The organism is Citromicrobium bathyomarinum (assembly GCF_038594485.1).
Lineage (GTDB): Bacteria > Pseudomonadota > Alphaproteobacteria > Sphingomonadales > Sphingomonadaceae > Alteriqipengyuania > Alteriqipengyuania bathyomarina_A.
In genome coordinates this window covers 953,600-1,009,001 of record NZ_JBCFZG010000001.1, presented here as the reverse complement: position 1 = coordinate 1,009,001, position 55,402 = coordinate 953,600, and the positions used below count along the sequence as shown (strand labels likewise).

Here is a 55,402-nt window from a genome sequence, read left to right as displayed (position 1 = left end):
CCTTAGGCAGCACCCAGGTTGCGCCGCCATCGGGGACCAGCCCGATATTGACGAAGGCCTGCAGGAAGTAGGCGGATTTGCCTGCCACGATCAGATCGCCGGACAGCGCCAGCGTGCAGCCGATCCCCGCCGCCGCACCGTTGACGGCGGTGACCACCGGAATGTCGAGCCCGGCCAGCGCCAGCATCAGCGGGTTGAAAGAGGTTTGCAGGCTGCGGCGCGAGGCGTCGCCCGGCTTGCCGCCGTCGAACTGGCGCGCGCTCAGGTCCGCGCCCGAGCTGAACCCGCGCCCTTCGCCCGTGATGAGGAGGGCGCGTGCGCCCATGCCGGGCAGCGCATCGAACGCCTTGAGCATCTCGCCCACCATCTCTGGCCCCATCGCGTTCATCTTGTCGGGCTTGTTCAGCGTCAGCGTCACGACGCTGCCGGTCTGGTCGACGCGGATGGTGTTGTAATCGGCCATGGCGTGCGGTTCCTCTTTCCCAGTTCGTTCGGCGCTTGGTTCGGGCATGGAGCGGATTTTGGCAAGGGTTGCGCTTTGCAATCGACCTTTCGCGGTTGCGCCGGGGCGGGGCGGCTGCCACCTGCACAGGCATGAGCGATACCGGCCCCACTTTCCTCGCCACCGAAGGCATCCACAATTTCCGCGATTACGGCGGTTATCCCACGCAAGGGGGAGGGCGCGTGCGCAGCGGATTGCTGTTCCGCTCGGGCCAGCATGTCGAGGCGAGCGAGGCGGATCTGAAGACGTTTGCCGACCTGGGCATCCGTACCGTGATCGACCTGCGCGGCAATGGGGAGCGTGAACGCCATCCCTGCCGCCGCCCGGACCTGTGGGATGGCGAGGTCGTGTTCTACGATGGCGAAACCAGCTCCAGCCCGCCGCATGTGCCGCAGGAGAAGCGCGAGCTGACGCCGGAGACCGCGCAGGAGCGGATGCTGAATCTCTACACCCGCATGCCCGAGAACCCGGCGATGCAGGTGATTTTCGGGCAGTATCTGCGCGCGCTGGCAGATCGCGACGGGGCCAGCCTGGTGCATTGTTTCGCGGGCAAGGACCGCACGGGAATGGCGGCTGCGCTGCTGCACCATATCCTTGGCGTGTCGCGTGCGGACATGGTCACCGAATTCCTGCGCACCAATGATGCGCCGACCTACGACATTCTCGAAAGGCAGTCGCTCCCGGGGATCGAAGCACGGCTCGGCCCGCTCGACCGGCCGACGATCGACGCGCTGATGCAGGTGCGCGAGGGTTACTTCGATCGCTTCGTCGGCACGGTGGATGAACGCTGGGGTTCGCTCGACGCGTTTCTGGAACAGGCGATTGGTGTGGATGATCCGCTGCGCGAGCGTCTGAACGACCGCTTCGGGGCGTGACTCCGGTCGCCATAATCCCCATATTCGACCCAAGACTTTAGACGGACAGGAGACGCGCGCAGATGGCGACGCACCGCACCAAGATGCTCATCATCGGTTCCGGCCCGGCGGGCTACAGCGCCGCCATCTATGGCGCGCGCGCGATGCTGGAGCCGGTCATGGTCCAGGGCCTGCAGCCCGGCGGCCAGCTGACGATCACCACCGATGTGGAGAACTACCCCGGCTTTGCCGACGTGATCCAGGGCCCGTGGCTGATGGAACAGATGCGCGCGCAGGCGGAGCATGTCGGCACGCGGATGATGTGGGACACGATCGTCGAGATCGACCTCACGTCTGGCTCGCCGTTCCGCGCGGTGGGCGACAGCGGCGACGAGTATATCGGCGACACCGTGGTGATCGCGACCGGTGCCTCGGCCAAGTGGCTCGGCGTGCCGGGCGAGCAGGAGCTGGGCGGCAAGGGCGTGTCGGCCTGCGCGACCTGCGACGGGTTCTTCTTCCGCGGCAAGAAGGTGGCGGTGATCGGCGGCGGTAATACTGCGGTCGAGGAAGCGCTGTACCTCACCAACCATTCGGACGACGTGACGCTGATTCACCGCCGCGACGAGTTGCGCAGCGAGAAGATCCTCCAGGAGCGACTGTTCAAGTCCGACAAGATCACGCCGCTGTGGAACAAGGCGGTCGAGCGGTTCGTGGCGGGCGAAAATGGCGCGCTGCATCACCTCGTGCTGAAGGACACGCAGACCGGCGAGGAGAGCACGCTGGAGGTCGACGGCGCCTTCGTCGCCATCGGCCATGCGCCTGCGACCGAGCTGTTCACGGGCCAGCTGCCGACCGACGATGGCGGCTATCTGGTCGTCGAGCCGGGCACTCCGCGGACCGAAATCCCCGGCGTGTTCGCGTGCGGCGACGTGATGGACCACACCTATCGCCAGGCGGTGACGGCGGCGGGCACGGGCTGCATGGCCGCGCTTGATGCAGAGCGGTTCCTGTCGGGGCTCGAGATCGAGCTGGACGGCCACGTCGAGGAAGTAGAAGCGGCGGAGTGACGAGGTTGGTTTAAACCTCAATTCCCGCTCGTCCTGAGCTTGTCGAAGGACTGCCCTTACTTCTGACCAATGACTGAGAGAAGTACGACCCTTCGACAGGCTCAGGGTGAGCGGTTTTCTTCGTGGTTCAGACCGAACCGAGCAGGTTCTCGCTGCCTCCTGCATCGAACCCGAACACTCGAGCCGCAGCGATCCCGATGAGACCCATCAGAACGACACTGGAAATCGCAAACAGCACGAAGCGCACCATTACGCGGTTTGCGGTGACCTGCACGATCGTGTGAATGATCCGCAGGCCGGTGTAGATCCACGCCAGCAGCGCCGGAATACCGTCGCCCGCACCCACGATCGCGAGCACGATGCCGACTGCGTAGAACACCGTCGGCTGTTCGTGCAGGTGGTTGTAGTTGTGCGCCTTCCACTGCACCCGTGCGGGTAGCAGCGTGTCCAGGTCCTTGCCCGTGCCGCCGACCAGCTTGGCCGTGTCGATATCCTTGTGCGCCTGCATCGCAGGAATTCGGGTGGCGTACATCCATACCCAGACGATCATCGTCCAGATCATCAGTACGACGACGGGTTGCAGGATATCCATTCCGATCATGCGGGGCCTCCCAGAGTTGCGATAAGCGCCATGACCGCAAGGGCGGTCAGCGCGAAGCTGTAGGCAGCGAACAGCAGAAAGCGGACCGCCACGATATTGACCGTCGCCTGCCAGACCGAATGGACGATCCGCAAGCCCACATAGACCCACGCGAGCAGCACCGCGAGCGGGCTGGGCGCGAGGATCGCGAGAATTACGACGGTGGCGTAGAACAGCGTGGGCTGTTCCATCAGGTGCGCGTAGTTATGCGCCTTCCAGTTGATCTTGTCGGGCAGGACGCCTTCGAGGTTCTGTCCGCGGCCGCCGCGTGGCGCATTCTTCAACCCGCCGCCGACTTTCGCCATGGCGGGCAGGCGGGTCAGTGCCATCCAGACCAGCATGATCAGTGACCATGCGACGAGCACCGCCGCCGGTGCGAGCATTTGGGCCTGCATTTTCCCCTCCCCCTAATCAGTTTTCTATCAAAACCTACATTCGCAGGCCTGGCGCGTCAATCTGCGGCGCTTTCATCGCGATAGAGCCTCTCCAGCCGGTAGTAGCCGCCCATCCCGTCGCGCCCCTCGCGCCGCCAGCCGGGCTGTGCAGCCACTTCGGCAGCGACTTCGGGCAGGTTGAGCCGCGGCGCTACATGGAACTGCTTCAGCCACCATTTCAGAATTCGCGCGCCCAGCGTGTCGCGCGCGCTGTAGCTGCCGAAATCGACCACGTGCAGCGATCCGCCCGGCGCCACCAGCGTTGCCGCGTGGCGCATCGCGCGTTCCCAGTCGGGGATCATCGAGATCGAATAGGACAGGATCACCCGCTCGAACGTCGGGCGGCCGAGCATGGCGCGCGCATCGAACTGGCGCGCGTCGGCCGACGCGAGGATCGCCTTGGTGCCGAGCTTGCCCTGTGCGCTCTTGAGCATTTCCGCCGAGATATCGATCCCGAACAGCTTCGTGCCGGGGTAAGCCTGCTGCACCTTGGCAAGATTACGCCCCGTGCCGCAGGCGATTTCCAGCACGCCGTCGCCCGGCTGGCAGTCGAGCCCCCGGATCAGGTCGTCGCGCCCGAACAGGTAGTACTTGCGCGTGATATCGTAGATGTACTTCTGGCCCCGATAGATCGAATCCATCAGCGCCGCGTGATCGTGCTTCTCCCCCGCCGGTGCCATCAGGCCAGCTCGTAGAGGTGAACGCCGCCGTAGATCGAGCTGCGATCGCGCTGGGTCAGGTCCTTCGACAGTTCCTCGTGATAGGTCCACTGGTCGAGGATCTCGTTCGGCACACGCCCCGGCAGCAGGCTCGGCTCGGCAGCGGTGCGGAACAGCACGCGCGCGCCCTTGCGCGCGGTCCGGGTCACTTCACGCCACAGGTCGGTCAGCTGGTTGTCGTCCATCCAGTCCTGCGCATCGAGGAAGACGTATCGGTCGAGGCTCATCGCGGGTTGCGAGGAGAGGAATTCGGAAAGGTTGGCGCGCTGCACGCTCAGCTTGGCGACCCGTTCGCGCAGGTCGGCGTAATTCTCGCGCTGAAGGTACGGCGGCAGCGGCGCGTCCTCGTCCTTCGAGTAGCCGCGATTGAACGCCTGCCACGCGAAGTAGTTGTCCTTCACATCGAAATCGCAGGCCAGCTTTTCGAGCCGCTTGCGCAGCACCTCGGCCATCTTCTCGTCACCCGCCAGCGCGTCGTACTGCGCGGGCGGGATGCCGAGACCGAACAGCGAGGCGGGCTGGTTGGTCACCCAGCGGACGAACTTCTTGTCGAACACCGGCGCCAGCTCGCTCTCGAACACCTCGCGCTGTTCTTCCACCGTCGGCGCTTCGAGAACCTTGCGCAGATCGACGCCGTACAATTTGGCGAAGAGGTGGGCCATGCCGATGAAGTTGCCGAGCAGGCCCTGCTTGTAGATCCCGCGCTGGAACTGCGTGATGCGGCGGCGTCCGCGAATGTCGCGGCCTTCCCAGTACTTGCGGCTTTCCGCGTCGAGCAGCGGGGCGATCCGGTCTTCGTAGATCGCCACGTTTTCCTTGTAATCGGAATGCGCGAAGAAGCGGCGGAACAGGTCGTAATTGGGCAGGGCGTTGATCGCTGCGATCTTCAGGCGACCGAGCGCGATATGCGCGCGGTTGAGATCGACCGCGGTGATCGCCGCCGGGTTGGCGGTGAGGTAGCTCAGCGCATTGCAGCTGCCGCTGGCGATGCACAGCACGCGGCTGTCCTCGTTGATCTGGAGGCCTTCCATATCGACCACCGGATCTTCCCATATCTGCGCGTAGACCAGTCCGCGGAATGCGGTGGCAAAGGCCTTGTCGAGCAGGGTGTCCTTGAGGCCCGAACTCTTGCGGACCACCGAACGGTCGATGATGTGGGCTTCGGCTTGCGCCATGGGGGGGTGTCTCCGGTTGCGGTGTTCAGGCTGCGTCGGGCGCGATGGTCGCGGCGTAAGCCGTGGGGTCGACGTTGCGTCCGGTCAGCATGATGACGGTATCGTCTTTCAGCGCTAGCTTACCCGCAAGGGCTGCCGCAAGGGCCGCCGCGCCACCGGGCTCCACGACGAGGCCCAGTTTGGCAAAGGCAAATCGCTGGGCATTGCGCACGTCTTCGTCGGTCACAGTGACGCCGGGCTCGGCGCGACCGCGCAGCACATCGAGGTTGAGCTGCTGGGTCGCAGGCGGCTGGAGCGCGTCGCAGATGGTTGTCGGCGCATCGGGTGCGGCCTGCACGATCTCGCCTGCCGCCAGTGCCTGTCCAACCATGTCCCATCCGAAAGGCTCGACCGGCACGACTTTGCTGTCGGGGCAGGCGAGAGCGAGCCCTGCCGTCAGCCCGCCGCCACCGCAGCACGCGAGGATCAACGGCGGCTGCTTGCCCAGCTGCTCGGTAAACTCGATTCCGGCGCTACCCTGGCCTTCGATCACCCATGGATCCGCAAAGGCGTGGACCAGCACCGCGCCGCGCTTTGCGATCTCGCGCGCGGCAACCTCGTCACGGTCTTCGCCGGGGCGGTCGTAAAGGATGATCTCCGCGCCGAGCGCGGCGGTCGCCTCCAGCTTCACCTTGGGCGCATTGCGCGGCATCACGATGGCGGCTGCAATGCCCAGCTTTCTGGCTGCCCAAGCGACGCCCTGAGCGTGATTGCCGGAAGAGACCGCGACGACGCCGCGCGCGCGCTCTTCCTCGCTGAGGCAGGAAAGCCGCCACCAGCCGCCCCTGATCTTGAATGCGCCGATGGGTTGCAGGCTCTCCGCCTTGATCCAGCATCGCACGCCGCCGATCTCGACCGGCAGCAGCGGCGTCGGCGGCAGGATCTGCGCGATGCTGCGCGCAGCGGCGATCACGCCATCGCGACTCGGGGTGCGCATGTCGGCCATCAGCTCGTCGCTCGAAGGGGGCGGCTGACACACCTGACACAGTGTCCTGAGGCGAAAAATCCGGCTGGCCGACACAGGCGCGATTCAAGCAGTCCGGCGAGGGGGTTTGGCGGGGTCATCCGCCCCCGTTAGAACCCCGAGCGGGGATAGGAAAGCACGCTTTGCCGCAATGCGCGCCGGATCATTTGGACCGGCGCGTCCGTTTGGGTAAGGGCGCGCACGAGGATTCGAATACGGAGAACACACATGGCGAAGGTACTGGTGATCGGGGCAGGGGGCGTGAGCTCGGTCTGCGTCCACAAGATGGCGATGAACGCAGGGATTTTCAGCGACATCCACCTCGCCAGCCGCACGAAGTCGAAGTGCGATGCGATCGCCGCTTCGGTGCAGGAGCGCACGGGTGTGGAGATTTCGACCTACGAGATCGACGCTGAGGAAGTCCCCGCGATGGTCAACCTGATCCGCAAGATCGGGCCCAAGCTGGTGGTCAATCTTGCGCTTCCCTATCAGGATTTGCCGATCATGGATGCCTGCCTCGAAGCGGGCGTGGATTACCTCGACACCGCGAATTACGAGCCCAAGGACGAGGCAAAGTTCGAATACCACTGGCAGTGGGCCTATCAGGACCGCTTCAAGGACGCTGGCCTCACCGCGCTGCTCGGCTCGGGCTTCGATCCGGGCGTGACGAGCGTGTTCACGATGTGGCTCAAGAAACACAAATTGAAGACCATCCGCCAGCTCGACATTCTCGACTGCAACGGCGGCGACCACGGGCAGGCCTTCGCGACCAATTTCAACCCGGAAATCAACATCCGCGAAGTGACCGCGCCCGCGCGCCACTGGGAAGGTGGCGAGTTCGTCGAGACCCCGGCGATGGGCAAGAAGGTGGAATTCGACTTCGAGGAAGTCGGGCCCAAGAACATGTACATGATGTACCACGAGGAGCTGGAAAGCCTCGCCAAGTTCGTCCCCGAGCTGGAGCGTGCACGCTTCTGGATGACCTTCGGCGATGAATACATCAAGCACCTGACCGTGCTGCAGAACGTCGGCATGACCAGCATCGAGCCGGTCAAGTATCAGGGCCGCGAGATCATCCCGCTGCAGTTCCTCGCCGCCGTGCTGCCCAAGCCCGAGACGCTGGGCGAGACCACCAAGGGCAAGACCAATATCGGCGTCATCGCGACCGGCGAAGCGCTGGATGGCAGCGGCGAGAAGACGTTCTACATCAACAATATCTGCAGCCACGAAGCCGCCTACGAGGAAACCGGCAACCAGGCGGTCAGCTACACCACCGGCGTACCCGCGATGATCGGCAGCGCGATGATGGTGCAGGGCATCTGGGACGGCGACGGCGTGTTCAACATGGAACAGTTCGATCCCGATCCCTTCATGGAGATGCTGAACCAGCACGGCCTGCCGTGGAACGTGAAGGAGCTGGACGGCCCGGTGGGTTTCTGAGCTTTTGCAGGCAGGAACTACCACGATCGAAGCCGTGCAGGGCAATATCGTGACGATGGAGTTCGACGCGATCGTGAATGCGGCGAATTCCTCCCTGCTTGGCGGTGGCGGCGTCGATGGGGCAATCCATCGTGCGGCGGGGCCGGATCTTGTGCATGAATGCCGCCTGCTGGGCGGATGCAAGACGGGGCAGGCGAAGGTCACCAAGGGTTATCGCCTGCCCGCCGACCACATCATCCACACCGTTGGTCCGGTCTGGCGCGGCGGCGATAATGGCGAGCCTGAGCAGCTAGCGAGTTGCTATCGTGAATCGCTCACCCGCGCGGTAGAGAAGGGCGCGCGCTCCGTCGGCATTCATCCGCTGGACCGTGCGGCGCAGGTCGCGGTCGAGACGGTGACGGCTGTGGTGGCGGAGAAACCCGACGCTTTCGACCGCATTGCGCTGGTGTGCTTCGACGAGACCGCGCTGAACGCATTTCAGACAGCGCTGGACAGCCGCTGAGCAAATCCCTCAGGCGCTGGCTCGCCCAGCACCATACGCCAAGGCCAGCCGCACCACGGCCCACAGCAATCCCAGCACAGCCGTCGCCTTCAGCAGCAGCGCCATGTCCGGCTGGAACAGGCCGAGCGTCGAAATCGGCACGCCGAACATCTGCGGGATCAGAACCACACAAACCCATGCCACTGCCGCCATCGCGAACAGCGGGAACAACAGGCTGAACAGGCCAAACGCGGTGGATCGCTTGGCGCTCAACGCCTCGCGCCGGATCCAAGCCCAGATCATTGCCAGCACTAGCACGACCGGCGCGGCTGCCAGCGCGAGGAAATTGACCTTGCGCAGCGTGCTGCCTGTGTCCGCCCCTTTCGGCAGGTCGAGCGCGCGTGCGACCAGTCCGAGGCGCAGATCGGTGGTTTCGGCAAAGCCCATCCCGCTGGTCCCGTTGGTCAGCGCCACGACGCCGCGCCGTTTGCCCGGTAGCATCGCCGCGATGGTTTCGAACCCTGGGCTCATCCCAGTGTGGTAGGCGCTGCCTTCGTCTGCATCGAGCATCCAGCCAAAGCCGTAGCCGGGCGAGACCTCGCTCGCCGGTTCGAGCATCCGAGCCTTGCCTGCTGCGCTGAGGATATCGTCCCCCCCGTTCATCATCATCTGCAGGTAGCGCGCGAGATCGCTTGCGGTGGAGACGATTCCGCCCTGCGGTGCCGAGCCTAGTCCGGCCCACTGCGCTCCGGTGGGTTGGAAAGAGCCGAACCAAGGGGTGTAGCCCTGCGCCAGCCCGGTGTGCTCCCCGTCGCCGGAGACGTAGCTGGCGTCCATTCCCAGCGGCTGGAAAATGTTCGCTGCGATATAGGCGGGGTAGGGCATCCCGCTCACGGCCTCGATCACGCGGCCGAGGATCAGGTAGTTCGCGTTGGAATATTCCCACCGGGTGCCCGGAGCATATGCCGGCTCCTGCTGTGCATACCATGCCGCGCGGCGGGAAATCGCATCGGAGAGCGCCTCCGTCTCCGGCGGGGCGCTGTTGCCCTGCAAGGTCGACAGCCCGCTGGTGTGGCTGAGCAATTGCCGCAGCGTAATGGGGCCCGCCGGTTTACCCGCGAAATCGCCCAGATAGTGCGCAACCGACTGGTCCAGGTCGAGCTTGCCCGCTTCGGCCAGCTGCATGATTGCCAGCGCGGTAAAGCTCTTCGAAATCGACCCGAGCAGGAAGGGCGTATCGGGCGTCACATCGCGTTCGCCATCGGCAGTTCCGTCCGCGCCGGTGGTCACGGCGTCTCCATCGACCACCGCCCATGCCACCCCAGGCAGGGAAGAGCTTTCCATCTGCGCCGCCACGAAATCGTCGAGTTCGCCCGCGGATGCTGGCGCGATAATGGCAGCCAGCAGCAGGATTAGTGCCGATATGCGGAGCATTCTCCGTCCCCCCTCGGTTGTGTGCGACCCCATGGCTACCTAGCAGCATTCGCCGCGCAGGTCACAAATCCTCGACCGACGCATGACATGGCCCGATAGCTTGCCTATCTGGCGACCCATGGAAACAAAAGCCGGCGACCCGGGCGCCTTCGCCCATTTCGATCTCTCTCGCGTAGACACGCCCGCCTTCGTGGTGGACGCGGCGAAACTGCGCGCCAATTGCCAGATCCTTGCGGAAATCCGCGACGAGGCGGACATCAAGATGCTGTCTGCGCTCAAGGCGTTCAGCATGTGGAGCACCGCGCCGATCATCGGCGAATATCTCGACGGGGTGTGCACGTCGGGCCTGTGGGAAGCGCGCCTTGCCTCCGAGTTCTACGATGGCGAGATCAGCACCTATTGCGTGGCCTACAAGCCCGAAGAGCTGGAAGAGGTCGCGCGCCTTTCCGACCACGTGATCTTCAACTCGCCCGGCCAGATGCGGCGCGCCGCGCTGATCCTGGAGCAGGCGAGGGCGAGTGGCGGCGGGTTCGACGTCGGCCTCAGGATCAATCCGCAGGTGCCGACCGGCGAGGTGCCCCGCTACGATCCGTCGAGCCCCGGCAGCCGCCTCGGCTTCCCGCTCAGCCAGCTGACCGAGGAGCACATGGAGGGAGTGGAGGGTATCCACTTCCACAATCTGTGCGAACAGGGGTTCGAGCCGCTCCACCGCACGTGGGACCGCGTGTTCGACGCGATCGAGCCGTATTTCGACCAGCTCAAGTGGATCAACATGGGCGGCGGGCACCACATCACCCGATCCGACTACGAACGCGAGGAGCTGATCGAGTTCCTGCGCGATGCGAAGGACGATACCGGCGCGGAAATCTATCTCGAACCGGGGGAGGCGGTTGCGCTGGATGCGGGCATCCTGGTGGGCACGATCCTCGATACGGGAGAGAACGACGGCCCCTTCGCCATCACCGATATCTCCGCCACATGCCACATGCCCGACGTCATCGAAGCGCCGTATCGCCCCGCGATGCTGCACGAGAAGGCTGGCGATCCTCCGGTTCGACTCGGCGGTCCCTCGTGCCTTGCAGGCGACGTGATCGGCGAATATTCGCTGCCCGTTCCCAACGAGGCGGGCCAGCGGATCGCCTTCCTCGACCAGGCGCATTATTCGATGGTCAAGACCAACACTTTCAACGGCGTTCCGCTGCCCTCGATCTGGTTGTGGGATAGCGAAAGCGACGCGCTCGATTGCGTCAAACGCTTTGGGTACGAGGAATTTCGCAACCGGCTGAGCTAATCGAGGTTCTGGTCAAATCGCCAAATTTGTGGAAGCGTCCGACCCGCTTTTAGGGGAGGGACGCAAGTGATTCGCAAGCTCGGTTTCGCATTTTCCATCGGTTTCGCTCTGCTGGCAGGGTCCGCGTCGGCGCAGGATTACGCACCGGAGCGAGTCGTCGCCTCCGTCGATACCGACGACCTGAAGGCGATCGTCGGCTCGCTCGACCACACGTTGCTCAACGAGGGGCAATTCGGCGACGTCAGCGTTGGTGCGGAAAGCGACGACGGCACGAAATACGTGCTGATCGGGACGGCATGCGACGTGGGTAATGTGCCGGGCTGCCAGGGTGTGATGATGCAGGTCCGCTTCGATCCCGTTTCGACGATCACCGATACGGATCTGGCCCGCGCCAACCTCAACGAGGCAGCCGTCCTGACGTGGCGCGATACTTCGGACGGAACGATCGGCGTGACCCGTTATGTCGTTCTCGACTACGGGGTGACGATGAAAAATCTGCGCGAAAACGTAAACGTCCTGCTGGGGATTACTCCGCTGGTGGTCGAGGCGCTCGTCGGCGAGTAGGCACACCGTTTCGTCGCGCTCCGGCGCCATCTCGGAACCCACCGCCGTCCCAGCGTTGAATCATCGAACGCTGCGCAACGATTTCTCTTGCATCGGCACGCGGATGGCTTATTTGCCCGCCTCCGCTGCCCCAAGGGGACTCTTAAACCGCAAGGCAGCCCCGGCATCGTCCGGTTCTGAAACCTAACCGTTTTGGGGGTCCCTTGAATTGGCCACACATCCTGACGCTCGATCCGTAGTCGAAGCCCTCGCGCCCGACGAACCGATTATCCTCAACCGCCCCCACGCGGCTGCGCGCGCGGCGCGTTTCTTCGTCGATGGTTTTCGCGGGCGTTCGCTGTATGCTGTGAAGGCCAACCCTTCGCCCGATCTCATCCGCATCCTGTGGGATAACGGCGTGACGCATTACGATGTCGCCTCGATCGTCGAGGTGCGACTGGTGCGTTCGATCCTGCCGAAGGCCGAACTGTGCTTCATGCACCCGGTGAAGCCCAAAAGTTCGATTGCCGAAGCCTACCATCAGCATGGGTGCCGCACCTTCAGCCTCGATAGCGAAGAAGAGCTGGCGAAGATCGTCGAGGCGTGCCGCGCGCCCGATGGCAGCCCGGCAAAGGACCTGAAGCTGCTCGTACGGCTGCGCGTCTCCAGCGAATTCTCCGAGCTTTCGCTCGCCAGCAAGTTCGGTGCCGATCAGATCGATGCGCCGGTGTTGTTGCAAAAGACCCGCCAGCATTGCGACTGGCTGGGCGTGTGTTTCCACGTCGGCAGCCAGGCGATGACGCCGTTTGCCTACGTTCAGGCGATCGAGCGCGCGCGCGCCGCGATCGTCTCGTCGAGCGTGGTGATCGACATCATCGACGTGGGTGGAGGCTTCCCGAGCATCTATCCCGGCATGGAGCCGCCGCCGCTCGAAGACTATTTCGAAGTGATTTTCCGCGCGTCCGAAACGCTGCCGATTTCCTATTCGTCGGAGCTGTGGTGCGAGCCGGGCCGTGCGCTGTGCGCGGAGTACTCCTCGCTCCTCATTCGGGTAGAGAAGCGTCGCGGGACCGAACTGTTCATCAACGATGGGGCCTATGGCGCGCTGTACGACGCGGCGCATCTGGGCTGGAAATTCCCGGTTCGCGCGCTCGGCCATGAAGAGCATGCCGCGACCGAGGATTTCTCGCTCTACGGGCCGACCTGCGACGATGCCGATTACATGGAAGGGCCCTTCGCGCTTCCGGCGGACATCAAGGCGGGCGATTACATCGAAGTCGGAATGCTGGGTGCCTATGGCGCGGCGATGAAGACCGATTTCAACGGCTTCGGCGCGAACCGGTCCGTTATCGTCGACGACGATCCGATGATGAGCCTTTACGATGGCCGCCGGGTGCGCCCGGAGACCGACAACGTGGTTAATCTGCGCTAGTTCTTTATTTGGGGCGGCGTGAGGCCTGACAGGCCTGCCGCTCCGCCGCTTTCTGCGCCTCCCATTCCGCCATCCGCATCGCCTGGTATCGGCGTAGCAGCTCCACGCGGCGGGGGCGGAAGCTGGTCGAGCCTGTCTCCAGCCGCTCTATCCGGGCAACCTCGAAGGTGCGGTAGTCCTCGCGCAGCAGGCACCAGCCGACCAGCATCAGCGTGGTCGGGCTGTAGGACAGGCCAAGCGGCAGGATCTCGCGCTCGCTGTGGCGGTCCTGCTTGTCGCGGTAGGTGATGATGACGCTCGTTTCGTCCCAGCAGGCCTGCCGCAGCATATCGACATCCACCGCGATCGCCGGGCGATCTTCCGGCATGCGCCAAGAGCGCATGATGGCGTGCATGGACTGGCGCGCCTGCCGATCGGGCAGGGTGGCGATGATCCGCGCCATCGCGTCGCGCCCGGCCTTGGCAAGCTGTTCGTCGCCCAGATGGTCCAGACTGCCCACCGCGAGCATCAGCGCTTCGGTTTCGAGGCGGGAGAAGCTTTGCGGCGGCAGCGCCGGGTCTTCGGTGAGGGTGTAGCCATAGCCCGCTGCGCCATCGATCAGCACACCGCCCGCGCGCAAAGTGGCGATGTCGCGGTAGAGCTGGCGCCGGGAAATCTCGGTTTCCGCTGCCAGCCGCTCGGCGGTGACGGGCGAGGGCAGGCGTCTGAGCGCGGCCAGCAGTCGCATCAATCTGTCCTGCCGCGCCATCGCTACTGCCTCTTTCTGTCAGGAAGGTTTGCCTATCTCTGCGCCACCACAAACAGAAAGGAAAAACCTCATGGCTACGCTCTATCACTCGCCCCAGTCGCGCTCCGACACGGTGGTCGATCTGGTTCGCATGCTCGGGGCCGACGTCGAGATCCGCGAAGTCACGATCCGTCGGCAGGACGGCTCGGGCGAGCAGGACGCCAACAATCCGCATCCGGAAAAGAAGGTGCCGTACCTCGTCGATGGTGACGAACATGTGCGCGAGCGTGGGGCGATCATCCTCTACCTCACCGACGGACATCCGCAGGCCAAGCTGGGCCCCTTGCCGGGTGAGAAGGGGCGCGGGGCCTATCTCTCGTGGCTGTTGTACTACCAGGGCGTGATGGAGCCAGTGCTGATCCTCAAATGGGCAGGGGTAACGCACTCCGTGGTCACGGACGGGCTGGGTGACGAAGAGCGGATGCTGGAGCAGCTTACCGCCGCCCTGCGCAAGGGCCCCTGGTTGCTCGGCGACCAGTTCAGCGCGGCGGACATGCTGTGCAGCTCGCCCTTCCAGTGGTTCGGCGATTCGCTGCCCGCCGGCCCGGAAATCCGCGACTGGGTGGATCGCTGCGCGGCCAGGGTTGCCGAGGCGACCGCTTGAGGTCGAAATCGGGGAGGGTGGCCCGCACCGCTCTCCCCACCAGGCGCGGCGGTGCCGCTAGACCCCCGCTTCCACGGCCAGCCTGATAAGGTCCGCCGCGGTGCGCAGTTCAAGCTTTTCCATCACCAGTTTGCGGTGCATCTTCACGGTCTTTTCCGACAGGCCCAGCTCGCCCGCGATCTGTTTGTTCAACAACCCGCTGGCGACCATCTTCGTCACCTCGAACTGGCGGGGGGAGAGCGTCTGCAACATGGCGGAGGCACGTTCGCGGCGGCCTGCGGCAAGCTGCGGATCGGGCCCGTCGACCTCTACCTGGCTGCCGAGGAAATATTCCAGCTCGTCATCGTCGCCGAAGATCGGCGCGACCAGCACGGCGTTACGAAACGGCTCGCCACTTTTCTTGTAATTGAGGATTTCGACCAGCACGGGCTTTCGCTCGCGCACGCCTTCGCGGATCGTCTCGGTCAGCCACGGTTCTGTGCCATCGCCTGCCAGGAAGCGGCAATTGCGCCCAAGGATTTCCTCCGGCCCGTAACCGGTCAGATCGATGAAGGGCCGGTTGACCGCGACCAGCGGATTGTCGGGCAGCCGCGGGTTTGAAACGACCGAGGCGATGGGGCTGTGCTCGATCAGATGGCGGACATGGTCTGCGGGTCTGGGATCGCAAATGCTGAAGGCCTGTTCGCCATCCGCTTGGTACGCCGGTGCGTTGGTCAGGTCAGCCATGTCCGTTCTATCGCGAGCCGCGCTCGAAAAAGCAAATGGCGAGCAATTCCAGCTGCCTGCGCATCTCGTTACCCTTCGAAACCTACGAAGCGTACAGTCTCGCTCAGAGGCTTTCGTTCCGAGACCACCGCATTGGCGGGAAAGTCCGGGTCGGGCCAGCCCATCGCAACGCAGATCATGATCACCTGATCCTCTGGAATATCGGCATGTTCGCGTACCACAGGGCTCTGCATGATACCCTGCGAGTTGATCACGCAGCCGAGCCCGCGCGACCATGCTGCGTTGACCAGCGCATTGGTAATCGCGCCGCAATCGAACGGAGCGATGTCGCTGCCATGGATCGCGCGATCATAGGTAACGACGATCGAGACGGGCGCGTCGAACTGGCGGAAACCGCGCAGCGTCCAATCCTGCCGGCGCTCCTTGTCCTCCCGCTCGATCCCCATCGCCCCGAACAGCTGCTTGGCGACGTCGATCTGGCGGCGACGGTGATGCTCGGGCGGGTCGCCCTCGGGTCGGCGAAATTCGCGCGTGTCGGGATTGCCCGCGAGGATGCCCTCGGTATTGCCTCGCCGGATCGCGTCGAGCGGATCTCCGGTGACGACGGTGAAGTTCCAGCACTGGTTGTTGTAACTCGACGGCGCGCGGGTTGCGAGCTCGACGATCTCTTCGATCAGCTCGCGCGGCACCGGCTTGTCGAGGAAGCCGCGAATGCTGCGGCGGCCGGTGACGACCTCGTCGTAAGTCTGTTCGCGATTGCCGCCCAACGTACCGTCTCCCATCGTGTTTTGCGATGCGATTAGCCCGCGTGGCGGCACGCGGCAAATCCGCTACGGCATCGGTGGTGCGGCCTCAGCTGCGCGCGTTGGGGAGGCAGGAACCGACCGAGGGGGAAGGGAAGGTGCGGCAATCGAAATAGATCGCCTCGCCATTGCCAGAACGCGCGGGCAGAAAGCTGAATTGCAACGTCCGGCGCGCTTCGGAAGAGAGCGGGAGCTGCGCAGGAATCGCGTTCGCATCGGTCCAGCCATAGACCTGGCAGTATCCATCGCCCGGGCACAGGGCGCGAGCACGGGCGACCAGTGCGGCGGGGTCTTCCCCACGGGCGACGAGGACCAGATGCACGCGCGGATCGGACGATACCGGAGCCTTCGTTCCCGCCGCCTTGTCGGCAGATGCGGCGGGGGCGGTGCCCCCTTCGATCACGCGCGGTGCGCCTTCGCTGCCGGCGGTGATGGTCCGCTGGGCGGCGCCATCCTCTGCAAAGGTCTTCAGGACAGTGGCTGGCCGTTCGACCTCCAGCGCCATCTGCCGCAGCCCCATCGGATCGGGCTCTCCACCGCGATAGCTTGCGTTCATCGCTTGCCTGGTGCCCCAGAAACCGCGCCAGCGGTAGAACATGTGCGGGCCCACGACCGCGATCTTGTCGAGCTGAGGGCTCCACCAGGGGAACACGTAATTGGCGTGGTAGTGGGTGGCGAGGCCGACGGTTGAATCTACCCGGCCGCCAAGCGCCTCCTCTGCGCGTTGCCTTGCCGCCTTCCACTGGCTTTCGGGGTAACGCCGCGCCAGCGAGCCGTCGCAGGTGAAGGTGAACTGGCACCCGGTCTTGCGGTTCGATCCCTGGTAGACGACGCCGCACACGGTATTCGCAAATCCCGGATGGCGCGTGCGGTTGAGGATGACCTGCATCACCGCGCGCTGGTCCGCATCGCCGTAGCCCGCCTCCGCCATCGCGGCGAGCGCGAGGCAGTCGCGCGCCCGTGCCCGGTCGGCACTATTGCCCGTGAAGACGAAGGAGGGGGCGGTGCCCGGCCCGCCCTCGACGATCTCGACCGCTGCGTTGCGCGCCACCGCGTCTTGTGGCGCGAGCTGCGATTCGAGCGGTTTATCTTCTTCACCGGTTGCGCGAAGCGCCTCGATCGATGGAGCAGCGGCGGCTTGCGACCGATCCGCGACCTGCATAGTCTGGTCCGCACGCGCCGGGCCCACGATCGCGAGCGCGGCAAAGGCCACGATCAGGATCGCGCACACGCCGAACATCGGCGAGTTTTCACGGAAATGGTGCGAACGCAGGTATTCCATCGCGCTCTATTTAGAGCGCCGATGCAGCAATTCCATCGATCCTTGACCGGGGCGCGTCTGCATCCGACGAACGGGCGCGCCCGATGGCTCCCGATCTATTGCGGACGCAGGATCAGCAAGGCGCCCAGCACCAGATCGCTGTCGTCCGCGCGGCGGGTCTGCAAACCGACCGAAACCGCCGCCGTCTTCCCCTGCGGGCCGAAGAAACCGCCACCGAACGTGCCGGCCACCGTGTTCTGCGAGTCGATGACGATGTCGTTGTAACCCGGATCGCTGCCGTCGAAAGTGGTGGTACCGGTGAATGAGCCGAGATCGGTAATCGTGGTCGAGGCGGTACCCTGCGTGACGAGCTGGCCCTTGAGGGCCAGCGTGAAGTCGATTTGACCGTTCGCCGGGTTGGCCCGGAGCGTGGTGGTCGAGTTGGTGATCCGGTAATTCGAGATCGGTCCCGCTCCGGCGTTCTCGACGACATAGGCATTTCCGAACACCGCAATGCCGCCGTAGGTGACGCTCGCTGCGGGCACGTCGGTCACGATGGTGGGGACGCCAAGCGCGCATATCTGGCTGGTATATCCCTGGAAATTCTCGGCGATCACCTGGGCGATGCGCAGATGCTCCAACTCGGCGCCATTCTGGGTGACGGGGAAGATCGCGAACCGCTCAGTAAAGCCGCTGGGCGCAACCTTCTTGTATGCCTCGGCGGTCACGCTGGTGTCGCGGTCTGCCTGGCTGAAGGAGGTTGCGAACGTGCCGAACAGGCCGGTCCCGTCGGTAGTGATGTCGTAACTCGGCTGGCTGCGGTCCGAAACGATCGTGATGCCCGATCCGAACGCGAGGCCGCCGGTCTGCATCGGCGGGCGGCCCCCTTCGAAGTAGAATCCGCCGCAAGTCGTCCTGAACGTCTGGGTGCCAGTCAATTGCGCGAAGGTCTGGTAAGTCGGCGCAGGCGTGCCGGAGCCGCCCCCGTTACCGCCGCCGCCGCCGCCTCCACCGCCGGATGAAGAACCGGAGCCGCTATCGCCCCCGCAGGAGGCGAGCATGGCGCAGCCGATCACGAACGACAAAGAACGCGAACGAAGCATATTCGTTTTTCCCGGAATACAGGCCGGTCCCCCTGACCGGCCTGTAAACAATTACCTGATCTGGATTTTGCGGGAAGAAAATTCGGCAAATGGTCTAATGCTTTAGGCGAATACTTGCGCGCCCAAAGTCTAGTGACGGATTTCCGGGTTTTTGCCCTTGCAGTCAGACGACGCGAGCAAATTCACGCCCGGTTCGTCGATTCTGTCAAGTGGATTTGAAAGGCGCGCCTGTGGCGAAAACGGCACATTGGGCCATGCGTCTGCCTGTAGTTTCAGGTGTGCGCGGGGCGGTCTCGGTGCTTGTTGAGGATACCCGCGACCCGGCCCAGTGCCGCGCCGACTTTTTCGGGGAATTCGCCTGCGGCAAACGTCATCGTGGTGTTGTGCGCGGTCGCGATGCGGCGGGCGTCGGCCCAGTCCTGCGCCATGCCGATCGCCCATTCGCGGAAGGCGTCGGCGGCGTAGGGATTGGGTTCCAGCGCCTTGGCCAGCGTCGGGTGGAAGGCCAGCTTGCCGGTAATCGGCAGCAGCGAGAGCGGGAAGGGCGCCTTGATGCACGAGAGCGTGTCGTCGACGAAGATCATCTCGCTGGGGCGGTGATAGGCGAGCACCGACGAGAAATGCACGTTTTCGTCCTCGCACACCATGTGCACGCCCTGGGGCACGGAGAATTGCAGCGCGTCGCCGAACTGCCCGTCGAGCACGCCTGCCTCGCACGTGTCGCTTTCCCATTCCAGGTCCGGAAACTTCTCGTGATGGCGCTTCGTGCCGTAGAGCTTCGCGTGGGGATAAGCCTGCGCCATCCACTCGCAATGCAGCGTATGGAAGGGGTGAAGATTGACGATAGCGGCGACCTTGCGCCCATTATCGGTCAGCGCGTCGACCCTGGCTTTGAGGTCATCGTCGAGCGTGTAGCTGTCGAGGAAGACGAACCGCCCGTCAGGCAGTTCGACCAGCGCGCAATGCGTGCCGAGGTCGAGAATGCCGCCAAGCTTGAACGATCCGCGGATGTGGTAAAACCCGTTGCCGAAATCGGTGAGCGTGCCGGGCTTCACTTTTGTTATCTCTGCCATGGTGGGCAAGCGATCAAGCCGCCGCTCGGTTCCTTAAACGGCGAAACCGCCTCAGACGTCGAGGAACTTGCGCGCGGCTTCGCTGCGGTGCGGGCAGCCGGGCCAGCAGCACGGGCGCTTCTTGCCTGCGAGCACCTCTTCGTGAAGGCGGATGCGGCGCTTCTCTCGCGTCGCCTCCTGCTTGGCCGAGATGGTCCAGCAGATCCATTCGTTGCGGCCAAGGTTGGTCAGCGCGTCCCACTTGTCGCGGAGCGCTTCGTCTGCATCGAGCAACGCCTGCAATTCGGGTGGGACATCGTGCCGAAAATCGGGATCGGCTCTCGCCATCACGCTCGATCCGCCCCGAGCACTCAATCGCGCTCGCAAAGCTTGCCGGTTTGCGAGCAGAAATCCTTTTTCACACCGCCGCCGTAATCCACATCGCCAAGAGAGGTGACCACGGACATCATGATCTGGGGCATCGCCGCGCGCCGGTGTGCCGCAGCTTCGCTCCGTTCGAATACCGCAAGCGCGCGCAGATCGGAAAGGGAAAGCGCGTCGGCATAGGCCCTTGCGTCGAGCTCGATCAGCTTTGCGCGCAGCTGTTCGGCGTGCTGAGCGCCGATTGCGCGCAACGTTTCGATCTCGCTGGGCGTGAGATTCGGGTTGTCTTTGATCATCCCCTCGATCTCGCTCGCCGTCTGGAGCGGGACGAGCGACGGGAGGAAGCCGTTTGCCGCGATTTCGCGAGCGAGGAGAAGCGCCTCTTCCCGATCGGCCAGCTGGACTGTCGAATCAACCTCAGGGACGCCGCCGGTCTGCAATGCGAGCAGAAGAAGGGCGGCGAACTGGATCACGCCGCTTGCCGCAGCTCCAGCCGGTCCCAGATCTCGGCCAGCGCCTCGACCAGTTCGCGCATCATTTCTTCGGTGTGCGCGGGGCCGGGGGTGAAGCGCAGGCGTTCGGTGCCGCGCGGCACGGTCGGGAAATTGATCGGCTGCACGTACACGCCGTATTCGGCGAGCAGGATGTCGCTGATCCGCTTCGCCTTGACCGGATCGCCGACCATCAGCGGCACGATATGCGTGGTGGAATCCATCACCGGCAGCCCGGCATCGCGCATCATCTGCTTGAGCATGGCGGCGGCCGCCTGCTGCGCGTCGCGTTCCTCGCTGCTGTTCTTGAGGTGCTTGACCGAGGCGAGCACGCCCGCGACCAGCACCGGCGACAGCGAAGTAGTGAAGATGAAGCCCGGCGCGTAGCTGCGGATGCAGTCGACGATCCGCTTGTCCGCGGCGATGTAGCCACCCATCACGCCGAACGCCTTGCCCAGCGTGCCTTCGAGAATGTCGATCCGGTGCGCGGCATCGTCGCGTTCGGAAATGCCGCCGCCGCGTGCGCCGTACATGCCGACCGCGTGGACTTCGTCGCAATAGGTCAGCGCATTGTACTTCTCGGCCAGGTCGCAGATCGCGTGGAGCGGGGCGACGTCGCCATCCATCGAATAGACGCTTTCGAAGGCGATCACCTTGGGTGTGTCGGGATCTTCCGCCGCCAGCAGTTCTTCGAGATGCTCAAGGTCGTTGTGCCGAAACACGCGCTTGGCGCAGCCCGAATTGCGGATGCCCGCGATCATGCTCGCGTGGTTGAGCGCGTCGGAGAAGATCACGCAGCCCGGAAGCAGTTTTGCCAGCGTGGAGAGCGTCGCGTCGTTCGAGACGTAGCCGCTGGTGAAGATCAGCGCCGCTTCCTTGCCGTGCAGGTCGGCAAGTTCGGCCTCCAGCTCGATATGGTAGTGCGTGTTGCCCCCGATATTGCGCGTGCCGCCCGATCCTGCGCCGACATCGTGCAGCGCCTCTTCCATCGCCGCGGTAACCTTGGGGTGCTGACCCATCGCGAGATAATCGTTGGAGCACCACACGGTGATCGGCTTCGGGCCGTTATGGCCGTGGAAGCAGCGCGCATTGGGGTAGGCACCCTTGTTGCGCAGGATATCGATGAAGACGCGGTACCGGCCCTCTTCGTGCAGGCGATCGATCGCCCGGTCGAATATATTGGTATAGTTCGTCACGGTGACGCACCGTTTATAGGTCGAAAACGGCAGTTTCCAGCGCGATCTTTGCGAGCGATTCGCAAAGGCGAGGGATAGAATGCAATCAGAATTGCGTCGCGCGCATCAGTCCATAACGGGTGAGCATCGGGGCAAGGGTGGAGAGGCTTTCTGCGCTGCCTGTCGCGACCGCGAAATCCTCCTGCTCGCGGGCGAATACCTGCCCGTGCGTGAGCGAGGCGATTCGCCGGGCGATCCCTTGCGCGCCATCGATCAGCTGGATGTCCTGCCCGAAGACCTCGCGCAGTTCCTTGGCCAGCAAAGGGAAGTGCGTGCAGGCGAGCACCAGCGTGTCGAGGTTTTGCGCCTGCGGATCGTCGCGCAGGCCAGCCACTGCCTGAGCCACTGCGCCTTGGGCCAAGGTTTCGCCGCGCATCTTCGCCTCGGCGAGCGGGACCAGCGCGTCTGATGCGTGGCGGATCAGGCGCTTGTCGGCGGCGAACTCCGCCTCCAGCCGGTCGACATAGGGCTGGCGTACGGTCGCCCCGGTGCCGAGCAGGCCGATCGTGCCGGTCTGTGTGGCAAGTGCGGCAGGCTTGATCGCGGGCACGGTGCCGACGATCGGGATTGCGAGCACATCGCGCACCATGCCCAGCGCGATGGTGCTGGCCGTGTTGCAGGCGATGCAGACGAGGCGCGGCTGGTAGCGCTCAGCCATCCGGCCCAGCAGGCCGCACACCCGCGCAGCCACCTCCGCCTCGCTCTTGGTGCCGTAAGGCAGCCCGGCGAAGTCGGCGGCGTAGATCACCGGCGCTTGCGGCAGCGTTTTGCGTACCTCTGCGAGGATCGTCAGCCCACCGACACCGGAATCGAAAATCAGGATGGGGGCGGCGGGGTTCATGTGCTGCGACGCATGGCCCCGCGCGCCCGCCCGGTCAATCCGCGGGGTTCGCGGGCCAGAGCCTATTGCGGATCGGCAGACGACGACCCGGTCGAGTTCTCGTCCGTCGTCCAATTCCCGGCGAGAGAGTCCTCTGGCACCTTCCACTTCCCGGAGAAGGCGTAGCCCTTCCGGCCGTCATCGGCAGAGGCCCTCTTCGCGCTCGCCAGCTGGCGCTTTTCATCTGCCACGGCGCTTTGCCCATCGGCGAGCGCCCCCTGCTCATCTGCAGCCGCCGATGCGGCATCCTCATGGGCAATCCTTGCCTCTTCCTTCCCCACCTCGGTGCGGGCCTTGTCGCTTTCGGAAAGAGCCTGCACGTCCGATCCGGGTTGCCCGGTGAGTGCGAGTGCAAGAACGAGAATCATCGACATGATCGGTACTCCGGCAGCCAGGGAAAGGCGGTGCCGGGTAAATCGCGGGGCTGCCGACCGGATAAGGGCACCAAGGCCTCCGATCTGATCTTCACGCCCGCCGTCCGATAGCTCCGGCGGACCGGATATTGTCCCGTCGTACCCTTCCGCCCTCGCAAAGATGCGCGCCGCCTCCAGCGAACTGGCGACGCCCAGCTTGTGCCGCGCCGACTTGAGGCGCTTTTCCACCGCGTGGTGCGTGACGCCCAGCCGGATCGCGATTTCCTTCGCGGTGGCATGGCCCAGCCAGAGGCGCAGGCATTCACGTTCCTTGTCGGTCAGCCGCGCGACGGCTGCGGTGTCGGGGGAGAGCTGGTGGGTCGTCATAGGCGCCAGACGTACCGCGAAAGGGGGGCAGGGCAAGGTACGGTCTGCTGGTACCGCCGAATTTATCCGGTGCGGTTGCAGGGTGGGCCCCGCCTGGCAGTTGCGGGAAGCTCCAAGGGCGAATTCTCCGCGAGCACCTCGTCAGCCCGCTGCGTCCACTCCCGCGCAGCTTGGCAAGCGCGTCGTCGAGAAACCGTCTGCACGGGTCCCGTATTCGGTGCCGTCGGCCGTGCCGATGAGGTAGGTCGTGAGCCTGTCCTCACTGAAGCCCATGTCGACCAGATAGACCTCGCGCGGTCCGTCCACGGTCTCGATCGTGTCCACGCCCGTGACGTCGATGACGAACCTGCCGAGCCCGTCGTTGTACTGGTAGATTTGCGGGCGCAGCTGCATCCCCTCTTCCAGATCGAGCGCCGCGAGCAGCGGGCCCCACAGGTTGCCATCGAGAACCGGCCCCTCCGGCGTCAGGTCCACCGGCTTGGCCGACTTATCCTGCCGGTCGAAGCGCTTCCCGAAAATCCGCCCGTTCAGATAGCTCAGACGCGCGATCTCCTGCCCGTTCAGGATGCTGTGAAAGGCGATCGGGGCCAGCGTTTCCCGGTCGAGCAGGAAGTGATCGACGAAGGTGATACCGCGTTCGGGCAGGACCTGTTGGCTCACGATCCGCCACGCCGGGCCTTCGATGCTGACGTCGGGAGTGATGGTTTCGCGCTGGAAACCGACCACATCCTCGCCTGCCTTCAGCGCGAAGCAGGTCTGCCCCTCCTTCAACCGGTCGCCGTCGATCGCACTGCTCCACGCGGTGGTGGTCGCATCCTGCGCCACCGCTGGAACAGCCAGGAAGACAAGCGAGGCTAGCAGCAAACGCATCGACATCGGGGCAATCCTCTTTGTAACAGGTGGCCGCATGCCTATCGTTTGCGGCGGGGCCGACCAAGGCTGGGGACAGCCGAATTCGACGAACGACACACCTGAGCTTGCCGACCTCTTCGACATCACCCAAGGTGATTGCGAAAAAGCCATTTCAACGGGAGACGAGAGATTCTCGACCTCGATATCCAGATCGTCCTGATCGCCATTCTTGCCTTTGTCTTCGGTTCGATCCCCTTCGGCCTGCTGCTGACGCGCGCCGCCGGGCTGGGCGATATCCGCAGCATCGGCAGCGGCAGCATCGGTGCGACCAACGTGCTGCGCACTGGCAACAAGAAGCTGGCGGCGGCGACCGTGCTGCTCGATGCGGCGAAGGGCGCGTTGCCCGTCGTGATCGCGGGGATGATCTATGCACTCGACGGGAGCGGGCAGGAAAGGGCGCTCGCGCAGGGCGTCGCAGCGGTTGCTGCCGTGGCGGGGCATTGTTGGACGCCGTGGCTGCGGTTCAAGGGAGGCAAGGGCTTCGCCACCGCCGCCGGGGTATTGCTGGCGCTCGCCTGGCCCGCGATGCTGGTGTGTGCCGCGATCTGGGCGCTTACGCTTTACCTCAGCCGTATCTCCTCGGTTTCGTCGATGACGACCGTTGTGCTTTCGCCGCTGGTCGCGTGGGCGCTGGGCTATCCGCAGGTCGTCTGGCCGCTGGTCGCGATTGCGGCAATCGTCCTGATCCAGCACCGCGCCAATATCGGGCGTCTGATGCGTGGCGAAGAGCCGAAGGTCGGCGCGAAGAAATGAGTGGGCTGTCGCAGGCCGAAGCGTTCGCGCGCATTCGCCTGCTGCGCAGCCCGCGGATCGGACCGGTAAGCTTCGCGCAGCTGCTCGCCCGCTATGGCAGCGGCGAGGCGGCGGTCGAGGCCTTGCCCAATCTCGCCAAGGCGGGGGGAGGACACCACCAGCTTGCCAGCGCAGATGCGGTTCGGCGCGAGGTCGAGGCGGTGAAGCGTCACGGCGCGCGATACCTTTTCCACGACCAGCCCGATTATCCGCAAGCGCTCGCCGAATGCGACGGTGCGCCGCCGGTCATCACCTATCGCGGCGACCTGTCGCTGGCGAGCAAGCCCGTTGTGGCGATGGTGGGCGCGCGCAATGCCAGCGCGGCGGCGGTGAAGATCGCGCGCGATTTCGCGCAGGCGCTCGTCGCAGAGGGCTTCGTGGTCGTTTCCGGACTGGCGCGCGGGATCGACGGAGCGGCGCACGAGGGTGCCATGCCCAAAACCATCGGTGTGATCGCGAGCGGGATCGAAATCGCCTATCCGCCGCAGCACGCCGACTTGCAGGAACGGATCGCGAGCGAGGGCCTGCTGATCGCCGAACAGCCGCCGGGCACCGAGCCGCGCGGCAGCCACTTCCCTAGCCGCAACCGGATCATCGCGGGCCTCGCGCTCGGCACGCTGGTGGTGGAGGCGGCGGTCAAGTCCGGGAGCCTCATCACCGCGCGACTGGCGGGCGAGTACGGGCGCGAGGTGATGGCGATCCCCGGCAGCCCGCTCGACGCGCGCAGCCACGGCTGCAACCACCTGATCCGCGAAGGCGCGGTGCTGGTGCAGGAGCCTTCGGACGTGGTCGAACTGCTCAGCACGTTCGAGGGAAACCCCCGCAGCACCTTCCGCGAACCTGTCGCCCGGTACGACCATGTGCCCGAGGATTTCGAGGACGCAGCGCCCGCCGACATTACCGACCTGCTGACCACCGCGCCGGTCGCAGTGGACGAGTTGATCCGTCAGTCGGGCAGCGGCGCTTCGGCTGTGCAACTGGCGCTGCTCGAGCTGGAGATTGCCGGGCGGCTGGAACGGCACGCCGGAGGGCGCGTCAGTCTTTCGTCCGGCGGAGGCCCTCGCTAGCGAGGCATTGGACAAGCGAATCAGGGGGGCATTATGGATCGTGAAGCGAACGTCAGCGGAATTCTGAGTGAGACGGTCGATGTGATCGGCGGGGCGGGGCGGGCCGTGCTGATTTACGTGCTGGTCCTCGGCCTCTTTTCGGGGTTCGGTGGTCTGTTCGGCCTTGTGTCGATGGACGAGGGTCTGTTCTCCGCCCGCTGGATCGGCGGCGGCATCGACACCCAGACGGCCGGGCTCTTTCAGGGACTCTTCGGGGTTGGGAATGTGGTGCTGTTCGTCATCGCCAGTTATTTCCTGCTGGTGCAGATGATGCAGTCGCTTGGCCGCTCCATGACCGCAGGAGCCCGCTTCTGGAGCTTTGTCGGGATGTCCATCATTGCCGTCATCGGCGTGGGGATCGGCTTCGTCCTGCTGATCATCCCCGGTATCATCGTGATGGTCCGCTGGTCGGCAGCCAATGGCTATCTGCTCGGTGGCGAGCACTCGATCACCGACAGCCTCGGCGCGAGCTGGGAAGCGACCAAAGGCCACGGATGGTCGATCTTCGGGGCGGGGCTGCTGCTCACGATCGGTGTGGCGGTATTGAACTCGATCATCGTGGGAGTGGTGTTGGGGACGGGCCTTGCCACGGGAGGGGGAGGTCTGGCCTCGCCCATGTTTGCCCTCGGCGTCACGCTCTCCTCCTTCGTCGAAGCCTTCGGCAACGCGGTGAACTTTGCGTTCTCGATGGCGGTCTTCCACCTCGTCGCCCCTGCGGACACCAGCGTGGCGGATGTGTTCGAGTAGGGTTTACCCATAGCCGCTTCTTCCTCGTCACCCCGGATCAAGACCGGGAAGCGAAATTTCGAGAGCGGATCTCGAACCCGCTTGACGAACCGCATCCCCGATTCCCACTCTCGCGCGTACGTACACGTGAAGGAACGCCCCCACTCTCATGCAACTCGTCATTGTCGAATCACCGGCCAAAGCCAAAACCATCGAGAAATATCTCGGCAAGGACTTCAAGGTTCTCGCCTCCTACGGCCACATCCGCGATCTGCCGCCCAAGGATGGCAGCGTCCGCCCGGATGAAGATTTCGCGATGGACTGGGAGATCTACTCCGACCAGCGCAAGCGCGCGCAGGTGAAGGCGATCGCCGATGCCGCGAAGAATGCCGACCGCCTCGTCCTCGCGACCGACCCTGACCGCGAAGGGGAGGCGATCAGCTGGCACGTGCTCGATATGCTCAAGAAGCGAAAGGCGCTGCCGACCAATGTCGACCGGGTGACTTTCAACGCGATCACCAAGCCGGCCGTGACCGAGGCGATGAAGAAGCCGCGCGCGCTCGATCAGGATCTGATCGACGCCTATCTGGCGCGCCGCGCGCTCGATTACCTGTTCGGCTTCACGCTATCGCCCGTACTGTGGCGCAAGCTGCCCGGTGCGAAATCGGCGGGCCGCGTCCAGTCGGTCGCGCTGCGCATCATCGTCGACCGCGAGCGCGAGATCGAAGCGTTCAAGGCCGAGGAATACTGGAGCATCATCGCCAATTTCGAGCATGACGGCACCGCCTTCACCGCACGGCTGGTGACGCTCGACGGCAAGAAGCTCGACAAGATGACGCTTGGCGACGAGGGCTCGGCGATGGCCGCCAAGACGGCGGTCGAGGAAGGGCGCTTCACGGTCGAGGGGATCGAGACCAAGCCGGTCAAGCGCAACCCCGCGCCGCCGTTCACCACCTCGACCCTGCAGCAGGAAGCGGCGCGCAAGCTCGGCTTCTCTGCCAGCCACACGATGCGGTGCGCGCAGTCGCTCTACGAAGCGGGCGCGATCACCTACATGCGTACCGACGGCGTGCAGATGGACCAGAGCGCCATCGACGCCTGCCGCGACGCGATCACCGATCGCTACTCCGCCGAGTATCGGCCGGAAAAACCGCGTTATTACAAGACCAAGGCGAAGAATGCTCAGGAAGCGCACGAAGCCATTCGGCCGACCGATTTCCGCAAGGACAAGGCTGGCAGTGGCGACGAGGCGCGCCTGTACGATCTGATCTACAAGCGCGCTCTCGCCAGCCAGATGGCGACCGCGCAGCTCGAACGCACCACGGTCACGCTGACCGAAGGCAGCGGGCAGCATTCCTTGCGCGCGACCGGCCAGGTGGTGAAGTTCCCCGGCTTCCTCGCGGTCTATCAGGAAAGCTTCGACGATAAGGACGACGAGGATGGCGGCCTGCTGCCGCAAATGCGCGAAGGCGATAGCCCTGCACGCAAGAGCGTCGAGGCGAACCAGCACTTCACCCAGCCGCCGCCGCGCTATTCCGAAGCATCGCTGGTCAAGCAGCTGGAGGAACTGGGCATCGGGCGTCCGTCCACCTACGCCTCTACCATCCAGACGCTGCGCGACCGGGAATATGTGCGGATCGAGAAGAACCGCTTCTTCGCCGAAGAATCGGGCCGTCTGCTGACCGCCTTCCTCGAACGCTTCTTCCCGACCTACGTCGCCTACGATTTCACCGCGGGCATGGAAGAAGAGCTCGACGATGTCTCCGGCGGGCGCGCCGAGTGGAAGGCGATCCTCGAAGCGTTCTGGAAGGACTTCAAGCCCAAGTCCGACGAGGTGATGGAGCAGAAGCCGTCGGACATTACGGCAGTGCTCGACACCTTCCTGTCCGACTACCTGTTCCCCGAACGCGCCGACGGTAAGGACCCGCGCTACTGCCCGCTATGCGACCAGGAAGGGCGCGCCGGTGGCCGTTTGCACCTGCGTGGCGGGCGCTTTGGTGCGTTTGTTGCCTGTGAAAACTACCCTGAGTGCAAGTTTACCCGTCGCTTCGCGCAGCCGGGTGCCGACGGTGACGAAGTGACCGAGGATGCGGTGCTCGGCAACGATCCGGAGACCGGCCTGCCGGTCGAGCGCAAGACCGGGCGTTTCGGGCCCTATCTCCAGCTTGGCGAGGGCAAGGAAGCCAAACGGTCGAGCATCCCCAAGGATATCGGCGAACTCGATCTGGAGATGGCGCTCAAGCTGCTGAGCCTGCCGCGTATCGTCGGCCAGCACCCGGAGACGGGCAAGGATATCGAAGCAAATCTGGGGCGTTACGGTCCGTACCTGCGGCACGATGGCAAGTATGCCAAGCTCGCGAGCACGATGGATGTGTTCGACACCGGCATGAACGCCGCCGTGACGATGCTCGCCGAGGCGGCCCAGAAGGGCGGTCGCGGCCGCGCAAAGGCGGAACCGATCAAGGTGCTGGGCAAACACCCGACTTCCGAAGCCGAAATGAAGGTGATGCCCGGACGCTACGGCCCCTACGTCACCGATGGCACGACCAATGCGACCATCCCCAAGGACGTGAAGCCCGAGGATGTGACCGACGAGCAGGCGATTGCCCTGATCGACGCGCGCGTCGCCAAGGGACCGGCCAAGAAGAAGAAAAAGGCTCCCGCCAAAAAGAAGGCTCCTGCCAAGAAAAAAACCGCCGCGAAGAAGCCAGCGGCGAAGAAGGCGGCTGAGTAGGAGCGATCCCTCTCCCCGACCGGGGAGAGGATACGAAGGCCCGGGAGCGAAGCGACCTGGCCGAAGTTGGAGAGGGGCTGCGAAGCTTGCAGGCCTCGCGCGCCCCTCACCAAGCTCCGCTAGCTCCCAACGGAGCAATCTGCGCTATCCTCTCGCCATGCGGGGAGAAGGAAAGGACTAAAGACCATGGCGAAGGACAAGTTCGAGCGGCACAAGCAGCCCTGGACGGGTGAAGAGGCGGGCCAGTTGAGGACGCTCGCCTCCAAGGGGCAGGGCCTCAAGCAGATCGCCAAGGCGCTGAACCGCAGCGAGGAATCGACCAAGGATTTCGCCAAGAAGAACAAGATCGCGATCGCGAAGAAGCGGTAGAATCGGCCCCTCCGAGCCGCTGCCTGACGGCATCGGTCCACCTCCCCATTTGCGATTTCATCGAAAATGGGGAGGATTGCGCTAATCTGATCCTTCCCGCTTTGCCGTAGGCCAAGTGGGGAGGTGGCAGCCCGTCAGGACTGACGGAGGGGAAACATGCCGCGCGTTAGACAACCGCGAAATACTGCAAGGGCGCGCCAACTCCGGCGACAGATGTCGCTGCCGGAGGTTTTGCTGTGGCAGGAGATGCGCCAGCAATCGGAGTTCAAGTTCCGACGCCAGCATCCGCTTGGTGCCTACGTACTCGATTTTTACTGCCCTGCGGCGAAGCTGTGCGTCGAGATCGACGGTATCGCGCACGAGATGGGCGGCAATCCGGCGCGCGATGCCACGCGTGACGAATGGCTGCGGGAGCAGGGCGCCGAGGTGCTGCGCATTCCTGCCAGCGAGGTCCTTCGATCGCCGACGAACGCCGCAGAGACGATACTGTGCCACTATCGCGGCTAGTCCCCCTCCGACCCGACGCCTCCCGGCGTCGGCCCATCTCCCCATTTGCGATTGCATCGGAAATGGGGAGGATCGCTCATAAGATCCTCCCCGCTTTTCGAAGACAAACGGGGAGGTGGCAGTCGCGCAAGCGGCTGACGGAGGGGTTCTTATTCCTTTCTACTGCGCCACCGGCACTTCGGTGATGACCGCAACGGGACGTTCGCCGCAGGAGATCATGATTTCGCGAATTTGCGGGTAGGGCGTCGGTTCGCTGTAGTTCACCTCGGCCGACGTGATTACCTGCGTCACAGGCCCGTCGGGCGGGGTCGCATCGAGCTGGAAACGCAGGCCCGGCGGCTGCATCCGGTCGGCAGGCCCTTCGACCAGCTTCACCGAATAACCGGGCGTCGGCATGTCGACCATGCCCGTGATGTGCAGCGTCCGCTTCGCATCGGGGCCGGGCATTGCGCTGATCCACGCCTGCCAGTCGCGGCTGACGTGCGGACACGAGGCCATCGCAGCATCTTCTGCGGGGTAGGTAGCGCAGCCGCCCAGCGCGACTGCAGCGGTCAGAGTGCTGGCAAGGGCGGCTATCCTGGCGATACGCATTGCAAATTCTCCGCAAAATTTCCTGTGTTTGGAATAGCGCGATCAGCGCACCCAGTCCAAGCCCATTTCCTCGAACATTTCCTTGTCCTCGGCCCAGTTTTCGGTCGCCTTGACGTGCAGGAACAGGTGGACCTTGCGCCCCAGCAGTTCGCTCAGCTCTTCGCGCGCCGCCTGACCGATCGATTTGATGCGGGCGCCCCCCTTGCCGAGGACGATCATCCGCTGGTTGTCGCGCGCGACGATGATCTGCTGGTGGATCTCGACGCTGCCATCCTTGCGCTCGATATACTTCTCGGGCCGGACCATGCTGTCGTAGGGCAGTTCCTCGTGCAACTGGCGGTAGAGCTGCTCGCGGGTGATCTCCGTCGCGAGCAGGCGTTCGGACGCGTCCGAAACCTGATCTTCGGGGTACATCCATTCACCTTCGGGCATCTCGGCGGCGAGCGCATCCTTCAACTCGGTGACGCCGTCGCCCGTGAGCGCGGAGATGAAATAGATTTCCGCAAAATCGACCTTGGCGGAGAGTTCCTGCGCCAGCGCCAGCAGCGGCTCCTTCTTCGCAATGTCGACCTTGTTGAGCACCAGCAGCTTTTTCTCCGGCCGCGTGGCGAGCTGTTCGAGCAGCGGCTCAAGCTCGTGCCGGCGCTGCTTGATCGGATCGACCAGCAGCAGCACCGCATCGGCGCTTTCCGCGCCTTCCCACGCGGCGTTCACCATCGCGCGGTCGAGCCGTCGCTTGGGCGCGAAGATACCGGGTGTGTCGACCAGGATCATCTGCGTGTTGGCGTCGGCAGTTTCGTGCAGCGCGATACCGAGCATCCGGGCGCGGGTGGTCTGCGCCTTGGGGCTGACGATGGCGACCTTCTGGCCGACCAGCGCGTTCACCAGCGTGGACTTGCCCGCATTGGGCGCGCCGAGAACGGCCACGACGCCGCATTTTTGCTTGTCCTCGCCGCTGTTCGCTCCGCCCGGACTGCGTTCGGGCTGCGCGGCGGCTGCGGGCGCTCGTTCAGGCTTGCCGCCTTCGGCGGATGAATTTTCTGTATCAGTCATATTCCGCTCGTCCTGAGCCTGTCGAAGGGCGAGCGCAAGCTCAGGCTAGCCATACCGCTCCATAAACGCTTTTGCCGCTGCGGTCTCGGCTTCCTGCTTGCTGCTCGCGGTGGCCTCCGCCTCGCCGACATTTTTCACAGAGACGCGCACGGTGAAGCGCGCCGCGTGGTCGGGACCGGACCTGTCGACCAGAGCATATTCGGGCGGACGGCGGCGGTTGCCTGCGGCCCATTCCTGCAAGGCGGACTTGGGGTGCTTGGCCCGGCCCGTGTCACCCTCGACGGCGTCGGCCCACAGCTTGCGCACCAGCGACCGCGCGCTTTCGAACCCAGCTTCGCGCAATTGCGCGCCGAGCAGCGATTCCATCACATCGCCGAGGATATTGTCGCTGTCCGCGGCACCATCGTCGCGCGCCTGCCGTCCAAGGCGGAGATGTTCGGATACGCCGATTGCCCGCGCGACCTTTGCGCATGCACCCTTGCTGACCAGCGCGTTGAGTCGCTGCGCTAGCGCGCCTTCCGCCGCACCGCCCTGCGTATCGAACAGCCATTCGGCAATCGTCAGGCCAAGGACGCGATCGCCAAGAAATTCGAGCCGCTGGTAATCGCGCGGCTCGCCCGTGCTGCCATGCGTCAGCGCCTCGGTCCATAGCGCCTCGTCGCCGGCGGCAAAGCCGACGCTTGCCAGCCAGTCGCGCGTCGTATTCCATTCGTTCATAGGGCCTTTCCTGTGCGTTCGCGCCGCAAGCCGGAGAACCAGCTGCCGGGATCGAGCCAGCTGCCCGATCCATCGGTCGACCACAACACCGCACCCGCTTGCCCGACCAGCTGGTCCTGCGCAACGAAGCCCACGCCGCCGCCGGGCACTGCGGGGAAACGGCTGTCCATCGAATTGTCGCGATTGTCGCCCAGCACAAACAGCGTGCCCGCGGGCACGGTGCGCGGGCCCCAGGTGTCTTGCGGGGTGCGCCCGTAATCGAGCACCTCGTAGCTGACGCCAGAGGGCAGGTATTCGCGATTGCGACGATAACGGCAGTCGGCGCCGCCAGCAGCCCGCGCTTCCTCGCGTCCGCCCCATGCGCATGGAGTATTGGGGCCAACCGGCACGATCGCCTCGTCGGTTGCGGACTGGCTCAGGATCTGGCCGTTGAGGATCACGTAGCCATCGCGCAGCTCCACCTCGTCGCCCGGCAGGCCGATCACCCGCTTGACGTAGTCGGTCCGGTCTACCGGGTGCTTGAAGATCACAACGTCGCCGCGCTCGGGCTGATGCGCGAACCACCGCCCCGGGATCAGCGGCAGGTCGAAAGGCAGCGAGTTGTTCGAATAGCCGAACGGCCATTTCTCGGCCGCGATGGTATCGCCGGGCATCAGGCCGGGCATCATGCTCTCGCTCGGGATCGTAAACAGCGAAAAGGCGAAGGTTCGCACGGTCAACGCCAGCAGTGCGACGCCGAGGATCAGCGCAAGAAGGCTCGCCAGCCTCCCGCCGCGTGCCTTGCCGCTGGCATACCTATCCGTAGCGGGTTCGCCCTTTTCATCCATCGCTGCAGCACCTAGGCGCTGAAGGCAGGCAGGCAACAGGATTTTACAGGCATGAGCGATAGCAGGACGGCAGCATGGGATCGGGTAAAAGCGATGCCGCAGGCGACACTCGCGCAACTCTTTGCGGAGGATGAAGGCCGGGTCGACGCGCTTTCGGGCCGGATCGGCTGGGGCGAGGGCGAGGATGCTGCGGGAATCCGCTTCGACTGGTCGAAAACCCACCTGACCGACAATCTGCTGTCTGCCTTCGAGGAACTGGCCGAAGCCAGCGATTTCCCGGCCAAGCGCGCCGCGCTGTTCGCGGGCGATGCGATCAACGTCACCGAAGGACGCGCCGCAGAACACACAGCGCAGCGCGGCTCAGGTAGCGAAACAAGCGTCGAAGAAGCGCAGGCGCTGCTCGCGCGTATGCAGATGCTCATCGAGGCGATCCGCGAAGGCGCGCTCGGCGAGATCAACCACCTGATCCACATCGGCATCGGCGGCTCCGCGCTCGGCCCCGCGCTCGCGATCGACGCGCTGACCCGCGACCTCGCCTATGTCGATTGCCACGTCGTCTCGAACATTGACGGGGTCGCGCTCGAAACCGCGTTCGCGGCGTGCGACCCGGCAACCACGATGATCGCGGTGGCGAGCAAGACCTTCACCACGATCGAGACGATGACCAATGCCGACAGCGCGCTCACCTGGCTGCGCGAAAACGGCGTCACCGATCCGCACGGCCGCGTGGTCGCGCTGACCGCCAATCCCGAGGGCGCGGTGGAATGGGGCGTCGACGAGACGCGCGTGCTGCCCTTCATGGAAAGCGTCGGCGGGCGTTACTCGCTGTGGTCGAGCATCGGCTTTCCCGTCGCGCTCGCCGCCGGGTGGGACGAGTTTGCCGCGATGCTGGAAGGCGCGGCCGCGGTGGATGAGCATTTCCGCGAGAGCGACGGGCGCGACAACCTGTGCCTGCGCGCGGCATTTGCCGACCAGTATTACATCCGCGTGCGCGGCTGCCAGACCCGCGCCGTGTTCGCCTATGACGAGCGGCTGGCGCTGTTTCCCGACTACCTCCAGCAGCTGGAGATGGAGAGCAACGGCAAACGCGTGACCTCGGAGGGCGAGCCGGTTGACGGCCCGACTGCGCCAATCACGTGGGGCGGGGTGGGGACCGACGCGCAGCACGCGGTCTTCCAGCTGTTGCACCAGGGCACGCATCTGGTCCCGGTCGATTTTCTGGCCAGCATCGCGCCGGGTGACGCGCTCAACCCCGCGCATCACCGCATCCTGCTGACCAACTGCTTCGCGCAAGGCGCAGCGCTGATGGCGGGCGGCAACATGAGCGCCGACGGGAAAGACCCCGCGCGCGAATTCCCCGGCGACCGGCCTTCTGCGATAATTCTGTGCGACGATCTCGACGCGGCGACGCTCGGCGCGCTGATCGCCTTCCACGAACACCGCACCTTCGCCAACGCCGTGCTGATGGGCATCAACCCCTTCGACCAGTTCGGCGTCGAGCTGGGCAAGAAGATGGCCAAGGACATCGACGGCGGCGCGGCGGAATTCGACGCGAGCACCAAGGCGCTGCTGGAAGCGAGTGGGTTGGGGTAGTCATCAGTCTGCCTTGTCAGATTGCTCGCTCAATCGGCCTAGAGACCCCAATTGAATGACGAATTTCGGTCTAGAGAATGCTTTGTTCTTTGGGTCGCAGCGCTTTGACCAATTCAGGGTGGCTAGACCACCGAGGATAAGGGCGACCATTAGACCAAAGGCGATCATCACGATCGCAATGCCGAAGAACGTGCTCATGTGTCGACATTTACACTACGAATTACGGCCAAGTCAGCGCGCGCGGCCACTCCCGCTTCGCTATCCACAGGTTGGAAATGGGAAGTTTCGGTTTTTCAGGTACTTGTATATCTCAAATCAATTCACGCTTTGTGAGCGTCCTGTGCCATTTAGTCACACGAGATTGCGATAAATGAAGCCGTCCCGGTAAATTTGCTCGCGCCGTTTGGCTTTCCCCAATCTCCCCCGTAATTCGAGGTCGTTCTCAGATTGAGCCTCTAAGATGGATTCTTCATTGAGCGCCTCTTGAATTCCCAAATGGATTCTGAGGTTCACACGAGTGACCCAATCTAGAATTTCGTCGCATAGCCAAATGACCTTTGGCTCCTGTATAAAAGGTGTTGGAGCCGGTATCTCGTTCGTTCGCCGGTAAAGAGTTGCCCTGCTCCACCCTGTTATGATCTGAAGGTCATTGATGCTGATGCCCTTATCGTACTTCTTTAGTCGTGATGGCGAGAAGCTGATGAAGCGAGAGATTCTTTGGTTTGCGGGCATGAACTAGTAGATTGGCCCAACTCCGTTGTTTTGAAAAGCAATCTATTCGGTCCCACGCAAAAAGTTCGAGCCCAAGGCGTGCACCGCTGGCTTGCTGACAGCGTGACGTTTCCGCATCCCGGTGCTAAGCCCGCGAAATGAAACGATGGTTCGCGGTATCTCGATCTCCTCGGGTCGATCTACATTTATAACGAGCACCGCGGGTACACCGCGCTCGACCGGGTGCTGGAGGCCGTGAAGGCCAAGCATCCCGAGGCGACGGAGTTCATCGCGGCGGTCGAGAAGCACCGGGCGGACGAGCGCAAGCACTATGTCATGTTCAAGCGCTGGTTCGAACTGCGCGGGACCAAGCCGATCGCGCTCGACCGGGCGTTCGGCCATATCGACCGCTTCATCGAAATCACCTTCGGCACGCCGATCGACAGCCTCGACACCAAGGCGATCGTCGCCAGCGACGACCTGTTCGAGCGGCTGTGCCGCGTCGTCTCGCTGACCGAAAAGCGCGGGCTGAAGCAGGTCGATATCCTGCTCACCAAGCCGGTCGTGCGGTCCGACAAGGCGCTGCTGCGTATTTTCGAGGTTGTCCATGTCGACGAACCCAGCCATTTCGAGCCCTATGACAAATGGCTCGCACAAAACGCGCGGCGGCAACCCAGCTGGCGCGAACGGTGGATCGATCGCATGATCCACTCCGAACTGCTGTTCATCAAGCTGCCGCTGCTGTTCGTGTGGCTGGGCGCGCCGCGCCGCAGCGAATGGGCGGACGCGGGCGAATTCAATCCCCGCCCCCGTCCGATTCAAAGCACAGTCAAGCCGCGACTCGCCACCGCCGAATGAGCTCGCGACCTGAGGGTATGGCCCGATTCGACCTCGGGCACTGGGCGGGGCGATTCTGGAATCGCCGTGTCGGCGGGATGTTGATCCGCAACACCGTCGTCAGTTCCAGCGTCTTCGTGGTGGGGCTGGGCGTGTTGTGGGTGCTCGTCGAATATGCGCATATGGACGAGGTGATTGCCGCCGGCATCGGCTTCCTCGTCGCCAACTCGCTGCATTACCTGCTCGGCCGGTACTGGATTTTCGCCGGATCGGATCGCAAGCTGGCCAGCGGTTACGTGCTGTTCCTGATGAACTCTGCGGTCGGGCTGGGTGTGACGATGGCGTTGTTCTGGGTGCTGATCACCTTCACCCCAATGCACTATCTGGTGATCCGGATCGTGGTGTCGATCTTTGCGGGGCTGATCGTATTCGCGCTGAATGCGGCGCTGAACTTCCGGCAGGTCTGACGCGCTGATCCATTGCCAGGGGCGCGGGATAGACCTACGCCATAGTCATGAGCTTTCCGATCATCTTCGCCGTCGTCTGGGCGCTGATCCTCGCAGGGGGCGGCGGGCTGCTGACCACGATCGGCGAGTGGTATCATAATCTCGAAAAGCCCAGCTGGCAGCCGCCCGACTGGCTGTTCGGCCCGGCGTGGACGATTATCCTCGCACTGGCCGCATGGGCTTTCGTACTGAGCTGGAATGGGGCGCCCGAAGCGGATCGCGCGCTGTTGACTGGCCTCTATCTTGCCAACGGGCTCTTCCATTTCCTGTGGTCGCCACTGTTCTTCACTGCCAAGCGCCCGGACTGGGCGCTGATCGAGGTGCCGTTTCTGTGGCTCTCGGTCCTCGCGCTGACCGTTTTCCTGCGCGAATGGTCGGTCGCGGCGAGCTGGATGATCGTGCCCTATCTGGTGTGGGTCAGCTTCGCGAGCATCCTCAACTGGACAATCGTGACGCTCAACGGGCCGTTCGGTCGCAAGGCCGCCACCTAGGCGCTCTCTGCCTCTTCGGTCGCCTCCATCAGGCGCAATTTGGCGAAGTCCTGCGGGCGGTTGTCCGCCAGCCATTCCATCATCCCTTCGCGAATATCGCAGCGAAGGTCGAACAGGGTGGGGGAGTTCTTCGCGCTCATCAGCAGGCGCACTTCCTTGGAATCGCGCGTCGTGTCGGTCACCTGCACCACCTTCACCCGGCCATCCCAGCGCTCGTTCGCTTCGATCTGCCGGTAAAATTCCTCGCGGATAGGGCCGATCTTCGCCTTTGGGTCGAGATGGAGGAACACCGTGCCCAGCAGGTTGGCGGTCTGCTTGGTCCAGTTCTGGAAGGGTTTTTCGAGGAAATAGCTGGTCGGCACCACCAGCCGCCGCTCGTCCCAGATCTTCACCACCACATAGGTGGTCCGAATATCCTCGATCCAGCCCCATTCGCCTTCGAGCACCACCGCATCGTCGATATTGATCGGTTCGGTCAGCGCCATCTGCACGCCCGCGATCAGCGACTTGAGCGCTGGCTGCGCGGCGGCACCCACCGCGAGACCGGCGAGACCCGCCGAGGCGACCAGCGTCACCCCGATATCGCGCACGCCGGGAATCGCCAGCAGCATCAGGCCGACGGTGACGAACACGATGATGAAGGTCGCGATGCGGTTGAACATCGTCAGCTTGGTGCGCTTGCGCCGGGCCTTCAGGTTGTCCGCGACCGATATATCGGCCTTGAGCTTCGCCGCCTCGACCAGCGCACGCACGATGGCGAGCGCCATCCATCCCACCACGGCGGGCAGCACGAAAGTCGCGATATCGGCCCACACCTCGCGCAATTCCGGGACGTAGCGCGCCGCGCCCATCAGCGCGATCACCACGATGGCGAGCCGGGTGGGGCGAAAAAGGTGCCGGACCACGATATCGTCGCTCGACTGGTCGGTCCGGCGCGCGATCCGGCGTAGCAGGTAGAACAGCAGCGCATGCAGCGCGATCGCTGCGCCCACCGCGATCCCTGCCGCGAGTGCTGCGTGCAGCGGATCGGCGAGCAGACCGGTGCTCTTGTCGATCGTCTCGGTGATGGATCCCATCTTTCCCGGCTCCCTCGATACGTCTCGAATACCCAACGCAGGGCAACTGCCAGTTGTTTCGCAGGGGCAGTGCCACCGATTGACTTTTGCACCGCAATGCACCATTTGCCGCAAGAACGAAGCGCAACTGCCAGCGTGAAGCGTCCGCCGCACAAATCTGCGAGCGGCCCGGCAGCGCCTCGATTGTTTCCAGACTTCCCTTTTCACGCGGGCGGTTACCACCCCTGCGATAGCGCGCGGACTCCGTTGGTATCGGGTGCGCGGCGCGAACCGCATGCAATGCGAGTCACATAATCACATGACCGAATTCAAAGACCTCGGGCTGTCGCAGCCCGTCCTCCAGGCGCTCGACCTCAAAGGTTATACCGAGCCTACCCCCATTCAGGCGCAGGCGATCCCGCCCGTGCTCGAAGGCCGCGACCTGCTGGGTATCGCACAGACCGGCACCGGCAAGACCGCTGCCTTCATGCTGCCCAGCATCGATCGCCTGCGCGACGGCGACAACCAGACGCCGTTCAAGTCGTGCCGCATGCTAGTGCTTGCGCCGACGCGCGAGCTGGCCGGGCAGATCGCCCAGAGTGCCAAGGATTACGGCGCGCTCGCGGGCCTCAAGGTCCAGTCGATCGTCGGCGGCACGTCCGTCAACAAGGATCGCAACAAGCTGCACCGCGGGACCGACATCCTCGTCGCGACGCCGGGCCGCCTGCTCGACCTGATCGACCAGCGCGCGTTCAACCTCGACGGGGTGGAAATTCTGGTGCTCGACGAAGCGGACCAGATGCTCGACCTCGGGTTCATCCACGCGCTGCGCAAGATCAACGAACTGACGCCGAAGGATCGCCAGACGCTGTTCTTCAGCGCGACGATGCCCAGGGCGATCAAGGAACTGGTCGGCCAGTACTGCCGCAATCCGGCGCAGGTCTCGGTAACGCCCGAAAGCACCACGGCAGAGCGGATCGAGCAGTTCCTGTTCATGGTCCAGCAGGACGAGAAGCAGAGCCTGCTCGAGCTCATCCTGTCGGGTCGTCACGAGATCCCAGGCAAGATGGAGCGCGTGCTCGTATTCGCGCGCACCAAGCATGGCTGCGACCGGGTGGTGAAGAAGCTGGCGCAGGTGAACATCGCCGCCAACGCGATCCACGGCAACAAGAGCCAGCCGCAGCGCGAACGCGCGCTCGACGAGTTCAAGCGGGCGAAGACCCCGGTGCTGGTGGCGACCGACGTTGCCGCGCGCGGGATCGACATCCCCGGCGTCAGCCACGTCATCAACTACGAACTGCCCAACGTGCCAGAACAGTATGTGCATCGCATCGGGCGGACCGCACGTGCGGGTGCCGATGGCATTGCGATCGCGTTCTGCGCCGAGGACGAGCGGCAGTATCTGAAGGATATCCGCAAGACGACCGACGCCGAGTTCGAACGCCTGCCGCTGCCGGATAACTTCCGTGCGGTGGTCGAGGGCGTCGGCCCGACCAAGCCTGCACCCAAGCAGCAGCGCGGCCAGCGCGTCAGCCCCAAGCCGATTGGCGACGGCGCGCGCAAGCCCAAGGCGAAGCATCCGGCGCGTAAGGGCAAACCGCACGGCTCAGGGCAGGGACGCGGCGGCCCTGGTGGTTCGGGCGGCCAGAACCGTGGCGGCCCGCGCCGCCGCAACAACCGTTCCGGCGGTGCACGCTCGGGCGGGCAGGGCTAGGCTGCGCGGCTTGCACGCGCCGCTCCGCTCGTCGATAGCGCCGTGATGGAACCAGTGAACCCGACCGGTAAAGAACTTCCCGCCGACGCGCAGCCGATCGAGCGAGTGCAGGAAAATATGCTCGCCCGGGGCGAGCGGTGGCTGCTCGACCGGCTGTGCGCTCGCATGCCCCGGTGGGTCACGCCGGACATCCTGACCTTCACCGGGATGGTGGGCGCACTGGCGATCTTTGCCGGCTATGCCGCCAGCAACCTGGGCGATGGGTGGCTGTGGCTGTCTATCGCCGGATACGTGGTCCACTGGTTCGGCGACTCGCTCGACGGAAGTCTGGCGCGCTTTCGCCGGATCGAGAGGCCGCGCTACGGCTATTTCCTCGACCATAGCTGCGATGGTCTGGCGACGACACTGGTCGTGCTGGGGCTCGGCGCATCCGGATATGTCCAGCTGGAGGTCGCGCTGGTGGCATTGGCGGGATACCTGCTGATGTCGATCCACGCGTTCCTGTCGGTCAGGGTGATGGGCGAATTGCGCCTGTCGTACCTCAAGGCCGGGCCGACCGAACTGCGACTGATCCTGATTGCCCTGACGGTCGCGATGATCGTGCTGGGACCGACGCCGCTGATCGGAGTCTTCACAGGCTTCGACCTCTTCGTCGGCGCAGTGGGCGTGCTGCTGATCAGCCTGTTCGCGGTGCAGACTGCCACTACTGCACGCAAGCTCGCGCTGGAGGAACCGGCGGTCAAATACCCCCGATCCTGACGCAGCGGGCGCTCGATCGGGTCGCATGCAGACGGGCAATTGGCGTTCGTCGAACGTGCTATCGCCCGGACAGCCACGGTTCACCTGGTCGGTCTCACTCGTTGACCGACGCGGGCATCCCGCCCCGTCCTATTCGTGAAAGTCGAGCTTATGCGTCGTTGCATTCCTCTTTTTGGCGCCGTCGCGCTCGCCGCCTGCTCCTCCATCCATCCTGCGCAGATGCACCTGCCCGAAAGCTTGTCTGCCAGCACCACGACCCGGATTACCGGCTTCAACGGCTGGAACACCGGCAAGTTCGCGGCGGGCCGCTACAATGGATCGTACCAGCGTTCGGAGGGAGGAATGGCCCTGTTCGATACCTGGATCGAGCGGTCCGGCAAGGCGCGCTTCGCGATCGCAGGGCCGGAGATATCCTCGACCATCGAAGCACAATGCCGGATGCGCGAACGCGCGATTGCGGTCAGCGACCGGGTGGAAGTCACCACCAATCCGATGGCCTTCCGCTGCGAGTTCGAGGCTGACGGGCGTGCGTTTCCTGCGCGGTTCGAACTGCAGGAGGTGACCGGTGGCGGGACCGCCGCCTATCGCTACGAACGACGCGGCGAGATCGCGCTGGGCGGGGAAATCGTGCAGATCCGTTCGGTCCACGATATCGTCGGCACTTCCAACGGCACGATCACTCCGATCGGTTACCTTTTCGAACAGAACGGGCGTGCGGTCGGGGCGCTTGAGCTCAATGGCACGCCCGAACTGATTGTGCCCGATGGGACCGATCCCGGCCTCGCACGTACGCTGACCGTAGCGTCGGTGGCGCTGGCGGTGTTTCAGGACCCTGCGAACAGGGTCGGCGACTGAGCCGATTGCGGCGCACGATCTCGCCGGGCACGGTTGAACCGCGCAGCCGTGCCCGCCATATCGCGCGCTCCCGCAAACAGGAGCGCTCTCGATGGCCGCCGACCAATACGACTACGACCTTTTCACCATCGGCGCAGGCTCCGGCGGGGTGCGCGCGAGTCGCGTTTCCGCCGCGCTGGGAGCGAAGGTTGCCGTCGCGGAGGAGCACCGGGTCGGCGGCACCTGCGTCATTCGCGGGTGCGTGCCCAAGAAGATGCTCGTCTACGGCGCGCATTTCGCCGAAGACTTGGAAGACTGCCAGCGGTTCGGCTGGGACATCGGCGAGCGGAAGTTCGACTGGAAAACCTTGCGCGACAATGTGCTCGAGGATGTCACCCGGATCGAGGGGGCCTATACCGAAACGCTCGAAAACCACGACGTCACGATCTTCAAGGAACGTGCCGAAATCACGGGGCCGCACGAGATCACTCTGGCGAGCGGAAAAAAGGTTACCGCAAAACATATCCTGATCGCGACGGGCGCGCGGCCGCGGATGCCCGAGTGTGAGGGTGCGGAACATGCGATCTCGTCCAATGAAGCGTTTCATCTCGACGAGTTGCCGAAGAAAATCATCATCGCGGGCGGGGGCTATATCGCCAACGAGTTCGCGGGCATTTTCAACGAGTTCGGCTGCGATGTTCACATCGTCAACCGGGGTGATCGTCTGCTGCGCAGCTATGACGAGGCGGTGCGCGACCGGCTGCTGCAGATCAGCACGACGAAGGGGATCAAGTTCCGTTTCAACACCCATTTCGAATATATCAAGCCGTGCGACGAAGGCGGCTATTTCGTGAAGCTGTCCGACTGCGACGAGGAAAAGGCCGACCTCGTGATGTTCGCGGTGGGCCGCGTCCCCAATACCGAAGGCCTCGGCCTCGATACAGCGGGCGTCGAGCTGGGCGAGGGTGGCGAGATCAAGGTAGATCGCTTCAGCAAGACCAATGTCGATCACATCTACGCCGTGGGCGACGTGACCGATCGCGTGCAGCTGACCCCTGTGGCGATCCGCGAAGGCCAGGCCTTTGCCGAAACCGTGTTCGGCGATGGCGATCCGGTTGCCGTGGACCATTCTTGCATCCCCAGCGCAGTCTTCAGCCATCCGCCCATTGCGGCGGTCGGCATGACCGAGGGGGAGGCGAAGGAAGCACTTGGCAGCGTGAAGGTGTACCTGTCGGACTTCCGCCCGATGAAGAACGTGCTCGCCGGCCGTAACGAGCGCAGCCTGATGAAGATGATCTGCGATGGCGACAGCGGAAAGATCGTCGGCATCCACATGATCGCGCCCGAAGCGCCCGAAATGATGCAGGCGGCGGCGATTGCGGTGAAGGCCGGGCTGACCAAGGCGGACTTCGACGCGACCGTCGCGATCCACCCGACGATGGCCGAGGAACTCGTCCTGATGCGTTAGGCGGCTTCCCCCTCATCCAACTGCGGCTAGGCTCCTTGCGTCGCCAAGCCTTCATATCCTTCTCCCACGGGGAGAAGGATGGCGCAGCTTGCACCGCAGGGGCTAGCGAAGCCTGGATGAGGGGCTTGACGCGAAGCAATTGCCCGGCGAACGCAGCCTCTACGCCACACCACGAACTCCCGATTGGCTTGACCCTGTGCGCTGCCCGAGCCTAACCCCCTCTGGCGCAACAGGGAGTACCGAATGTCAGCCAATATTGCCGAGATGGAACGTCGCCGCGAGGCTGCCCGCATGGGTGGTGGTCAGAAGCGGATCGATGCGCAGCATGCCAAGGGCAAGCTGACCGCGCGCGAGCGGCTCGACGTGCTGCTGGACGAAGGCAGCTTCGAGGAGCTCGACACCTACGTCGTCCACGACTGCACCGATTTCGGCATGGAAGACCAGCAGATCATGGGTGACGGCGTCGTCACCGGATCGGGCACGATCAATGGCCGGCTGGTCTACGTGTTCAGCCAGGATTTCACCGTGTTCGGCGGCTCGCTGTCGAAACGCCATGCGGAGAAAATCTGCAAGGTGATGGACACCGCGATGAAGGTCGGCGCGCCGGTGATCGGCCTGAACGATTCGGGCGGCGCGCGCATTCAGGAAGGCGTCGCCAGCCTCGGCGGCTATGCCGAGGTGTTCCAGCGCAACGTGCTCGCCAGCGGCGTCGTCCCGCAGATCAGCGTCATCATGGGGCCGTGCGCGGGCGGCGCGGTTTACAGCCCTGCGATGACCGACTTCATCTTCATGGTGAAGGACAGCTCCTACATGTTCGTCACCGGGCCCGATGTGGTGAAGACCGTCACCAACGAAGTCGTCACGCAGGAAGAGCTGGGCGGCGCGATCACCCACACCACCAAGACCAGCGTGGCCGATGACGCGTTCGAGAACGACATCGAAACGCTGATGGCCACGCGCCGCTTCTTCGACTTCCTCCCGCTGTCGAACCGCGAGCCGGTGCCCGACATGCCCACCAATGATCCGTGGGACCGGGTTGAGGAAAGCCTCGACACGCTGATCCCCGACAACGCCAACCAGCCGTATGACATGCACGAGGTCATCTCGAAGGTGCTGGACGACGGCGATTTCTTCGAGATCCAGCCCAAGCATGCGGGCAACATCATCTGCGGTTTCGGCCGCGTGGAAGGCCGCACCGTGGGCGTGGTCGCCAACCAGCCGCTGGTGCTGGCAGGCGTGCTCGACATCAATTCGTCCAAGAAAGCCGCGCGCTTCGTGCGCTTCTGCGACGCGTTCGACATTCCGATCCTGACCTTCGTCGACGTGCCCGGCTTCCTCCCCGGCACCAGCCAGGAACTGGGCGGCATCATCAAGCACGGCGCAAAGCTGCTGTTCGCCTATGCCGAGGCGACCGTGCCCAAGATCACCGTCATCACCCGCAAGGCCTATGGCGGCGCGTATGACGTGATGGCGTCGAAGCATCTGCGCGGCGACCTCAACTACGCCTGGCCGACTGCGGAGATCGCGGTGATGGGCGCAAAGGGCGCGGTGGAAATCATCTTCCGCCAGGACCGCGACGACCCCGAAAAGATCGCCGAGAAAACGAAGGAATACGAAGACCGCTTCGCCAACCCCTTCGTCGCCGCCTCACGCGGCTATATCGACGAGGTGATCTACCCGCACTCGACGCGGCGGCGGATTGCTTTGGGGCTGCGGAAGCTGCGCGGCAAGGAGCTGAGCAACCCGTGGAAGAAGCACGATAATATTCCGCTGTGAGGTGAAGCTGTGGAACCGATAATCACCACAGGTGCCGCACTAGTTGGTGCGTCGACCTGGTTTCTTAGCAAACTGCTCGGACCCTCGGCAGATGCAATGGGTGAGCAGATCAAGCTTTACGGTTCGGACCGCCTCCGAGCTGTGTTCCAGAAAGCCGAGGAATTGTCGAGTTCTGAGGAACTCAACGCCATTCCGCCTGGTTTTGCAGTGCAGTTACTACAAAAAGCGTCGGTGTCTGAGGACGATCCGAACCTAACTGAGATGTGGGCTCATCTCCTTCTAAGCGCTTCGAAAAACTTTTCAAACCGACATGCTATCTTTGCGGATATCCTTTCGCAGATCAATTCGTTCGACGCCATGCAGCTTAACAATATTGTCCCAGAGAGTGCTCATGGAGGGCCGCAGACGCAGATGTCCGTGAATCAAAAGAGTTCACTGCGTCAGAGATTCCAGTCTTCCTTCAAATGGCCTGTGGCCAACGCGGATGAAGCGCGCGATGAATTCAATAAATTGATAAGCTTCGATCTATTGTGGCCGGGAAGGGTCACGTCAGCTACTTATCCGTATTTGCAAGACGGACAACTTGCGACGCTCGCTGGTGGCTCTGGCGATCAGTTCGCAAGCTATGACGCTCTGTTTAGACAAGGCCTGATTGACCGATTTTCGTTCGATCTTGGAGAACCACTAAAGTCGCCTTATCTTGAGGGATTTTTGGTTTCTGCACTGGGCGTACGTTTCACTCAAACCTGCAGGGGGCTTGCATGAAACTCGGCCGTCTCAACCATATCGGCGTCGCGACGCCCTCCATCGCGGACTCGATTGCCTATTACCGCGACACGATGGGTGCGGTGCGGATTACCGAGCCGTTCGACCTTCCCGAACAGGGCGTGAAGGTCTGCTTCGTCGATACGCCCGACGCGCATGGCGAAGTCGGCAAGGGCACCCAGATCGAACTGATCGAACCGTTCGACGAGGCGAGCCCGATAAACGGCTTCCTCGCCAAGAACCCAGCCGGGGGCCAGCACCATCTGTGCTACGAGGTGGAAGACATCGAGGCGGCGCGCGAGTGGTTCGAGGGGAAGGGCAAGCGCATCCTCGGCCCGACGCGCATCGGCGCGCATGGCACGCCGATCTTCTTCCTCCACCCCAAGGACATGATGGGCCAGCTGACCGAAATCATGGAAACGCCCAGGGAGGGCGCGCACTGGTCCAATTAGGGCAATCCTCTCAATCCCGTTCGGGCTGAGCTTGTCGAAGCCCTGCTTTTTCTTCTAGCGCGGGTCCAGAAATGAAGGACAGCCCTTCGATAAGCTCAGGGCGAACGGATGTGATGGCTGAAAACAATACCCCAACCCCCGCAGACTGGCAGGCCAAGGCCGACAAGGAAGTCAAAGGCCGCGACCTGACGTGGCACACGCTGGAGGGCTTCGATGTGAAGCCGCTCTACACGGCGGAAGACACGGCGGATATCGATCCGGGTCTGCCCGGTTTCGAGCCGTTCACGCGCGGGCCCTACGCCAGCATGTATACCGGCCGACCGTGGACCATCCGCCAGTATGCGGGCTTCTCGACCGCCGAGGAATCGAACGCCTTTTACCGCCGCAACCTTGCCGCCGGGCAGAAGGGGCTGAGCGTCGCCTTCGACCTCGCCACGCACCGCGGCTATGATTCGGACCACCCGCGTGTGGTCGGCGATGTCGGCAAGGCGGGCGTCGCGATCGACACCGTGGCGGACATGCAGATCCTGTTCGACCAGATCCCGCTCGACACGATGAGCGTCAGCATGACGATGAACGGCGCGGTGATCCCTGTGCTGGCGTTCTACATCGTCGCGGCGGAGCGCTCGGGCGTGAGCCAGGACAAGCTTTCCGGGACCATCCAGAACGACATCCTCAAGGAGTTCATGGTCCGCAACACCTACATCTACCCGCCCGAGCCAAGCATGCGGATCGTGAGCGACATCATCGCCTACACATCCGATCACATGCCGCGCTTCAACAGCATTTCCATCAGCGGCTATCACATGCACGAAGCGGGCGCGACGGCGGTGCAGGAACTCGCCTTCACCATCGCCGATGGCAAGGAATACGCCCAGCGCGCGATGGAGACGGGCCTCGATATCGACGCCTTCGCCCCGCGCCTTTCGTTCTTCTGGGGCATCGGGATGAACTTCTTCATGGAGATCGCCAAGATGCGCGCCGCGCGGCATCTGTGGCACGACGTGATGGAAGGGCTGGGCGCGAAGGACCCCAAGTCCAAGATGCTCCGCACGCACTGCCAGACCTCGGGCGTCTCGCTGCAGGAGCAGGACCCGTACAACAACGTCATCCGCACCACGATCGAGGCGATGGCGGCGGTGCTGGGCGGCACGCAGTCGCTCCACACCAACGCGCTGGACGAAGCGATCGCGCTGCCGACCGACTTCTCCGCCCGCATCGCGCGCAACACGCAGCTGGTGCTGGAGGAAGAGACCGGCATCACCAACGTCGCCGATCCGCTGGGCGGCTCGTATTATGTCGAGGCGTTGACCGCCAAGCTGGTCGAGGAAGCCAAGAAGATCATCGACGAGGTCGACGCGGCGGGCGGGATGACCAAGTTCGTCGCGACGGGCGAGCCCAAGCGGCGCATCGAACAGGCGGCCGCCGAAAAGCAGACCAATGTCGACCGCGGCGAGACGGTGATCGTCGGCGTCAACAAGTACCGGCGTGACAAGGAAGACGAGATCGAGACGCTCGATATCGACAACCACAAGGTCCGCCAGTCGCAGATCGCGCGGCTGGAGAAGGTCCGTTCGGATCGCGACGAGATGGCCTGCCAGGCCGCGCTCGATGCACTGTCGCGCGGTGCGGCGCAGACCGAAGGCAACCTGCTGGAACTGGCAGTCGAAGCCGCGCGGCACGACGCGACGCTGGGCGAGATTTCCAGCGCGATGGAAGACGTCTTCGGGCGTTACGACACCAAGCCGACCCCGGTGAAGGGCGTCTATTCCAAGGCCTACGCCGCGGATAGTCGCTACCAGCAGGTCGTGCAGGGTGTCGACGCTGTGGAGCAACGGCTGGGCCGCAAGCCCAAGATCATGGTCGCCAAGATGGGCCAGGACGGGCACGATCGCGGCGCCAATGTGATCGCGAGCGCCTTTGCCGACATGGGCTTCGATGTCGTCTCCGGTCCGCTATTCCAGACCCCGCAGGAAACGCTGGAGATGGCACTGTCCGAGGGTGTCGATGCCATCGGCGCTTCGAGCCTCGCGGCGGGCCACAAGACGCTGATCCCCGAGCTGATCCGCCTGCTGAAGGACGCGGGCCGCGCCGATATCAAGGTGACCGCCGGCGGCGTGATCCCGCAGAGCGACTACCAGTTCCTGCGCGATGCAGGCGTGCAGGGCATCTACGGCCCCGGCAGCAATGTGGTCGAATGCGCGGCGGATATGCTGCGTCTGCTCGGCCATAACATGCCGCCACCCGATGATGAGATGGAAGAGGCGGCGGAGTGAGCGGGGCTGCCGACTGCATCCACTGCGGTCACCCGTTGAGCACCCACCACGCGGGCGGCGATGGCGAGCGGGCGTGCGCGGTGAAGGGCTGCGATTGCATCGGCTATGTGGCGAAGGGTGAGGTGGCGGAGTGATTTCCATAGTCGTCATTGCGAGCGTAGCGAAGCAATCCAGGGCGGCTCGTGCTAGCTCTGGATTGCCACGGCGACTGCGTCGCCTCGCAATGACGAGGGAGGCTGCGGAGTGACCTTCACGTCACCCGTCACCCCGGACTTGATCCGGGGTCCCGCTTCTTCTTTGGTGGCACATAGAAAGAAGCGGGACCCCCGCCTGCGCGGGGGTGACGAGGTTAGGGAGATGGAGGGGTGAGCTTTTCCAATCAGCCAAGTCTAGGAAACTGGCGTCATGTCGGATGCTTCCTTATCGGTCTGGGCGTTTTTTTCACGACCAGCCTGTTCCTGCTTTCGTGGTGGTTCACCGTTTATGATCTGAGCACCGGTGATTACCGGGCGCTTGGCCTGCAAGATTTGATTGTGCCCGCTGTCTTGAGCGTTTCAGCTGGAATTGTCTGGCTGGCTCATCGCCTGCTTTTGAGAGACAAAAATTGACCCAAACCCGCACTGACTGGACCCGCGAGGAAATCGCGCAGCTTTTCGACCTCCCCTTCACCGAACTGCTGTTCCGCGCGGCGACGGTCCACCGCGAGAACCATCCGCCAAGCCAAGTCCAGCTGTGCACGCTGCTCAGCATCAAGACCGGCGGGTGTCCGGAGGATTGCGGCTATTGCTCGCAGTCGGTGAAGGCAGACAGCGGCGTCGAGGCGACCAAGCTGATGGATGTGCGCGCCGTGCTGCAAACCGCGGCGCAGGCGAAGGATGCTGGCAGCCAGCGCTTCTGCATGGGCGCGGCGTGGCGCAACCCCAAGGACCGCGACATGCCCGCGATCATCGAGATCGTGAAGGGCGTGCGCGAGATGGGGCTGGAGACCTGCATGACACTCGGCATGCTGACGCCGCAACAGGCGGATATGCTCAAAGAGGCGGGGCTCGACTACTACAACCACAATGTCGACACGGGGCCGGAATATTACGAGCGGGTGATCTCGACCCGCAATTATCAGGACCGGCTCGACACGCTGCAGAACGTGCGCGATGCGGGCATTAACGTGTGCTCCGGCGGGATCGTGGGCATGGGCGAGACGCGCGAGGACCGTGTCGGCTTCGTCCACACGCTCGCCACGCTGGAAAAACATCCCGAGAGCGTGCCGGTCAATGCGCTGGTGCCCGTCAAGGGCACGGTGCTGGGCGACATGCTGGCCGATACGCCGCTGGCCAAGATCGACGATATCGAGTTCGTCCGCACCGTCGCGGTCGCGCGGATCACCATGCCGATGAGCATGGTGCGTCTCAGCGCGGGCCGCGAAAGCATGAGCGAGGCGACGCAGGCGCTGTGCTTCCTTGCAGGCGCGAACTCGATCTTCACCGGCGACAAGCTGCTGACCGCGCCCAATGCGGGCGACGACAGCGACGGCGCGTTGTTCGCCAAGCTGGGGCTTACCCCGTTGCAGGGCGACGAACCTATGCGGGCCTGCAAGGTCGCGGAGCCTGCGGAGTGAAGCTGCTTTTCGCCCTCGCTGCCCTGCTGCTCCCAGTACCGCTCCTGGCGCAACAGTCGGCCCCGCAGGATGCGGCACCGATCACCATCGGAACAACCTATTACCTCGACTACGCCGAGGGCGATGAGCGGCGGATCAATATCTACGTGCCAAGCGAATATGCGGGGAGTGAGGAGACGGCTTATCCGGTGCTCTACCTGATCGACGGCGGGCTCGATCAGGATTTCCTCCACGTGGTCGGCACCACCGCGCTCAATGCACTGTGGGGCCGTTCGCAGCCGGTGATCGTGGTCGGCATCCAGACCGACGATCGCCGCGCAGAGCTGATCGGCGACAAGGGTAATGCGCAGGAGCGGAAGGCTTTCCCCACTGCGGGCGAGGCAGCGAAGTTTCGCGCTTTCATCCGGGACAAGGTGAAGCCGCTGGTCGAAGCGAACTATCGAACCAGCGGAGACGATGCGGTGATGGGCGAATCGCTTGCCGGGCTGTTCATCGCGGAAACCTGGCTGGTCGAACCCGGCCTGTTCGACAAATACGCGGCGATCGACCCGAGCCTGTGGTGGCATGACATCGCGCTCGGCAAATCGGCGGCGGAAGTGGTGAAGGACGGGCGTGAGCGGGGGCCGATCCTGCTCAGCTTCTCCAACGAAGGCCCGATGACCGAAAAGGGCACGCGGCTGGTGGCAGAGGCTGGCGGGGAGACAGCATGCCTGCTGCCACGCAACGACCTGACCCACGCGACCGCCTATCACGTGCTGACCCCGCAGGCGCTGCAGTTCCTGTTTCCGACCGATGGCGAGTTCGACGAGGAGTGGGGCTTCACCGTGGACTGCGCGAGCTAGGCCTTGTCGCTCGGCTTTTCCGTCGACGAGCTTTTGCCGAAGGCGCGCGGTGGCGGCGTGCTCAAGATGGGGCTCGCCAAGCTGGACGAGAGCGAGTGGCTACAGGCTGACCCCGATCTGGCGGCGCGTGCAGCAGGGTTCGATGCTTTTCCTGAGGGCGTCCAGCGCTTGCCGGAAGGCGATGCTGGGGGCCGTGAACTCGCGGCCATGCTGGGGGTCGAGGGGGCATTGCCCGAAGCGGCTGCGGCCCATCACGAGGATATGTGCCTGCTCACCCGTCGCGATGGCGAAGATCACTACCGCCTCGTCGGCGCGGCGGTCGCGTGGCCATCCGACTGGACGCCCGCCGACAAGCTCGGCCTCCCGCTAAGAGCGCTCCACGCGCCGATCCAGGGGTATGAGGAGCAGCTGGCCAGCGGGGTCGATCACTTCATGGCCAAGCTGAAGCCCGGGGCGATCTACGGGCGGTGCAACTGGTTCATCGCTGCGACCGGTGAGCGCCGCTGGATCGCCGACCCTCCCGAACTGGCCTTTGCCCATGTTACGGCGGAAAACGCCGGACAGACGCTGTTCGTCCGCTCCGAACGGCAGACGCTGCGCCGCCTCCCGCGAACGGGCGCGATCCTGTTCACTATCGGGATCTATGTCGATCCGCTGGGCGAGCTTGCATCTGCCAGTATTCACCGCCTCGCCGATGCGACCCGCAGCCTGCTCGATGGCGAAGGGGAACGCAGGGGCACAGGGGCTTACGCTCATGCGTTAATCGGCTATGCGAAGGCACGAGAAGAGGAGGCCGGACAATGATCCTAGCCGCAATACTGCTGCTTTCCGCCGCGCAGGCAGCAGACCCGCAGGTCGACTGCGAGAATGCGATGACGCAGACGGACATGAATATCTGCTCGTTTCGGTCCTACAAGCGCGCCGATTCCGAGCTGAACGCTGCATGGTCTCGCGCTTCGGAGCACGCGAAGGAAATGGATCGCAATGCGGCCCGCTATGATGGCGATGCCACCGCGCATTCGCGCCTGCTCGCCGCGCAGCGCGCGTGGCTCAAGTTTCGCGACGCCCATTGCCTTGCCGAAAATGGCGAGCGTGAAAACAGCGGTACTATCTGGCCGTTGCTACAGAATGGTTGCCTCGAAGCCCTGACCGAGGCACGCACCGCCCAACTGCGCCAATATGTTGAGATGCCTAACTGATGTTCAAAAAGATCCTGATTGCCAATCGCGGTGAAATTGCGTGCCGCGTCATCCAGACTTGCAAGCGGATGGGTATCGCGACGGTGGCGGTCTATTCCGATGCCGATGCACGCGCGCCTTTCGTGAAGATGGCGGACGAGGCGGTTCATCTTGGCCCGCCGCCCGCCTCCGAGTCCTACCTGTTGGCGGACAAGATCATCGAGGCATGCAAGCAGACGGGCGCCGAGGCGGTGCATCCGGGCTACGGCTTCCTCTCCGAACGGGCGAGCTTCGTCGAAGCGCTCGACAAGGAAGGCATCGTCTTTATCGGCCCGCCGGCGAAAGCGATTGCCGCGATGGGCGACAAGATCGAGTCGAAGAAGCTGGCCAAGGAAGCGGGCGTCAATGTGGTGCCCGGATCGAAGGACGCGATCGACACCACCGAGGAAGCGCTCAAGATCTCGAACGAAATCGGCTATCCGGTGATGATGAAGGCGTCGGCAGGCGGCGGCGGCAAGGGCATGCGCCTCGCCTGGAACGACAAGGATGTCGAAGAGGGGTTCGAGACGACCAAGCGCGAAGGCCTGAACTCCTTCGGCGATGATCGCGTGTTCATCGAGAAGTTCATCGAAGACCCGCGCCATATCGAAATCCAGATCCTGGCCGACCGGCAGGGCAACACGCTTTACCTGAACGAGCGTGAATGCTCGATCCAGCGCCGCCACCAGAAGGTGGTCGAGGAAGCGCCGTCGCCCTTCGTCACGCCCGCAATGCGCAAGGCAATGGGCGGACAGGCGGTCGCACTGTCGCAGGCGGTGGGGTACTTCTCTGCGGGCACGGTCGAGCTGATCGTGAGCGGTGCGGACAAGACGGGGGAGAGCTTCTACTTCCTCGAAATGAACACTCGCCTGCAGGTCGAACACCCGGTGACCGAGGCGATCACCGGCGTTGACCTGGTCGAATGGATGATCCGCGTGGCGGCGGGCGAGGAACTGCCCTTCAAACAGGACAACATCGGGATCGACGGCTGGTCGATCGAAACCCGCGTCTATGCCGAAGACCCCTACCGCAATTTCCTGCCTTCGATCGGGCGGCTTGTTCGCTACGAACCGCCGGTTCCGGGCTGGACCGGGGCGAGCGGCCCCGCCGGGCGGCGCGGGCACGAAATGGGCGGCGGCGGCATCCGCGTTGATGACGGCGTGTTCGAAGGCGGCGAAGTCTCGATCTTCTACGACCCGATGATCGCCAAGCTGATCACCTGGGGCCCGACCCGCGATGCCGCGGCGGACCTGCAGGTCGAAGCGCTCGACGCATTTCGTGTCGAGGGGCCGGGGCACAATATCGATTTCCTGTCCGCGATCATGCAGCACCCGCGCTTTCGCTCCGGCGAGCTGACCACGGGCTTCATTGCCGAGGAATATCCCGAAGGCTTCCACGGCGCGGCGGTGGACGAGCCGAGGCTAAAGCTGGTCGCGGCGCTGATCGCCGGGGCGCAATGCTCCGTCATGGCGCACGAGGGGCAGATTTCGGGCCGCCTCGACGGTGCGCCCAAGGTGCCATCCGACTGGGTCGTCAAGATCGACGGGCGCACGTTCGAGGTGGATCTCGGCCAGGGCGGGGCGACCGTCGATGGCGAATGGATCACCGGAACGACCGACTGGCAGCCGGGCATGGTGCTCGCCGCCGCCAACGGCAATGGCGAGAACCTCGCGATCCAGCTGCGTCGGACCAGCAGTGCGATGTGGGCTCTGACCACGCGCGGGCGCACGCACAAAGGCCTCGCGATCCCCGCAAGGCTGGCCCCGCTGCTCGATCACATGATCGAGAAGGAGCCGCCCGATCTTTCCAAGATGCTGATCTGCCCGATGCCCGGACTGCTGGTGAAGCTGCATGTGGCCGAGGGCGACGAGGTCCAGCCGGGCCAGCCGCTCGCCACGGTCGAGGCGATGAAGATGGAAAACATCCTGCGCGCCGAGAAGGAGGGCACGATCTCCAGCATCAACGCCGCAGAGGGCGACAGCCTGGCCGTGGACGAGGTGATTCTGGAGCTGGAGTAGGGTGCACCTCTCTCACGAACCCGACGCTCCCGCGGCTGAGGAAACGAGTTTCGACCAGTTTCTGAAGGTCGATATTCGAGTGGGCACGGTGGTTGCGGCGCACGAATTTCCAGAGGCGCGCAAGCCCGCCTACCGGCTGGAAATCGACTTCGGGCCGACCATCGGCGTGAAGAAGACCAGCGCGCAAATCACCGCGAACTACGTGCGGGAGGAACTGGTCGGACGGCAGGTCGCGGCGGTGGTCAACTTCCCGCCGCGCCAGATCGGCCCCGCGATGTCGGAGGTGCTGACTCTCGGTTTCGCTGACGAGGCGGGCGAGGTCGTGCTGTTCTCGCCAGACAAGGCAGTGCCCGACGGGTCGCGGCTGTTCTGATCCGCGGCGCTTCGATCAGTCGCGCGACAGGTCGAGATGCAGGCACTGGTTGAAATCGGTGTTCTCGTAATCGGCGAAAGCCTCGCCGTTTCGAAAACCGCGTGCCCGCTACAGCGCCAGCGCGGGTTCGAACGCCGGGCCGTCGCCGGTTTCGAGACTCAGCCGCGCCATCCCTTCATCGCGTGCACGCGCGATGATCGCCTCCAGCAGCGCGCGGGCGACACCCTGACGCAGCGCGTCCGCGCGCGTGCGCATCGACTTGATCTCCGCGCCTTCCGCACCGAGCCGTTTCAATGCCCCGATCCCAAGCAGATCGTCGCCGCGCCACGCGCCGAACAGCGTGATCGCGGGATCGTCGAGACCCCTCAGGTCGAGTGCGAAGGCCTGCCCCGGGGGTGACCCGGCGCGCATCTGCCTGACGTGATCCAGCGCGAGTGCACTCACCTGTGGATTGTCGAGCGCCGCCTCGCGAACCTCGATCTCCATCGTCAGTGCGCCCGCAATTGCTCGTCGAGGAAGGTGCCCACGTCGGCCAATTCGACATCGCGCGCGACATAAGCTTCGCCGATGGCGCGCAGCAGGATGAAGGGCACCGTCGTCGCCTCAGCCTTCTTGTCGTTGCGCATGTGATCGGCCAGCGCTGCGCCGTCGCAATCGAGCCCCAGCGCAGCAATCTCGGTCGGCA

The 55,402-nt window shown here is 64.0% G+C and carries 61 protein-coding genes (2 of these 61 cut by a window edge); 34 read left to right on the top strand and 27 right to left on the bottom strand.

The genetic code is table 11. The features are described from left to right. Positions 1-463: the 5' portion of an enoyl-CoA hydratase-related protein gene (locus AAG591_RS05095; RefSeq protein WP_342529932.1), read on the bottom strand. The gene continues 329 nt to the left of window position 1, outside the view; only the first 463 of its 792 coding nucleotides appear in the window; it begins with the start codon at positions 461-463; the stop codon falls past the left edge of the window. A gap of 131 nt (positions 464-594) precedes the next feature. Between AAG591_RS05095 and AAG591_RS05090 the strand changes: the two genes are divergently transcribed. Next, complete coding sequence (locus AAG591_RS05090) at positions 595-1,377, top strand: tyrosine-protein phosphatase (RefSeq protein WP_342529931.1); 783 nt, start codon at positions 595-597, stop codon at positions 1,375-1,377. A 62-nt stretch (positions 1,378-1,439) separates the two neighbouring features. Beyond that, positions 1,440-2,423: a thioredoxin-disulfide reductase gene (trxB, locus tag AAG591_RS05085; RefSeq protein ID WP_342529930.1), complete on the top strand. Its 984-nt coding sequence runs from the start codon at positions 1,440-1,442 to the stop codon at positions 2,421-2,423. Between the two features lie 127 nt (positions 2,424-2,550). Here the strand turns inward: trxB and AAG591_RS05080 are convergent, their stop codons facing one another. Genes AAG591_RS05080 through AAG591_RS05060 form a run of 5 tightly spaced genes read right to left on the bottom strand, consistent with a single transcriptional unit; the run spans position 2,551 to position 6,376 of the window. Then, entirely contained in the window at positions 2,551-3,024 is a 474-nt protein-coding gene (locus tag AAG591_RS05080; protein WP_342529929.1) for an MAPEG family protein, read from the bottom strand. Continuing rightward, positions 3,021-3,458 (bottom strand): MAPEG family protein, encoded by a 438-nt coding sequence (locus AAG591_RS05075; protein WP_342529928.1) that lies wholly within the window; start codon positions 3,456-3,458, stop codon positions 3,021-3,023. Before AAG591_RS05075 ends, AAG591_RS05080 begins: the two co-directional genes overlap by 4 nt. A 56-nt stretch (positions 3,459-3,514) precedes the next feature. After that, complete coding sequence (locus AAG591_RS05070; RefSeq protein WP_342529927.1) at positions 3,515-4,177, bottom strand: class I SAM-dependent methyltransferase; 663 nt, start codon at positions 4,175-4,177, stop codon at positions 3,515-3,517. Next, positions 4,177-5,391 (bottom strand): BtaA family protein, encoded by a 1,215-nt coding sequence (locus AAG591_RS05065; protein ID WP_342529926.1) that lies wholly within the window; start codon positions 5,389-5,391, stop codon positions 4,177-4,179. The genes AAG591_RS05070 and AAG591_RS05065 overlap by 1 nt, the downstream gene beginning before the upstream one ends. A 25-nt stretch (positions 5,392-5,416) precedes the next feature. Then, positions 5,417-6,376, bottom strand: coding sequence for a threonine ammonia-lyase (locus tag AAG591_RS05060; RefSeq protein ID WP_342529925.1), 960 nt, complete (start codon positions 6,374-6,376; stop codon positions 5,417-5,419). A gap of 246 nt (positions 6,377-6,622) precedes the next feature. On the opposite strand from AAG591_RS05060, the gene AAG591_RS05055 reads away from it, so the two are divergent. Beyond that, positions 6,623-7,834 carry a saccharopine dehydrogenase family protein gene (locus AAG591_RS05055; protein WP_342529924.1) on the top strand — a complete coding sequence of 404 codons (1,212 nt, stop codon included), beginning with the start codon at positions 6,623-6,625 and terminating at the stop codon, positions 7,832-7,834. Between the two features lie 4 nt (positions 7,835-7,838). Beyond that, complete coding sequence (locus AAG591_RS05050) at positions 7,839-8,336, top strand: macro domain-containing protein (RefSeq protein ID WP_425341633.1); 498 nt, start codon at positions 7,839-7,841, stop codon at positions 8,334-8,336. Between the two features lie 9 nt (positions 8,337-8,345). Here the strand turns inward: AAG591_RS05050 and AAG591_RS05045 are convergent, their stop codons facing one another. After that, a complete protein-coding gene (locus AAG591_RS05045) occupies positions 8,346-9,749 on the bottom strand; it encodes a serine hydrolase domain-containing protein (protein WP_342529923.1) in 1,404 nt (467 codons plus the stop codon). A gap of 118 nt (positions 9,750-9,867) precedes the next feature. Here AAG591_RS05045 and AAG591_RS05040 point away from each other — a divergent pair, with 118 nt between their 5' ends. The 3 genes from AAG591_RS05040 (at position 9,868) to AAG591_RS05030 (ending at position 13,015) form a co-directional block, all read left to right on the top strand. Continuing rightward, positions 9,868-11,040: a carboxynorspermidine decarboxylase gene (locus AAG591_RS05040; RefSeq protein WP_342529922.1), complete on the top strand. Its 1,173-nt coding sequence runs from the start codon at positions 9,868-9,870 to the stop codon at positions 11,038-11,040. A gap of 66 nt (positions 11,041-11,106) precedes the next feature. Next, a complete protein-coding gene (locus tag AAG591_RS05035) occupies positions 11,107-11,604 on the top strand; it encodes a type III secretion system chaperone family protein (protein WP_342529921.1) in 498 nt (165 codons plus the stop codon). 208 nt (positions 11,605-11,812) lie between these two features. Then, positions 11,813-13,015, top strand: a complete 1,203-nt coding sequence (locus tag AAG591_RS05030) for a type III PLP-dependent enzyme (RefSeq protein ID WP_342529920.1) — start codon at positions 11,813-11,815, stop codon at positions 13,013-13,015. Between the two features lie 4 nt (positions 13,016-13,019). Here the strand turns inward: AAG591_RS05030 and AAG591_RS05025 are convergent, their stop codons facing one another. Beyond that, complete coding sequence (locus AAG591_RS05025; RefSeq protein ID WP_342529919.1) at positions 13,020-13,742, bottom strand: helix-turn-helix transcriptional regulator; 723 nt, start codon at positions 13,740-13,742, stop codon at positions 13,020-13,022. A 91-nt stretch (positions 13,743-13,833) separates the two neighbouring features. Here AAG591_RS05025 and AAG591_RS05020 point away from each other — a divergent pair, with 91 nt between their 5' ends. Continuing rightward, entirely contained in the window at positions 13,834-14,406 is a 573-nt protein-coding gene (locus AAG591_RS05020) for a glutathione S-transferase family protein (protein ID WP_342529918.1), read from the top strand. Between the two features lie 57 nt (positions 14,407-14,463). Here the strand turns inward: AAG591_RS05020 and AAG591_RS05015 are convergent, their stop codons facing one another. The 11 genes from AAG591_RS05015 to AAG591_RS04965 form a co-directional block, all read right to left on the bottom strand. Continuing rightward, positions 14,464-15,132: a LuxR C-terminal-related transcriptional regulator gene (locus tag AAG591_RS05015; RefSeq protein WP_342529917.1), complete on the bottom strand. Its 669-nt coding sequence runs from the start codon at positions 15,130-15,132 to the stop codon at positions 14,464-14,466. 68 nt (positions 15,133-15,200) lie between these two features. Next, complete coding sequence (locus AAG591_RS05010; protein ID WP_342529916.1) at positions 15,201-15,914, bottom strand: nitroreductase; 714 nt, start codon at positions 15,912-15,914, stop codon at positions 15,201-15,203. A gap of 70 nt (positions 15,915-15,984) precedes the next feature. Then, the gene (locus AAG591_RS05005) at positions 15,985-17,217 is read right to left on the bottom strand and encodes a cell wall hydrolase (protein ID WP_342529914.1); all 1,233 of its coding nucleotides are present in this window, start codon (positions 17,215-17,217) and stop codon (positions 15,985-15,987) included. A 95-nt stretch (positions 17,218-17,312) separates the two neighbouring features. Next, complete coding sequence (locus AAG591_RS05000) at positions 17,313-18,299, bottom strand: hypothetical protein (protein WP_342529913.1); 987 nt, start codon at positions 18,297-18,299, stop codon at positions 17,313-17,315. A gap of 272 nt (positions 18,300-18,571) precedes the next feature. Beyond that, on the bottom strand, positions 18,572-19,372 hold the full coding sequence (locus tag AAG591_RS04995; RefSeq protein WP_342529912.1) for a hypothetical protein: 801 nt from the start codon (positions 19,370-19,372) through the stop codon (positions 18,572-18,574). 51 nt (positions 19,373-19,423) lie between these two features. Continuing rightward, positions 19,424-19,699 carry a YdeI/OmpD-associated family protein gene (locus AAG591_RS04990; protein WP_342529911.1) on the bottom strand — a complete coding sequence of 92 codons (276 nt, stop codon included), beginning with the start codon at positions 19,697-19,699 and terminating at the stop codon, positions 19,424-19,426. Positions 19,700-19,722: 23 nt separating this feature from the next. Next, a complete protein-coding gene (locus AAG591_RS04985; protein WP_342529910.1) occupies positions 19,723-20,208 on the bottom strand; it encodes a hypothetical protein in 486 nt (161 codons plus the stop codon). After that, a complete protein-coding gene (gene hemA, locus AAG591_RS04980; RefSeq protein ID WP_342529909.1) occupies positions 20,205-21,422 on the bottom strand; it encodes a 5-aminolevulinate synthase in 1,218 nt (405 codons plus the stop codon). Before hemA ends, AAG591_RS04985 begins: the two co-directional genes overlap by 4 nt. 85 nt (positions 21,423-21,507) lie before the next feature. After that, on the bottom strand, positions 21,508-22,302 hold the full coding sequence (murI, locus tag AAG591_RS04975; protein ID WP_342529908.1) for a glutamate racemase: 795 nt from the start codon (positions 22,300-22,302) through the stop codon (positions 21,508-21,510). Positions 22,303-22,364: 62 nt separating this feature from the next. After that, entirely contained in the window at positions 22,365-23,081 is a 717-nt protein-coding gene (locus AAG591_RS04970) for a helix-turn-helix transcriptional regulator (protein WP_342529907.1), read from the bottom strand. A gap of 141 nt (positions 23,082-23,222) precedes the next feature. After that, positions 23,223-23,951, bottom strand: coding sequence for a DUF3108 domain-containing protein (locus AAG591_RS04965; RefSeq protein WP_342529906.1), 729 nt, complete (start codon positions 23,949-23,951; stop codon positions 23,223-23,225). Positions 23,952-24,089: 138 nt separating this feature from the next. Between AAG591_RS04965 and plsY the strand changes: the two genes are divergently transcribed. The 6 genes from plsY (at position 24,090) to AAG591_RS04935 (ending at position 30,227) form a co-directional block, all read left to right on the top strand. Then, a complete protein-coding gene (gene plsY, locus AAG591_RS04960) occupies positions 24,090-24,746 on the top strand; it encodes a glycerol-3-phosphate 1-O-acyltransferase PlsY (protein WP_342529905.1) in 657 nt (218 codons plus the stop codon). Further along, on the top strand, positions 24,743-25,852 hold the full coding sequence (gene dprA / locus AAG591_RS04955; protein WP_342529904.1) for a DNA-processing protein DprA: 1,110 nt from the start codon (positions 24,743-24,745) through the stop codon (positions 25,850-25,852). The genes plsY and dprA overlap by 4 nt, the downstream gene beginning before the upstream one ends. Positions 25,853-25,885: 33 nt before the next feature. Then, on the top strand, positions 25,886-26,638 hold the full coding sequence (locus tag AAG591_RS04950; protein WP_342529903.1) for a hypothetical protein: 753 nt from the start codon (positions 25,886-25,888) through the stop codon (positions 26,636-26,638). Between the two features lie 148 nt (positions 26,639-26,786). Next, the gene (gene topA, locus AAG591_RS04945; RefSeq protein WP_342529902.1) at positions 26,787-29,351 is read left to right on the top strand and encodes a type I DNA topoisomerase; all 2,565 of its coding nucleotides are present in this window, start codon (positions 26,787-26,789) and stop codon (positions 29,349-29,351) included. A gap of 186 nt (positions 29,352-29,537) precedes the next feature. Then, on the top strand, positions 29,538-29,720 hold the full coding sequence (locus AAG591_RS04940) for a hypothetical protein (RefSeq protein WP_342529901.1): 183 nt from the start codon (positions 29,538-29,540) through the stop codon (positions 29,718-29,720). Between the two features lie 156 nt (positions 29,721-29,876). Beyond that, complete coding sequence (locus tag AAG591_RS04935) at positions 29,877-30,227, top strand: endonuclease domain-containing protein (protein WP_342529899.1); 351 nt, start codon at positions 29,877-29,879, stop codon at positions 30,225-30,227. Between the two features lie 159 nt (positions 30,228-30,386). On the opposite strand, the gene AAG591_RS04930 is transcribed toward AAG591_RS04935, so the two are convergent. From AAG591_RS04930 to lepB, 4 genes are read right to left on the bottom strand one after another with little or no spacing between them, the layout of a single operon-like run. Beyond that, positions 30,387-30,818, bottom strand: coding sequence for a hypothetical protein (locus AAG591_RS04930; protein WP_342529898.1), 432 nt, complete (start codon positions 30,816-30,818; stop codon positions 30,387-30,389). A gap of 42 nt (positions 30,819-30,860) precedes the next feature. Further along, positions 30,861-31,871 carry a GTPase Era gene (gene era / locus AAG591_RS04925; RefSeq protein ID WP_342529897.1) on the bottom strand — a complete coding sequence of 337 codons (1,011 nt, stop codon included), beginning with the start codon at positions 31,869-31,871 and terminating at the stop codon, positions 30,861-30,863. A gap of 45 nt (positions 31,872-31,916) precedes the next feature. Continuing rightward, complete coding sequence (gene rnc, locus AAG591_RS04920; protein ID WP_342529896.1) at positions 31,917-32,588, bottom strand: ribonuclease III; 672 nt, start codon at positions 32,586-32,588, stop codon at positions 31,917-31,919. Next, complete coding sequence (gene lepB, locus AAG591_RS04915) at positions 32,585-33,415, bottom strand: signal peptidase I (protein ID WP_342529894.1); 831 nt, start codon at positions 33,413-33,415, stop codon at positions 32,585-32,587. The genes rnc and lepB overlap by 4 nt, the downstream gene beginning before the upstream one ends. A gap of 51 nt (positions 33,416-33,466) precedes the next feature. Between lepB and pgi the strand changes: the two genes are divergently transcribed. Then, the gene (pgi, locus tag AAG591_RS04910) at positions 33,467-35,008 is read left to right on the top strand and encodes a glucose-6-phosphate isomerase (RefSeq protein WP_342529893.1); all 1,542 of its coding nucleotides are present in this window, start codon (positions 33,467-33,469) and stop codon (positions 35,006-35,008) included. A 3-nt stretch (positions 35,009-35,011) separates the two neighbouring features. Here the strand turns inward: pgi and AAG591_RS04905 are convergent, their stop codons facing one another. Then, on the bottom strand, positions 35,012-35,206 hold the full coding sequence (locus AAG591_RS04905) for a hypothetical protein (RefSeq protein ID WP_342529892.1): 195 nt from the start codon (positions 35,204-35,206) through the stop codon (positions 35,012-35,014). Between the two features lie 768 nt (positions 35,207-35,974). On the opposite strand from AAG591_RS04905, the gene AAG591_RS04900 reads away from it, so the two are divergent. Genes AAG591_RS04900 through AAG591_RS04890 form a run of 3 tightly spaced genes read left to right on the top strand, consistent with a single transcriptional unit; the run spans position 35,975 to position 37,553 of the window. Next, positions 35,975-36,577, top strand: a complete 603-nt coding sequence (locus tag AAG591_RS04900) for a ferritin-like domain-containing protein (RefSeq protein ID WP_342529891.1) — start codon at positions 35,975-35,977, stop codon at positions 36,575-36,577. A gap of 17 nt (positions 36,578-36,594) precedes the next feature. Beyond that, entirely contained in the window at positions 36,595-37,023 is a 429-nt protein-coding gene (locus tag AAG591_RS04895) for a GtrA family protein (protein ID WP_342529890.1), read from the top strand. A 47-nt stretch (positions 37,024-37,070) separates the two neighbouring features. Continuing rightward, complete coding sequence (locus tag AAG591_RS04890; RefSeq protein WP_342529889.1) at positions 37,071-37,553, top strand: TspO/MBR family protein; 483 nt, start codon at positions 37,071-37,073, stop codon at positions 37,551-37,553. Here the strand turns inward: AAG591_RS04890 and AAG591_RS04885 are convergent. Next, positions 37,550-38,629 (bottom strand): mechanosensitive ion channel family protein, encoded by a 1,080-nt coding sequence (locus AAG591_RS04885; RefSeq protein WP_342529888.1) that lies wholly within the window; start codon positions 38,627-38,629, stop codon positions 37,550-37,552. The genes AAG591_RS04890 and AAG591_RS04885 overlap by 4 nt on opposite strands. Before the next feature lie 298 nt (positions 38,630-38,927). Here AAG591_RS04885 and AAG591_RS04880 point away from each other — a divergent pair, with 298 nt between their 5' ends. From AAG591_RS04880 to AAG591_RS04805, 16 genes are all read left to right on the top strand, one after another. Continuing rightward, positions 38,928-40,322, top strand: coding sequence for a DEAD/DEAH box helicase (locus AAG591_RS04880; RefSeq protein WP_342529887.1), 1,395 nt, complete (start codon positions 38,928-38,930; stop codon positions 40,320-40,322). 45 nt (positions 40,323-40,367) lie between these two features. Then, positions 40,368-41,081 carry a CDP-alcohol phosphatidyltransferase family protein gene (locus AAG591_RS04875; RefSeq protein ID WP_342529886.1) on the top strand — a complete coding sequence of 238 codons (714 nt, stop codon included), beginning with the start codon at positions 40,368-40,370 and terminating at the stop codon, positions 41,079-41,081. 150 nt (positions 41,082-41,231) lie between these two features. Further along, entirely contained in the window at positions 41,232-41,936 is a 705-nt protein-coding gene (locus tag AAG591_RS04870; protein WP_483413806.1) for a VV20781 family protein, read from the top strand. 91 nt (positions 41,937-42,027) lie between these two features. Further along, positions 42,028-43,383 (top strand): glutathione-disulfide reductase, encoded by a 1,356-nt coding sequence (gene gorA / locus AAG591_RS04865; protein ID WP_342529884.1) that lies wholly within the window; start codon positions 42,028-42,030, stop codon positions 43,381-43,383. Positions 43,384-43,626: 243 nt separating this feature from the next. Then, on the top strand, positions 43,627-45,159 hold the full coding sequence (locus AAG591_RS04860; protein ID WP_342529883.1) for an acyl-CoA carboxylase subunit beta: 1,533 nt from the start codon (positions 43,627-43,629) through the stop codon (positions 45,157-45,159). A gap of 96 nt (positions 45,160-45,255) precedes the next feature. Continuing rightward, the gene (locus AAG591_RS04855; RefSeq protein ID WP_342529882.1) at positions 45,256-45,924 is read left to right on the top strand and encodes an Abi-alpha family protein; all 669 of its coding nucleotides are present in this window, start codon (positions 45,256-45,258) and stop codon (positions 45,922-45,924) included. Beyond that, a complete protein-coding gene (gene mce, locus AAG591_RS04850; RefSeq protein WP_342529881.1) occupies positions 45,921-46,376 on the top strand; it encodes a methylmalonyl-CoA epimerase in 456 nt (151 codons plus the stop codon). The genes AAG591_RS04855 and mce overlap by 4 nt, the downstream gene beginning before the upstream one ends. A 113-nt stretch (positions 46,377-46,489) precedes the next feature. After that, positions 46,490-48,652, top strand: a complete 2,163-nt coding sequence (scpA, locus tag AAG591_RS04845; RefSeq protein ID WP_342529880.1) for a methylmalonyl-CoA mutase — start codon at positions 46,490-46,492, stop codon at positions 48,650-48,652. Beyond that, on the top strand, positions 48,649-48,786 hold the full coding sequence (locus AAG591_RS04840) for a hypothetical protein (protein ID WP_342529879.1): 138 nt from the start codon (positions 48,649-48,651) through the stop codon (positions 48,784-48,786). The genes scpA and AAG591_RS04840 overlap by 4 nt, the downstream gene beginning before the upstream one ends. A gap of 231 nt (positions 48,787-49,017) precedes the next feature. Continuing rightward, positions 49,018-49,260, top strand: coding sequence for a hypothetical protein (locus AAG591_RS04835; protein WP_342529877.1), 243 nt, complete (start codon positions 49,018-49,020; stop codon positions 49,258-49,260). After that, a complete protein-coding gene (gene bioB / locus AAG591_RS04830) occupies positions 49,257-50,267 on the top strand; it encodes a biotin synthase BioB (RefSeq protein ID WP_342529876.1) in 1,011 nt (336 codons plus the stop codon). Before AAG591_RS04835 ends, bioB begins: the two co-directional genes overlap by 4 nt. Next, positions 50,264-51,109 (top strand): alpha/beta hydrolase, encoded by an 846-nt coding sequence (locus tag AAG591_RS04825; RefSeq protein WP_342529874.1) that lies wholly within the window; start codon positions 50,264-50,266, stop codon positions 51,107-51,109. Before bioB ends, AAG591_RS04825 begins: the two co-directional genes overlap by 4 nt. A 3-nt stretch (positions 51,110-51,112) precedes the next feature. Further along, positions 51,113-51,913 carry a heme-dependent oxidative N-demethylase family protein gene (locus AAG591_RS04820; protein ID WP_342529873.1) on the top strand — a complete coding sequence of 267 codons (801 nt, stop codon included), beginning with the start codon at positions 51,113-51,115 and terminating at the stop codon, positions 51,911-51,913. After that, positions 51,910-52,308 (top strand): lysozyme inhibitor LprI family protein, encoded by a 399-nt coding sequence (locus AAG591_RS04815; protein ID WP_342529872.1) that lies wholly within the window; start codon positions 51,910-51,912, stop codon positions 52,306-52,308. The genes AAG591_RS04820 and AAG591_RS04815 overlap by 4 nt, the downstream gene beginning before the upstream one ends. After that, on the top strand, positions 52,308-54,344 hold the full coding sequence (locus AAG591_RS04810; protein WP_342529871.1) for an ATP-binding protein: 2,037 nt from the start codon (positions 52,308-52,310) through the stop codon (positions 54,342-54,344). The genes AAG591_RS04815 and AAG591_RS04810 overlap by 1 nt, the downstream gene beginning before the upstream one ends. A gap of 1 nt (position 54,345) precedes the next feature. Further along, on the top strand, positions 54,346-54,717 hold the full coding sequence (locus AAG591_RS04805) for a tRNA-binding protein (protein ID WP_342529870.1): 372 nt from the start codon (positions 54,346-54,348) through the stop codon (positions 54,715-54,717). 108 nt (positions 54,718-54,825) lie between these two features. Here the strand turns inward: AAG591_RS04805 and AAG591_RS04800 are convergent, their stop codons facing one another. Together AAG591_RS04800 and aroB are read right to left on the bottom strand one after the other, a co-directional pair. Further along, complete coding sequence (locus AAG591_RS04800; RefSeq protein ID WP_342529869.1) at positions 54,826-55,203, bottom strand: GNAT family N-acetyltransferase; 378 nt, start codon at positions 55,201-55,203, stop codon at positions 54,826-54,828. A gap of 2 nt (positions 55,204-55,205) precedes the next feature. Then, a protein-coding gene (aroB, locus tag AAG591_RS04795; protein WP_342529868.1) for a 3-dehydroquinate synthase crosses the window boundary here: on the bottom strand, positions 55,206-55,402 show its 3' end. Its footprint extends 922 nt past the window's final position; 197 of the gene's 1,119 nt are visible here — the last part of the coding sequence; its start codon lies off the right edge, out of view — the gene reads right to left on this strand; it ends in the stop codon at positions 55,206-55,208.

Coding starts and splice junctions, on each gene's coding strand:
- AAG591_RS04880 (WP_342529887.1), top strand. CDS start 38,928: ATGACCGAATTCAAAGACCTCGGGCTGTCGCAGCCCGTCCTCCAGGCG.
- AAG591_RS04990 (WP_342529911.1), bottom strand. CDS start 19,699: ATGGCGAGAGCCGATCCCGATTTTCGGCACGATGTCCCACCCGAATTG.
- AAG591_RS05070 (WP_342529927.1), bottom strand. CDS start 4,177: ATGGCACCGGCGGGGGAGAAGCACGATCACGCGGCGCTGATGGATTCG.
- trxB (WP_342529930.1), top strand. CDS start 1,440: ATGGCGACGCACCGCACCAAGATGCTCATCATCGGTTCCGGCCCGGCG.
- AAG591_RS05080 (WP_342529929.1), bottom strand. CDS start 3,024: ATGATCGGAATGGATATCCTGCAACCCGTCGTCGTACTGATGATCTGG.
- AAG591_RS05005 (WP_342529914.1), bottom strand. CDS start 17,217: ATGGAATACCTGCGTTCGCACCATTTCCGTGAAAACTCGCCGATGTTC.
- dprA (WP_342529904.1), top strand. CDS start 24,743: ATGAGTGGGCTGTCGCAGGCCGAAGCGTTCGCGCGCATTCGCCTGCTG.
- rnc (WP_342529896.1), bottom strand. CDS start 32,588: ATGAACGAATGGAATACGACGCGCGACTGGCTGGCAAGCGTCGGCTTT.
- AAG591_RS04885 (WP_342529888.1), bottom strand. CDS start 38,629: ATGGGATCCATCACCGAGACGATCGACAAGAGCACCGGTCTGCTCGCC.
- murI (WP_342529908.1), bottom strand. CDS start 22,302: ATGAACCCCGCCGCCCCCATCCTGATTTTCGATTCCGGTGTCGGTGGG.
- AAG591_RS05045 (WP_342529923.1), bottom strand. CDS start 9,749: ATGCTCCGCATATCGGCACTAATCCTGCTGCTGGCTGCCATTATCGCG.
- AAG591_RS04890 (WP_342529889.1), top strand. CDS start 37,071: ATGAGCTTTCCGATCATCTTCGCCGTCGTCTGGGCGCTGATCCTCGCA.
- AAG591_RS04855 (WP_342529882.1), top strand. CDS start 45,256: ATGGGTGAGCAGATCAAGCTTTACGGTTCGGACCGCCTCCGAGCTGTG.
- scpA (WP_342529880.1), top strand. CDS start 46,490: ATGGCTGAAAACAATACCCCAACCCCCGCAGACTGGCAGGCCAAGGCC.
- AAG591_RS04810 (WP_342529871.1), top strand. CDS start 52,308: ATGTTCAAAAAGATCCTGATTGCCAATCGCGGTGAAATTGCGTGCCGC.
- lepB (WP_342529894.1), bottom strand. CDS start 33,415: ATGGATGAAAAGGGCGAACCCGCTACGGATAGGTATGCCAGCGGCAAG.
- AAG591_RS04815 (WP_342529872.1), top strand. CDS start 51,910: ATGATCCTAGCCGCAATACTGCTGCTTTCCGCCGCGCAGGCAGCAGAC.
- AAG591_RS04935 (WP_342529899.1), top strand. CDS start 29,877: ATGCCGCGCGTTAGACAACCGCGAAATACTGCAAGGGCGCGCCAACTC.
- AAG591_RS04995 (WP_342529912.1), bottom strand. CDS start 19,372: ATGGCAGAGATAACAAAAGTGAAGCCCGGCACGCTCACCGATTTCGGC.
- AAG591_RS04950 (WP_342529903.1), top strand. CDS start 25,886: ATGGATCGTGAAGCGAACGTCAGCGGAATTCTGAGTGAGACGGTCGAT.
- AAG591_RS04870 (WP_483413806.1), top strand. CDS start 41,232: ATGCGTCGTTGCATTCCTCTTTTTGGCGCCGTCGCGCTCGCCGCCTGC.
- AAG591_RS05010 (WP_342529916.1), bottom strand. CDS start 15,914: ATGGGAGACGGTACGTTGGGCGGCAATCGCGAACAGACTTACGACGAG.
- AAG591_RS04940 (WP_342529901.1), top strand. CDS start 29,538: ATGGCGAAGGACAAGTTCGAGCGGCACAAGCAGCCCTGGACGGGTGAA.
- mce (WP_342529881.1), top strand. CDS start 45,921: ATGAAACTCGGCCGTCTCAACCATATCGGCGTCGCGACGCCCTCCATC.
- AAG591_RS05015 (WP_342529917.1), bottom strand. CDS start 15,132: ATGGCTGACCTGACCAACGCACCGGCGTACCAAGCGGATGGCGAACAG.
- gorA (WP_342529884.1), top strand. CDS start 42,028: ATGGCCGCCGACCAATACGACTACGACCTTTTCACCATCGGCGCAGGC.
- AAG591_RS05090 (WP_342529931.1), top strand. CDS start 595: ATGAGCGATACCGGCCCCACTTTCCTCGCCACCGAAGGCATCCACAAT.
- AAG591_RS05075 (WP_342529928.1), bottom strand. CDS start 3,458: ATGCAGGCCCAAATGCTCGCACCGGCGGCGGTGCTCGTCGCATGGTCA.
- AAG591_RS04905 (WP_342529892.1), bottom strand. CDS start 35,206: ATGAGCACGTTCTTCGGCATTGCGATCGTGATGATCGCCTTTGGTCTA.
- AAG591_RS04860 (WP_342529883.1), top strand. CDS start 43,627: ATGTCAGCCAATATTGCCGAGATGGAACGTCGCCGCGAGGCTGCCCGC.
- pgi (WP_342529893.1), top strand. CDS start 33,467: ATGAGCGATAGCAGGACGGCAGCATGGGATCGGGTAAAAGCGATGCCG.
- AAG591_RS05040 (WP_342529922.1), top strand. CDS start 9,868: ATGGAAACAAAAGCCGGCGACCCGGGCGCCTTCGCCCATTTCGATCTC.
- AAG591_RS04930 (WP_342529898.1), bottom strand. CDS start 30,818: ATGCGTATCGCCAGGATAGCCGCCCTTGCCAGCACTCTGACCGCTGCA.
- AAG591_RS05000 (WP_342529913.1), bottom strand. CDS start 18,299: ATGCTTCGTTCGCGTTCTTTGTCGTTCGTGATCGGCTGCGCCATGCTC.
- AAG591_RS04875 (WP_342529886.1), top strand. CDS start 40,368: ATGGAACCAGTGAACCCGACCGGTAAAGAACTTCCCGCCGACGCGCAG.
- era (WP_342529897.1), bottom strand. CDS start 31,871: ATGACTGATACAGAAAATTCATCCGCCGAAGGCGGCAAGCCTGAACGA.
- AAG591_RS05060 (WP_342529925.1), bottom strand. CDS start 6,376: ATGGCCGACATGCGCACCCCGAGTCGCGATGGCGTGATCGCCGCTGCG.
- AAG591_RS05055 (WP_342529924.1), top strand. CDS start 6,623: ATGGCGAAGGTACTGGTGATCGGGGCAGGGGGCGTGAGCTCGGTCTGC.
- AAG591_RS04895 (WP_342529890.1), top strand. CDS start 36,595: ATGGCCCGATTCGACCTCGGGCACTGGGCGGGGCGATTCTGGAATCGC.
- AAG591_RS04965 (WP_342529906.1), bottom strand. CDS start 23,951: ATGCGTTTGCTGCTAGCCTCGCTTGTCTTCCTGGCTGTTCCAGCGGTG.
- topA (WP_342529902.1), top strand. CDS start 26,787: ATGCAACTCGTCATTGTCGAATCACCGGCCAAAGCCAAAACCATCGAG.
- AAG591_RS05065 (WP_342529926.1), bottom strand. CDS start 5,391: ATGGCGCAAGCCGAAGCCCACATCATCGACCGTTCGGTGGTCCGCAAG.
- AAG591_RS05020 (WP_342529918.1), top strand. CDS start 13,834: ATGGCTACGCTCTATCACTCGCCCCAGTCGCGCTCCGACACGGTGGTC.
- AAG591_RS05025 (WP_342529919.1), bottom strand. CDS start 13,742: ATGCGACTGCTGGCCGCGCTCAGACGCCTGCCCTCGCCCGTCACCGCC.
- AAG591_RS04970 (WP_342529907.1), bottom strand. CDS start 23,081: ATGACGACCCACCAGCTCTCCCCCGACACCGCAGCCGTCGCGCGGCTG.
- AAG591_RS04800 (WP_342529869.1), bottom strand. CDS start 55,203: ATGGAGATCGAGGTTCGCGAGGCGGCGCTCGACAATCCACAGGTGAGT.